The following is a 55,314-nucleotide window of genomic DNA, read 5'->3' as shown; positions in this document are numbered from 1 at the left end:
ACAGTTCCGCGAAGAACTCCGTGAGGGCGGCGAAAGCGACCGGGTCCGCGAGCAACGGGGTGATGTCCTTGAACAGCACTCCGGGCTTCGGATAGTCCGGTACGTCACGGATCCGGCTGAGCAGCAGCTCCCTGGTCGCGTCGGTCACGCTCGTCACCGGCGGTTCCTGGGACTCCGGCCATGGCCTCCGGCCTGCCTGCGCTGGCCGACGACCGCGCCCGCGGGCTCGGTGTCCCCGTCGGAGTCCTGTGCCAGATCGTCGCGCCCGTCCTCGGCGGACTCGCCCTTGGCCGCGGCAGCGGCACGCTTGGCGAGGATGCGCTTCTTCAGTGCCTTTATCTGCGGCTCGCGTTCCTTCAGGTCGGCGACCAGCGGAGTGGCGATGAAGATCGAGGAGTACGCGCCGGCGGCCAGGCCGACGAACAGCGACAGCGAGATGTCGTTCAGCGTCCCCGCGCCCAGGACACCGCCGCCGATGAACAGCAGACCGGCGACGGGGAGCAGTGCGACGACGGTGGTGTTGATGGAACGCACCAGCGTGCCGTTGATGGACCGGTTGGCGATCTCGCTGTAGGTCCAGCGGGTCTGCTTGGTGATCCCCTTCGTGCCCTCCTTGAGGCTGTCGAAGACGACGACCGTGTCGTAGAGGGAGTAACCGAGGATGGTGAGCAGACCGATCACGGTGCCCGGGGTGACCTCGAAGCCGACGAGGGCGTACACGCCGACCGTGATCGTGATGTCGTGGATCAGCGCGACCAGGGCCGCGACCGCCATGCGCCACTCGAAGGCGATGGCCAGGTAGACCACCACGAGGACCATGAAGATCCCGAGGCCGGTCCAGGCCTTGTTCGCGATCTGCTCGCCCCAGCTGGGGCCGACCAGGTCCGCGTTGATCTTCGCCTCGGGGATGCCGAGGTCCTCGGAGAGCTGGGTCTTGATCTGGTCGGCCTTGGCGGTGTCGACCTCGGTGATCTGGATCCGGAGCCCGCCGTTGCCGAGCTCCTGGACGATCGCCTCGTGGCCGGAGGCGGCGACCGCCTCCTCACGGACCTGGGAGACCGAGATCTTGGCCTTGGTGTCCGTGGTGAAGACGGCACCGCCCTTGAACTCGATGCCCAGGTTGAGACCGCTGACCGCCAGGCCGACGATGGCCGTGATGGTGATCAGGATCGATACGCCGTACCAGATCTTGCGCTTGCCGATGAAGTCGTATCCGACCTCGCCACGGTAGAGCCGGGCGCCGAGATCGCCGAGTCGCGACATCTCACGCCTCCTTCGGGTCGGTAGGGGCGTTGACGCGGCGCGAACGGCGCAGCGGCGGCTTGGCGCCGAGCCGCTGCGGGTCCAGGCCGGACCACGGGTGACCGCTGCCGAAGAACTTCGTGCGGGCCATCAGGGTCATGACGGGCTTGGTGAAGAGGAACACCACGACCACGTCGAGCACGGTCGTGAGGCCGAGCGTGAACGCGAAGCCCTGCACCTTGCCGACGGTGACGAGGAAGAGAACGGCCGCGGCGAGGAACGACACGAAGTCGGACACCAGGATGGTGCGGCGGGCCCGGGGCCAGGCGCGCTCGACGGCCGGACGGAGCGTACGGCCCTCCCGGATCTCGTCACGGATGCGTTCGAAGTAGACGATGAACGAGTCCGCGGTGATACCGATCGCCACGATCGCGCCGCAGACGGCCGGGAGGTTCAGCGCGAAGCCGATGGCCGGGCCGAGCAGCGCCATGATCGTGTACGTCAGGATGCCGGAGGCCAGGAGGCTGAGGAGCGCGATGAGTGCCAGGCCTCGGTAGTAGGCCACCAGGTAGATGACGACCAGGGCCAGACCGATGGCACCGGCGATGAGGCCGGCCTGCAGCTGCTCGCCGCCGAGTGCGGCGGTGACGGTGGTGACCGTGTCCTCGCTGAAGGACAGCGGCAGCGCACCGTAGGAGAGGACGTTGGCCAGGTCCTCCGCGGACTGCTGGGTGAAGCTGCCGGAGATCTCGGCGCTTCCGCTGAGCGTCTCGTTCACCTGGGGCGCGGAGACGACCTCACCGTCGAGGGAGATCGCGAACTGGTTCTGCGGGGACTGCTGGGCGGACAGCTTCTTCGTGATCGTCTGGAACTTCTTGGAGCCCTTGTCGGTGAAGTCCATCGACACGAGCCAGATGCCGCGCTGCTGGTCGAACTGGGCCTTGGCGTCGTCGACGTCCGTACCGGAGACCTCGGCCGGGCCGAGGAGGTACTTGGCGTCGCCCTCGGAGCTGCACGCGACCGTGGGGTCCTCGGGCTTGACGCCGTCACCGGCGGCAGCGCGGGCCTTCTTGTCGGTGCAGTCAAGCTCCGTGAACTTCTTCTGGAGCGCTGCGGTGGCGGGGTCGGGGGCCTCGGTCGCCGCAGGGCTCTTCGAGGCCTCCGCCGCACCGGAGGTGCTGGCCTTGGGGGTCGGCGTCGCGTCCTTCTTCAGGGCGTCGGTGACGGCACGGCCCTGGGTGGTGGCGCCGTCCGAGGGGGTCGCCTTCGAGCCCGACGCGGGCTCCGGCTCCGTCGCCTTGGCGCTCGGCTTCGCCGAACCGGTCGCGGACGGGCTCGCGGAGCCCTCCGGGGTCGGTGTACCGCCCGTGACCGTCAGCACGGGCCGGAAGTAGAGCTGGGCGGTCGTGCCGACCTGCTCCCGGGCCTGCTTCGAGTTCGTCCCCTTGGGGATGTTGACGATGATGTTCGATGCGCCCTGGGTCTGAACCTCGGCCTCGGAGACACCCAGACCATTGACACGGCGTTCGATGATGGTGACCGCGGTGTTCATGTTGGTCTCGTTGATCGCGTCAGGCTTGCCGGGCTGGCTCTTCGCCTTGAGCGTGATCGATGTACCGCCGGCCAGGTCGATACCGAGCCGGGGCGTGGTGTGACCGGACAGGAAAATCCCGCCGGTCAGGGCGACCATGGCAATCAGGATCAGAGCCAGGGCACGGCCCGGCCTGCCCTGTCCACCGGTTGAGCCCCGGCCTTTCTTCGGTGCTGCCACCTTTTTGTTTCTCCCTGTCCAACCGCCCCGCGCCGGGTACGCGCCCGAGCGGCCACGAAGTGTTGTGAGGACCCGCCCCCGCAGAAGACCGCACGGCCCGTGAGACGCCGGGCACCCGAGGGTGCCCGGCGTCTGTGGGTCGTGGAACTACTTGGCGTCGCTCTCGCCGTCGGCCTTGGCGTCCTTGGCCTCTGCACCCTTGGCGTTCTTCGCCACGGTCTCGTCCTCGGCCTTCTTGCCCAGGTCGATCTTCGCGACGTCGTCGGCCGCGTCCGTGGACTCACCTTCGGTGAGCGAGGAGGCGTCGTCGGGCACGAGCGTGCTGTCGGAATCGTCGCCGTGGACGATGCGGTTGTACTCCGCGTCGTCCAGAACAGCACCGATGGAGTTCTTGGCGTAGACAGCGTGAACGCCGGGCGCGACCTCGAGGAGAACCGTGTCGTCCTGGATCTCCTTGACGGTGGCATACATGCCCCCGATCGTCCGGACGCCGGTACCGGGCTGCATTTCGGTGCGCATCTGCGCAGCCGCCTGCTGCTTCTTCTTGGCGGACCGGGTCATCAGGAACATGGCCCCGATGAGCACGATGAAGGGGAGGAGTGTCACGAGACTCACGGGACGGAACTTCCTTCGCACGACCACGCTGGGTTCACGCGGCCTGGTCTACGGGGGTGGGTACACCGACCTGTACGGGCGGCATCGGCGGAGTCTAAGCGAGTCCGCATCGTTGGAACAACGTCCAGCATCGCACCGCGGTTCCCCTGTTGGCCAACCCGTGAGCTGTCACGCCCCGAACAGGCCCTGTTGTCCCTTTACGCCGTGCTGCGGAGGCACGAGTCCGAGGTGCGCCCACGCCGCGGGGGTGGCGACCCTGCCCCGGGGTGTCCTGGCGAGCAGTCCCTCCCGCACGAGGAACGGTTCGGCGACCTCCTCGACCGTCTCGCGCTCCTCCCCCACGGCCACCGCGAGTGTGGAGAGTCCGACGGGGCCCCCGCCGAAGAGCTTCAGCAGGGCGCCGAGCACCGCACGGTCCAGGCGGTCGAGGCCCCGGGCGTCGACCTCGTACACCCGCAGTGCGGCGGCCGCGATGTCCCGGTCGATCTTCCCCTCGGCCTTGACCTGGGCGTAGTCCCGGACGCGGCGCAGCAGGCGGTTGGCGATACGGGGTGTGCCCCGGGAGCGTCCGGCGATCTCGGCAGCGCCTGCCGTGTCTATGGCTACGTCCAGGAGGCCGGCCGACCGGTGGATCACCCGCTCCAGTTCGGTGGGGGCGTAGAACTCCATGTGGCCGGTGAAACCGAAGCGGTCGCGGAGCGGGGGCGGCAGCAGTCCGGCCCTGGTGGTGGCCCCGACCAGGGTGAACGGCGGCAGTTCCAGCGGGATGGCCGTGGCGCCGGGGCCCTTGCCGACGATCACGTCGACCCTGAAGTCCTCCATCGCCATGTAGAGCATCTCCTCGGCGGGCCGCGACATGCGGTGGATCTCGTCGAGGAAGAGGACTTCACCCTCCTGGAGGGAGGAGAGGATCGCGGCGAGATCACCCGCGTGCTGGATCGCCGGGCCCGACGTGATACGGATCGGGGCGCCCATCTCCGCTGCGATGATCATGGAAAGGGTGGTCTTCCCGAGACCGGGGGCGCCGGAGAGCAGGACGTGGTCGGCCGTGGCCCCGCGCGCGCGGGCCGCCTTGAGGACCAGGTCGAGCTGTTCGCGGACCTTTTCCTGGCCGACGAATTCATGGAGGTCCTTCGGGCGCAGGGCGGCTTCGACCGCGGTGTCCTCGCCGTCCGCCCCGGCGGCGACCAGGCGGTCGTCCAGCCGCTCGTCGGTGAGGTCGCCGGTGTCGGGCCCGGTCTCGTCCCAGTTCATCTCGTCAGTCCCGCCTCGGGTGTTTCGGTACCGGTCCGTGCGGTGTCCCGGCCGGTGTAGGGGGCGCGTCGGCGCCCCCGGGGTCAGCGTGCGCGGTTGAGCGTCTGCAGGGCGGCACGGAGCAGCTGGGGCACGGGGGCCTGGCCTCCACCCGCGATCGCGGCCTCGGCCTGCGGCGCCACGGCGGTCACCGCCTCGTCCGCCTCGCGGGTCGCGTAGCCGAGGCCGATCAGGGCGGCCTGGAGCTGGTCTCGCCAGGAGGAACTCACGGCGGCGCCGACACCCTGCTGCCCGATGTGTGCGCCGACCGGCTCGCCCAGACGGTCCTTGAGCTCCAGGAGGAGCTTCTGCGCACCCTTCTTGCCGATGCCGGACACCGCGGTGAGGGCCTTCTCGTCCCCGGTGGCGACGGCGATGCGCAGAGCGTCCGGGCTGTGGGTGGCGAGCATGGCCTGGGCGAGCCGGGGACCGACACCGCTGGCGGTCTGGAGGAGTTCGAAGACCTGCCGCTCGTCGTCGTCGGCGAAGCCGTAGAGCGTGAGGGAGTCCTCGCGTACGACGAGGGAGGTGGCCAGCTTGGCCTCCTGCCCGATCCGCAGGCCCGCGAGGGTGCCGGGGGCGCACTGGATGGCCATGCCGATGCCGCCGACCTCGATCACGGCCGTGGTCGGAGCGAGGGCGGCCACCGGGCCGGAGACGAAGGCGATCATGCGGTGCGGCCTTTCAGCGTGCGATGGGCGGCGACGGCCTGCTGCAGTCGGTTCTGCGCGGGTGCGCGCCAGATGTGGCAGATGGCGAGGGCGAGCGCGTCGGCGGCGTCCGCGGGCTTCGGGGGCGCGTCGAGCCGCAGCAGACGGGTCACCATGGATCCGACCTGCGCCTTGTCGGCGCGTCCCGATCCCGTGACGGCCGCCTTGACCTCGCTGGGGGTGTGCAGGGCGACGGGGATGCCGCGGCGGGAGGCGCACAGCATGGCGACCGCGCTGGCCTGGGCGGTGCCCATGACCGTACGGACGTTGTGCTGGCTGAACACCCGCTCCACGGCCACGGCATCGGGCCGGTGCTCGTCGAGCCACGCCTCGATGCCCCGCTCGATGCCGACCAGCCGGTGACCGAGCTCCGCGTCGGCGAGGGTGCGCACGACGCCGACGCCGATCATGGAGAGCGGCCCGCCGACGACGCCCTCGACGACTCCGACACCGCACCGGGTCAGCCCCGGGTCCACGCCCAACACCCGCATCTGAGGGCCCCCTCCGCCGCTCGGTCACCTGTTCCCGCAGGCTATCGGGTCGCACCGACAATGCGACGGGCCGACGGGGTGTGTCCCGTCGGCCCGTCGGCGTACCGCGTCTCACCGCCCTCAGGCGTCGACCTTCTCCATGACCTCGTCGGAGACGTCGAAGTTGGCGAAGACGTTCTGCACGTCGTCGCTGTCCTCCAACGCGTCGATCAGCTTGAAGATCTTGCGGGCGCCCTCTTCGTCGAGCTCGACCTGCATGGTCGGGACGAAGTTGGCCTCGGCCGAGTCGTAGTCGATGCCGGCGTCCTGGAGCGCGGTGCGGACCGCGACCATGTCGGTGGCCTCGCTGAGCACCTCGAACGTGTCGCCGAGGTCGTTGACCTCCTCGGCTCCCGCGTCGAGCACCGCTCCGAGGACGTCGTCCTCGGACAGTCCGGCCTTGGGGACGATCACGACGCCCTTGCGGTTGAACAGGTACGAGACCGAGCCCGGGTCCGCCATCGAGCCGCCGTTGCGGGTCATCGCGACACGGACGTCGGACGCGGCGCGGTTGCGGTTGTCGGTGAGGCACTCGATGAGCACCGCGACGCCGTTGGGGCCGTAGCCTTCGTACATGATCGTCTCGTAGTCGGCGCCACCGGCCTCGAGGCCGGCACCGCGCTTGACCGCCGAGTCGATGTTCTTGTTCGGGACCGAGCTCTTCTTGGCCTTCTGAATGGCGTCGAAAAGGGTCGGGTTACCGGACACGTCGGCGCCGCCCGTGCGGGCCGCGACCTCGATGTTCTTGATCATCTTCGCGAAGAGCTTGCCGCGCTTGGCGTCGATCACGGCCTTCTTGTGCTTCGTCGTAGCCCATTTAGAGTGGCCGGACATCTGCCTTCTCCTTCGCGTCACCAAAATCGATCCGAACCCGAGAGATCCTACCGGGATCGCATCAGCCCATGGCGCGCACCATGTCGGTGAAGAACGCGTGCAGGCGATGGTCCCCGGTCAGTTCCGGGTGGAACGACGTCGCCAGGGCGTTTCCCTGGCGTACGGCCACGATATGGCCACCGTGCATCGCGAGGACCTGGGCGCCGGCGCCCACGGACTCCACCCAGGGGGCCCGGATGAAGACACCGTCGACCGGCCCGCCGGGCACTCCGTCGACCTCGACGGCCGCCTCGAAGGACTCGTTCTGCCGCCCGAAAGCGTTACGGCGCACGATCATCTCGATGCCGCCGACGGTCTCCTGGCCCGAGCGCGGGTCGAGGATCTTGTCGGCGAGCAGGATCATCCCGGCGCAGGTCCCGTACACCGGCATCCCGGCCGCGACCCGCTCGCGCAGGGGTTCCATCATGCCGAAGAGGACGGCGAGCTTGGACATGGTGGTGGACTCGCCACCGGGTATGACGAGCCCGTCGACCTCGGCGAGCTCCTCGGGCCGCCGGACCGGCCTGGCCAGGGCGTCCGCCATGGCCAGAGCCGTCAGGTGTTCCCGTACGTCGCCCTGCAGAGCCAGGACTCCGATGACAGGAGTGTCGTCCATCGGTGCTTACCAGCCACGGTTGGCGTAGCGCTCGGCCTCGGGCAGCGTGTCGCAGTTGATGCCGACCATGGCCTCACCGAGGTTGCGCGACGCGTCCGCGATGACCTTCGGGTCGTCGTAGAAGGTGGTGGCCTTCACGATGGCGGCGGCACGCTTGGCCGGGTCGCCGGACTTGAAGATGCCGGAGCCGACGAAGACGCCCTCGGCACCGAGCTGACGCATCAGGGCCGCGTCCGCGGGGGTGGCGACACCGCCCGCGGAGAACAGGACGACGGGCAGCTTGCCGAGCTCGGCGACCTCCTTGACCAGCTCGTACGGGGCGCGCAGGTCCTTGGCGGCGGCGTACAGCTCGTTGTTGTCGAAGCCGCGCAGCCGGGCGATCTCGTTCTTGATCTGGCGCAGGTGGCGGACCGCCTCGACGACGTTGCCGGTGCCGGCCTCGCCCTTGGAGCGGATCATCGCCGCACCCTCGGCGATGCGTCGCAGGGCCTCGCCCAGGTTGGTGGCGCCGCAGACGAAGGGGGTGGTGAAGGCGAACTTGTCGCTGTGGTTGACCTCGTCGGCCGGGGTGAGGACCTCGGACTCGTCGATGTAGTCGACGCCGAGGGACTGGAGCACCTGGGCCTCGACGAAGTGGCCGATGCGGGACTTGGCCATGACGGGGATGGAGACGGCCCCGATGATCTCTTCGATCATGTTGGGGTCGGACATCCGGGCCACGCCGCCGTCCTTGCGGATGTCGGCGGGCACCCGCTCCAGGGCCATGACGGCCACGGCGCCCGCGTCCTCGGCGATCTTCGCCTGCTCGGCGTCGACGACGTCCATGATCACGCCGCCCTTGAGCTGCTCGGCCATGCCGCGCTTGACGCGGGCGGTGCCGGTGGCGGGGGTCTCGGCGGACTGCGGGGTGCTGGGAAGCGTGGACACGGATCGACCTCACTGGGGTGAAAGACTGGGGTTCCTACACCCTTGAGCAAACGCTCCGGGACCGGTCCACAGCAAGGGCCAATGAGGAGCGCGTGGATCGTTCCGTCCGCCCCTCAGCTTCCCGGGCGGTCCGCCAGAGCGACCGGCGGCTCGTCGTCCATCTCGAAGGCCAGCGGGAAGGGCGCGTGGCCGGCGAGCCTGAACAGTCTCACCGTCCGGTGCCTGCGCAGTGCGCGGGCGGCGCGCACGGAGTCGTTGTGGAACCTGCGCGCCATCGGTACCCGGCGCACGGCGGCGCCCAGTTCCCTCGCCGCGTCCTCGCCGCCCGGGAACTCCTTCACCGCCTCGACCTGCACGGACTCGCCGAACACGGCGCGCAGGGCGGTACTCAGCTCGCTCTCGGCGACCTCGCGCTGCTCCTCCGCCGCCTGCCGGGCCGCGTGCGCGGCCTCGTACAGCACGATGGACGCCGCGGGGTCCAGGACACCGGCCGTGGCCAGCTCCTGGGTGACCGAGGCGCGGCGCAGCAGCTGGGCGTCCAGCGCCGCGCGTGCCGCGTCGATGCGGGCGTGGAGCCGGTCGAGCCGCCCGGCGGTCCAGCTCAGGTAAAGGCCGATCGCGACGAGTGCGACGACGGTCCAGATGAGGATTTCGATCACAGGCGGCAAGGCTACCGTCGGCGGCGGCCGCTGGTTCCGGCCGGTACCCGCCTCACGACCTCGTCTCAGTCCCTGGCGAGACCGAACCGCGCACGCAGCCCCGAGCGCTCGTCGGTGTCCACCGCCGCGGAGCCGTCCGTGACCGTCTCGTACACGGACAGGATGTCCGCGCCCACCGTGGTCCAGTCGAAGCGGCGCACGTGCGCGCTGCCGCGCTCCCGGAGCCCGGCACGTCGTTCCGGGTCGCCGAGGAGCCGGATCGCCGCCGACGCCAGAGCGTCCGCGTCCTCGTTGGCGAACAGGTCGCCCGCGGCGCCCTGGTCGAGGACCTGGGCGAAGGCGTCGAGGTCGCTGGCCAGTACGGGCGCCCCCGCCGAGAGCGCCTCGACGAGGATGATGCCGAAGCTCTCGCCGCCGGTGTTCGGGGCGACGTAGACGTCGACACTGCGCAGCAGCCGTGCCTTGTCCTCGTCACTCACCATGCCGAGGAATTCGACGCGGCCGCGCAGCTCCTTCGGCAGCGAGGCGACGGCCTCCTCCTCGTCCCCGCGTCCGGCGACCAGCAGCCGGGTCTCCGGGCGGGCGGCGAGGATCGCCGGGAGTGCCTTCATGAGGACGGGCAGGCCCTTGCGGGGCTCGTCGATCCGCCCTATGAAGCCGAGCGTGCCGCCCTGCCACTCGGCCTTCGGCTCGGCTCCGGCGAAGAAGTCGACGTCGACGCCGTTGGGGATGACCACCGCGTCACCGCCGAGGTGCTCGACCAGGGTGCGCCGGGCGTACTCGCTCACCGCGATGCGGGCGCTGATCTTCTCCAGGGCCGGCTGCAGGATCGGATACGCCGCGATCATGGCGCGGGAGCGCGGGTTGGACGTGTGGAACGTGGCCACGATCGGTCCCCGCGCCGCCCAGCAGGTGAGCAGCCCCAGCGACGGCGAGGTGGGCTCGTGGATGTGGATGACGTCGAAGGTGCCCTCGTTCAGCCAGCGCCGGACCCGTGCGGCGGAGAGGAAGCCGAAGTTGAGCCGGGCGACCGAGCCGTTGTACGGGACGGGTACCGCCCGGCCCGCGGAGACGACGTACGGCGGCAGCGGGGTGTCGTCGTCGGCGGGGGCCAGCACCGAGACGTCGTGTCCGAGGCGGATCAGGTGCTCGGCGAGGTCCCGGATGTGGAACTGCACACCGCCCGGGACGTCCCAGGAGTACGGGCAGACGATGCCGATCTTCACGGCGTTTCCCCCTGGGGTCCCAGATCGGAGAGCCAGAGCCGCTGGAGCATGTGCCAGTCCTGCGGATGCTCGGCGATACCGGCGGCGAAGACGTCGGCCAGCGCCTGTGTCATGACGGACGTCTTCTCCGCGCGGGTACCCGACTCCGGTACGGCGACCGGCGGGTGCACACGTGCCCGCATCACCGGGGTGCCGTCGTACCAGAGGGTGACGGGAAGCAGCAGCGCGCCCGTCTGCTGGGCCAGCAGGGCGGGTCCGGCGGGCATGCGCGCGGTGTCGCCGAAGAAGTCGACCTCGACGCCGGATGCCGACAGGTCCCGGTCGGCGACCAGGCAGACCAGGCCGCCGGAGCGGAGCCGGCGCGCCAGGGTGCCGAAGGCGGCGCCGCCCTCGTGGGGGAGGACCTCCATGCCCAGCCCCTGGCGGTAGGCCACGAACCGGTCGTAGAGGGTCTCCGGCTTGAGCCGCTCGGCCACCGTCGTGAACGGCACCTTGAGGTCTGTGGTGACCCACGCCCCCGCCAGGTCCCAGTTCCCCAGGTGCGGCAGCGCGAGTACGACGCCCCGGCCCGCGTCCAGGGCCTCCGTCAGCCGGTGGGCATCGTGGACGTCGATGGACTCCTTGATCCGCTGCGGACTCCAGGTCGGCAGCCGGAAGGACTCCATCCAGTAGCGCATGTACGAGCGCATGCCGGCCTTCGAGAGCTCGGCGAGCCTGGCGGCGTCCGCGTCGGGAACCACCCTCGCGAGGTTCGACTCCAGGCGCAGGACGGACTTCCCGCGCCGTTCCCACACCTGGTCGGCCAGGGTCCGGAAGAGTGCGGTGGCGGCCGGTTCGGGAAGCTTCTTGACGGCGCCCCAGCCGAGACCGTAGAGCCCGTCGGTCAGTCGCTCCCTCATGTCGGATGCGGTGCCGGTCACTGCGCGGTCCCGCTCCCGGGTCCGGCGGGCCCGCCCTGGACGGCGGCCGCCGCGGCGTCCGCCTCGGCAGACTCCCTGCGCACTGTCACCACACGCTGGACCAGCGTCACCATGCTGCCCACGGCGACGGCCCACAGCGCGATCGGCAGCAGGATCTGGATCCCCGGGACCCCGAAGGCGTGCAGCCCGGCGAGGCCGGCCGCGACCAGCGAGATCACCAGCCGCTCGGCGCGCTCCACCAGACCGTTCACCGCGACCGGCAGCCCGATCGACTCGCCCCGGGCCTTCGTGTAGGAGACCACCTGACCGCTGGCCAGGCAGAAGATCGCGACCGCGCACATCACGTTGTCGTCACCGTCGCCCGCGTACCAGAGCGCGAACCCGGCGAAGATCGCCCCGTCCGCCACCCGGTCGAGCGTCGAGTCGAGGAACGCGCCCCACCGGCTGGAGATCCCGGCCTGGCGGGCCATGTTGCCGTCGACCAGGTCGGAGAAGACGAAGACCGTGATCACGATCGTGCCCCAGAAGAACTCCCCCATCGGGAAGAAGACCAGCGCACCTGCCATCACTCCGGCCGTGCCGACGAGTGTGACCGCGTCGGGGCTGACCCCGAGGCGGAGCAGCAGAGCGGCGAACGGTGTGAGGACACGCGTAAAAAATGCACGCGCGTACTTGTTCAGCATGGCCTTCCCGAGGTTCGGTGGGCACCGCATGGCCACTTCGGCCACCGGCCGCACCATCGTAGTCACCAGCCGTGCCGGTCAACGGCGGGGCACCCCGTCACGTCGGGTCTCCCGTATGTCCGGCCGCGCCGTACCCGACGGATGGACGGGGTCCGCCACGGGTGCGAAGCTCGAATGACCGCGGGCGTCGCCGAGACCGCCGCGTCGGCCTCCGGTCGTCCGCTCCCCAGTTCTCGCGGTATCGCGCCGCCGATCGGGAGGCACGCGTCATGGGCGACAGGACACACACGCACCCCGGAGCCGCCGGCAGGGCGACGGCGGCCGACCGGCCCGATTCCGTGCGGAACGTCGTGCTGGTCGGCCACAGCGGCTCGGGAAAGACCACCCTGGTCGAGGCACTCGCCCTGACGGCCGGAGCCGTCAACCGGGCCGGCCGGGTCGAGGACGGCGCCACCGTCTCCGACCACGACGAGATCGAGCGGCGCAGAGGGCGTTCCGTACAGCTCTCGCTGGTGCCGGTCGAGTGGGGCGGCTGTCGGGTCAATCTTCTGGACACCCCCGGCCACGCCGATTTCGTCGGGGAGCTGAGGGCCGGTCTGCGGGCGGCGGACGCGGCCCTCTTCGTGGTCTCGGCCGCCCAGGAGGCCGACGCCGTGCCAGGCACGACCCGCGCTGTCTGGGAGGAGTGCGCCGCGGTCGGGATGCCGAGGGCCGTCGTCATCACGCACCTGGACACCGCGCGAACCCCGTTCGACGAGATGACACGGGTCTGCGGCCGTGCCCTCGTGGGAGACGACCCCGACGCCGTACTCCCCCTGTACCTGCCGGTGCAGGGTCCCGAGGGCCCGGACGGGCACGCCCCGCTCACCGGGCTCACCGGGCTCCTCACCGGGCGGATCTTCGACTACTCCTCGGGGGAGCGGCGTGAGAGGCCGCCCGACGGCGACCGGCGGGCACCGCTCCTGCGGGCCCGCGACCGGCTCATCGAGGGGATCATCGCTGAGAGCGAGGACGAGACCCTGATGGACCGCTACCTGGGCGGCGGCGAGATCGGCACCGGGACGCTCGTCCGCGACCTGGAACGTGCCGTGGCGAGTGGGTCCTTCCACCCCGTGCTCGCCGCGGCGCCAGCCGCCCCGGGCGCCCGCCAGGGGATCGGCACGGTCGAGCTCCTGGATCTGATCACCGCCGGGTTCCCCGCGCCGTCGGAGCGCGTGATGCCCGCTGTAACCGGTCCGGACGGCACCGTCCGCCCCGCTCCTGTCTGCGATCCGGGGGCGCCTCTGGTCGCCGAGGTCGTGAAGACGGCTTCCGACCCCTACGTGGGCCGGGTCTCCCTCGTCCGCGTGTTCTCCGGCACCCTGCGCCCCGACGAGACCGTGCACGTGAGCGGGCACGGTCTCACCGGTCCCGCGGGCGGCTCGAGCCCCCACCACGAGGCCGACGTACGCGTCGGTGCCCTCACGGCTCCCTTCGGGAAGCAGCAGCGTCCCCTGGACAGCTGCGTCGCGGGAGACCTGGCCTGCGTGTCCAAGCTGACCGGGGCGGAGACCGGCGACACGCTCTCGGCCACCGGCGATCCGCTGCTGATGGAACCGTGGAGCATGCCCGATCCGCTGCTGCCGTTGGCGGTGCGGGCCCACGGCAAGGCCGACGAGGACAAGCTCTCGCAGGGCCTGGCCCGCCTCGTCGCCGAGGATCCCACCATGCGCCTGGAACGGAACCAGGACACCCACCAGGTGGTGCTGTGGTGCATGGGCGAGGCCCACACGGAGGTCGCGCTGGAACGCCTGCGCAGCAGGTACGGCGTACAGGTCGACGCGGAGCCCCACCGGGTCCCGCTCCGCGAGACGTTCGCCGCACGCGCCGGGGGGCGCGGACGGCACGTCAAGCAGTCGGGTGGCCACGGCCAGTACGCCGTCTGCGAGATCGAGGTGGAGCCACTGGCGCCGGGTACGGGGATCGTGTTCGTCGACAAGGTGGCCGGCGGTTCGGTGCCCCGGCAGTTCGTCGCCTCCGTGGAGAAGGGGGTGCGCGCCCAGGCCGCCCGCGGGGTCGCCGCCGGGCAGCCTCTGGTGGACGTGCGTGTCACCCTGCTCGACGGGAAGTCGCACTCGGTCGACTCCTCCGACGCCGCCTTCCAGGCCGCGGGCGCGTCGGCGTTGCGCGAAGCCGCTGCCGACGCCCGCGTCGAGCTCCTCGAACCCGTCGCGCGGATGGCCGTCATGGTCCCCGACGACTACGTGGGAGCGGTCATGGGCGACCTCTCGGGCAGGCGAGGCCGCGTCGTCGGCACCGAGCAGGCGACCGGGGGGCGCACCCTCGTGCGGGCCGAGGCGCCGGAGATCGAGATCGGCGGCTACACCGTCGATCTCCGCTCGCTGACGCACGGCACCGGCCGGTTCGACCGGGCGTACGCCCGGCACGAGCCCATGCCCCCACAACTCGCCGACCGCATCCGCGAAGCGCAGGAAAACGGTGCGAACGGGCACTAGCTGACTGGATACGACGCCTTCCCGCCGCCCTCCGTACCATCTGCGGGCGCCCGCCCCGTCCGGTCGATATGCTGTGATCCCAGCTCAGAAGGTGTGCGAAGGCCGGTAGTTGGGAACAGCCGCAGGAGCAGGCCGTGCGGGCGAGTGGGGGCGACAGTGGCCAACGACGGATTCGATTTCTCTCCTGGAGCGCAGATTCCGCTTCAGGGTTCGGGTGGGCAGGCGGTGGCGACCAACGCCCTCGCCTCCGCCGCGTACCGCGACAGCGATGTGAAGGAGATCCTCAAGGCCAACAGCGAGTGGCACAAGTCCGAGGTGAAGGCGGGCGAGTCCAAGCTGTTCAAGTCCGACTACTTCAAGCCTAATCTGGGCGAGGCGTTCTCCAGGGCCGTGCAGGAGCGCATGCTCGGCGGCGGCCGTGCGGCGCTCATCCAGTCCTTCGGCACCGACCCTCAGACCGTCGTAGAGCACTGCCTGTCGGCGACCCGGCTGCGAAAGGCGCGGGACACCAGGCTGACCATGATCACCGCGTTCTTCGGCATCGTCTTCCTGCCCGGTCTGCTGTTCTGGGTCCTCGCCTTCCGGCTGCGCGACTACCTCAACAAGTCCAAGGACACGTTCTTCAAGACCCTCGGCGGCATCCTGCTCGTCGTGTTCGGCGGCCTCGCGGCCGTCTTCCTGATCGCCATGCCGCTCACCGGGCTGCCGGCGCTCTATCTGCGTGCCTCGGCCGTCGCCCCGTTGATCGGCTGGCTGCTGGCCAAGCGGATCGCGGAGTCCTCAGTACGGGATCTGCGCGCCCGCTGGGGAGGGCTCCTCTCCGGTGCAGGCGTCAGCGCGAAGATCCCGGAGGCCGCACCCAAGAACCCCAACGAGACCGCACGCGAGGCCCTGCGGCAGGGGCTGGAGAAGCTGAGCGCCGAGCAGCAGTCGAACGCGATCTTCTACGCGGGCCCCAAGGGCATCCTCGGCATGGGCACCCGCTGGGGGAGCTGGCAGCTCGCCGAGGACCTCGCCCCCGAGGATCCCGCCAAGGAGATCCACCAGTTCCGCAGCTGGGACGTCGTACGCGCCATCCACGACCAGCTGAAGCTGCTGGAGCGCGGCCCGCTGAACACCGGCGGCTTCCCCACCCCGTCCGTCAAGCACTGGGTCGTCTCCCCCGTCGGCGAGAACGCGGACACCGTGTCCCGGCCCTCGGGCGAGGACGTCGCCACCTTCCAGGTCAAGCCCCACGAGATACAGCGGATCTGCAACCATCAGCAGTTCGGCAGCGGCGACCGCCACTACCTGGGCGTCCAGTTCACCCTGTGGGACGGCCAGCTCGTGATCACGATGCTGATCACCGTCACGGTGCTGCACGAGACCCTGCGGATCGAGGTCACGGGGCACGCCCTGGGCCCCGTCCACTCGCTCTTCCTCAGCAAGCCGGAGGCGCCGACCAAGACGGTCAAGAAGGCCGTCCGCTTCTGGGAGACCCGGAAGGTCGCGCTCCCGCTCGTCAAGGCGGACGAGGTGGTCAGGCTCGCCCTGCGCGCCCCGCTCACCTGGTATCCGCCGCTGCTCGACTACCTGGGCGGCAAGATCGTCCTGCCCGAGCCCTTCGGCCTGCGCCACGCATGGGCCGCGAAGCCGTGGGGCCACCGCTTCATGGCCGACGACGCCATGCGCGCGGCCACCCCCGTTCTGCGCGTCGTGCACTCCGCCGCGAAGCGGGTCCTGAAGGAACACGGCGTCGCGACCGAACGCTTCGACAACCGCTCCATGATCCTCAGCGGGATCGTCCAGGACGCCGCCCCGAAGAAGGCCGACGTCTACGACGCGTGAGCTCCTCAGGGGCGCCTGGCGACGGCGGTGCTCAGCCGGACGGGAGCTCGGCCGGCCACACGCCGGCCAGCATCGTCCGGGTGTCCCCGAGCAGCTGCGGCAGCACCTTGGTGTGCCCGACGACAGGCATGAAGTTGGTGTCCCCGCCCCAGCGGGGCACCACGTGCTGATGGAGGTGGGCGGCGATGCCCGCACCGGCGGCCTCGCCCTGGTTCATCCCGATGTTGAAGCCGTGCGCGCCCGAGGCCGCCCGCAGCGCGACCATCGCCCGCTTCGTGAAGTCGGCCAGCTCGGCCGTCTCCGCACCGTCCAGCTCCGTGTAGTCGGCGACGTGCCGGTACGGCACCACCATGAGGTGGCCGCCGTTGTAGGGGTAGAGATTGAGCACGGCGTACACCTTCTCGCCGCGGGCGACGACGAGCCCGTCCTCGTCCGACTTCGACGGGATCACGCAGAACGGACAGCCGTCCCCCGACCCTGGGCCGCTGGGCTTGTTCTCACCCTGGATGTAGGCCATCCGGTGGGGCGTCCACAGGCGCTGGAACGCGTCTGGCGTCCCCACTCCGATCTGGTGCTCCGGCTCACTCGTCATGCCGGTCAGCATATTGCGTCACTCCCGTCGAGCGTGTCGCCGGGGCCGCTCCCGCGCGCGGACCGCGATGCTGACGCCATGAGCGACCTCCCCACCGGCCCCGTACCCGACAGGCTCCGCAGATGGGAGCTGTACGCCGAGGTTCCGCTCCTCCTCGCGTCGCTCCTCTTTCTCGCCGGATACGCGCTCTTCGTCCTGACCGACCACGACGCGCGGCTCTGGCGCGACCTCGGCCTCACCCTCGTCTGCGCCACCTGGGCGCTCTTCGTCGTGGACTACGGCGTGAGGCTCCACCTCAGTGGCCTCGGCCCCCGCTTCGTGCCCACCCACGGGCTGGACACGGTGGTCCTGCTGCTTCCTCTGCTGCGCCCGCTGCGCGTGGTCCGGCTCTACACAGCGGTGCAGACCCGCCGGGACCGGCCCCGGCTCAGCCTCTACGCCCGGGTGATGGCGTATGCGGGTGTCACGGCGGTGCTGCTCGGTTTCTCGGCCGCGCTGGCCGTGTACCAGCAGGAGCGCGGCGCGCCCGGCACCTCGATCCGCACGTTCGGGGACTCGGCGTGGTGGGCGTGCACCACGCTGACGACGGTGGGGTACGGGGACGCCGTCCCGGTCACACCTGTGGGCCGGATCATCGCCGCGGGCCTCATGGCGTGCGGGCTGGCGCTGCTGGGCGCGGTGACGGGGTCGTTCTCGTCGTGGCTGCTTCAGGTTTTCAGGCGGGAGGACGAGAAGGAGCCCCCGGGGGACGTCTAGCGTTCCCAGGGGGCCCCTGTCACGGCGCGGATCAGACCTGGACGCGGTCCTCTACGGCCTTCGCGATCTTCGCGATGGCCTCGTCGACCGGGATGCCGTTCTCCTGCGAACCGTCGCGGTAGCGGAAGGAGACGGCGCCGTTGGCCATGTCCTCGTCGCCCGCGATGATCATGAAGGGCACCTTGGCCTTCTGCTGGTTGCGGATCTTCTTCTGCATGCGGTCGGACGAGGAGTCCACGTCGACCCGCAGCCCCTGCTTGCGCGCCTTGGCGGCGAACTCCTGGAGGTAGGGGATGTGGGCGTCGCCGATCGGGATGCCGACAGCCTGGACCGGGGCGAGCCAGACCGGGAAGGCACCGGCGTAGTGCTCGAGCAGCACCGCGAAGAAGCGCTCGATGGAACCGAACAGCGCACGGTGGATCATGACCGGACGCTGCTTGGTGCCATCCGGGCCGGTGTACTCCAGGTCGAAGCGCTCCGGCAGGTTGAAGTCGAGCTGCACGGTCGACATCTGCCAGGTCCGGCCGATGGCGTCCTTGCACTGCACCGAGATCTTCGGGCCGTAGAACGCGGCGCCGCCCGGGTCCGGGACCAGCGGGAGGCCCTGCTTCTCGGCGACCTGCCGCAGGGTCTCGGTGGCCTCCGCCCAGGTCTCGTCCGAGCCGACGTACTTCTCCGGGTCCTTGGTGGAGAGCTCCAGGTAGAAGTCCGTCAGGCCGTAGTCGCGCAGGAGGTTCAGGACGAAGGTGAGCGTCCGGTCCAGCTCCTCGGCCATCTGCTCGCGGGTGCAGTAGATGTGCGCGTCGTCCTGGGTGAAGCCGCGCGAGCGGGTCAGCCCGTGGACGACACCCGACTTCTCGTAGCGGTACACCGTGCCGAACTCGAAGAGGCGCAGCGGGAGCTCACGGTACGAGCGGCCGCGCGCGTCGAAGATCAGGTTGTGCATCGGGCAGTTCATCGGCTTGAGGTAGTAGTCCACCCCGTCGTCGAGCTGCATGGGCGGGTACATGCCGTCGGCGTACCAGTCCAGGTGGCCGGACTTCTCGAAGAGCTTGCCCTTGGTCGCGTGGGGGCTGTAGACGAACTCGTAGCCCTCCTCCTCGTGGCGCCGCCGCGAGTAGTCCTCCATGGCCCGGCGGATCACGCCGCCCTTGGGGTGGAAGACGGCGAGGCCGGGACCGATCTCGTCGGGGAAGGAGAAGAGGTCCAGCTCGTTGCCGAGCTTGCGGTGGTCGCGCTTTGCGGCCTCCTCCAGGAACTCCAGGTGCGCCTTGAGCTCGTCCTTGGTAGGCCAGGCAGTGCCGTAGATGCGCTGGAGCATGGGGTTCTTCTCGCTGCCGCGCCAGTACGCCGCGGCGTTGCGCATCAGCTTGAACGCGGGGATGAACCGGGTGGTGGGCAGGTGAGGACCACGGCACAGGTCCTTCCAGCACAGCTCGCCGGTCTTCGCGTCGATGTTGTCGTAGATGGTCAGCTCGGCGCCGCCCACCTCGACGTCCGCGCCGTCGTCGGAGGACGCGGAGCCCTTGATGCCGATGAGCTCCAGCTTGTAGGGCTCGTCCGCGAGCTCCTCGCGGGCGGCCTCGTCGCTGACGACCCGGCGGGAGAAACGCTGCCCCCGCTTCTGGATCTCCTGCATCTTCTTCTCGATGGCCTTGAGGTCCTCGGGCGTGAACGGCTTCTCGACGTCGAAGTCGTAGTAGAAGCCGTCCTTGACCGGCGGGCCGATGCCCAGCTTGGCCTCGGGGTGCAGCTCCTGCACGGCCTGCGCCATCACGTGTGCGGTGGAGTGCCGCAGGATGTCGAGGCCGTCCTCGGAGGAGATCTCGACGGGCTCGATGACCTCGCCGTCCTTGAGCTCGTACGCCAGGTCCCGGAGCTCGCCGTCGACCCGTGCGGCGACGACGGTGCGCTGCCCGGGGAAGAGTTCGGCGGCCGTCGTGCCCGTCGTCACCACGTGCTCTTCCCGCTCGGAATCGCGTTGGATGATCACACGGACGTCTGACACCGGTCTCTCCTGACTGAGGGGGTGCGTCGCTTTCCTCTGCGCGCGCAAGAGCGATCGTACCGAGCCGGGGGCCCTCGGCGCGAAAGGGATACCCGGCTCTACCCCTCGTCCCCCGAGCAGGCTTCCTCGAAGAAGTCGACGTTCTCGTGGAGCGACTTCATCAGCCGGTCCCGCTCCGCTTCGTCCACCTGCACCGGCGCGACCTGCGAGGCGCCCGTAAGACGGCGGAATCCGCCCCGGTTCTCCAGTCTGCCCTCCACCCGCAGCGGCAGTCCGACCAGATGGGCGTGGCCCGCGATCCGGTAGGCCTCCTCGTCGAGTTCGATCCGTACGTGCGCGACCTCGGCCCCCGCCAGCACCCGCAGGCGCACGACACCGGGCCCGCGCGGTCCCGAGCGCCGCAGCCGGACGACGGCTCCGGTGATCCGCACGGGAACGGCGGGCTCGTCGCGGAGGTAGCGGACCCCCGCCAGGCGGAGCGCGGGGAGGTCGCCCGGTGAGAACTCGACGGGCCCGGGGCTCGCGGGGCAGCCCTCCGGGGTTCCGGCGGCGGGGGCCCAGGCCAGGGTGATCCCGGCGCCTTCGGCTCCTCTGACCAACGCCACGACCGCCTCGGTCAGCTCACGGCTGACCCCGGCGGCCACGGCCGCGTCGAAGGCCTCCATCCCGCCGGTGGCCCGCTGGTAGTCGACCGCCTCCCGGGTGGCGTGCAGTGCCGCGTACAGCTGGACGGCGACGTCCCGTCCTCCCGCCACTGGCACGAACGCGGTGAGGCCGCGGCCTCCGGGGGCGGGACCGACGAGGGTGCCGTCGAGCGCTGCCCGCGCCTTCCTGCGGTGGCGTGCGCCGTGGTAGCCGGCCCTGCCGCGCACGGCGAGCGCCCCGGCGAGCAGTATCTGCCATGCCGCCGTGCGCAGTTGGTCCGCGCCGGTCCAGTCGGCGGCGCCCGCGGTCCCTTCGGGCACCTCACGCCACCAGCGGATCTCGTCGCTGGGCACGGTGAGCGCGACCAGGATGTCCCGGGCCGACGGGTCGGCGCTGCGGCTGAGGGCGGTGAGTGCTTCGGCGAGCAGGTCCTCGCTGTCGGGGAAACCGGTGGTGTCCGGGACGAGAAGGCTCGTGCCGGAGGCCGCCGGGCCGGGCGGGGTCCACCGGCCGTAGCGTCCCTGAGCGCCTCCGCGCCGCTGCCATCCGTGCCGCAGCAGGAGGGTGCCCAGGACCGCGGGGTCGACACGTGCGGGGTCCGGCCCCTGCCCGGGGTCCGGGTCGGCGTACGGCCGTTGGCCGGGCTCGTCGGTGCGGGTGCGGGTGTCCGGGTCGTCGGCGTACGGGTGGGCTCGTGTGCCCGCCGGGGGTGCTCCTCCGGTGGGCTCGTCCATCGACCGGTGCATCAGGGTCTCCCTCCCGCCCCGACCCGGGCCATGATCTCGCAGAGTGCGCGGTCGTCGAAGATCCGCGTGGTCGGGATGCGCACAGTGGTCCGGTGCCGGCCCGTCACCGGGTGGCCGGCCAGATTCGTCCAGTAGCAGCAGTGGCGCAGGTCGAGCCGTTCGTGCCCGGCCCGCAGCCAGTCGTCCTGGCTGCGGGGGACGAGCATCACGACCAGGATCTTGTGCACCGACACGGGCGTGCGCGCCAGTTTCACCAGGTGCGCGTTGTCCAGGGTGAAGGAGAAGGCGGCGCCCGGCGGGTGCGGGGGGATCTGGTAGGTGCACTTCAGCTGCACCTTGACGGTCACTTCGTCGTCGACGGTGTGGTCGGGCGCGCCGTGGCTGACGTGCCAGTCGATGCCGTTGTCGGGGAAGGGCTGCGAGAGCGAGCAGCCCGCCGCGGCGGCCACGGCGTGGAGGTAACCCACCTGGAGGGTCTCCATGCAGGCGGTGGTGGCGAGTGTGCCGCGCAGCGGTGGTGCGTTCCGTTGCGGCGGTGGTTTACCCCCGTGGTCCTCGGTGCGGGCGGGACTCCCTGGGTTCGGCTGCGCGAGCGCCATGGCTCCGTGCCTTCCGGGCTGTGCCGACCGGTTGCCCGGTCTCCGCTGGCGGGCTGGTCAACTTCCTTTCCCGTCACTTGTGTTGTCACCGCAGGAGAGGCCCCGTAAACGGCGTATCAGGCATAGGGCGCGGGTATCACCGAATCGGGCGGAGGAATCCCGCCATCTGCCAAGCCGGTGCGAGGAGTTCGGGGATGATGCATTGGTTCGAGGGGCCGCTGGCGGCTTTTGACACCGAGACGACAGGCGTGGACGTCGAGGAGGACCGGATCGTCTCGGCCTCCCTGGTCGTCCAGGACACGGCCGGCGGGCGGCTGCGCGTCACCCGCTGGCTGGTCAATCCGGGGATCCCGGTGCCGCCCGGCGCCACCGAGATCCACGGGCTGACCGACGACCATCTGCAGCGCAACGGCCGGTGGCCCGCACCGGTGGTCGAGGAGATAGCCCGGTCCCTGGCCGAGCAGTGCGCGACGGGCCGGCCGCTGGTCGTGATGAACGCGCCGTTCGATCTGACGCTGCTGGACCGGGAACTGAGACGCCACCGCGCCTCCTCGCTGGCCGGCTATCTGGGCAACGCGCCCCTGTGCGTGCTGGATCCGCGGGTTCTGGACAAGCATCTGGACCGCTACCGCAAGGGCCGCCGCACCTTGACGGACCTGTGCGAGCTGTACGGGGTGACGCTCGACGGGGCGCACGACGCGGCCGCCGACGCTGCGGCGTCGCTGGAGCTGGTGCGGGCGGTGGGGCGGCGGTTCTCGACCCGGCTGGAGCGGCTGTCGGCGGCCGAGGTCCACTCGCTGCAGGCGGTGTGGCACGCGGCGCAGGCGCGGGGTCTGCAGGCGTGGTTCGAGAAGAGCGGCACACCCGAGACGGTGGACCCGGCGTGGCCGCTGCGTCCGGCGCTGCCGGCCGCTGCCTGATACGGGCCGGGTACGCGAAAGCCGGTCCGTCGGTGACGCTGACGGACCGGCTCTTCCCGGTGGGCGATACTGGTTTCGAACCAGTGACCTCTTCGGTGTGAACGAAGCGCTCTCCCACTGAGCTAATCGCCCGGGAACGGGTTGAACCATACAGGGCCGGGCGCCCCTGGTTCAAACTCCTACTCAGTGGCGGATCTGAGTATCCGAGCCCATGTGCGCGCCTGTGGCCGCCACCACACTTCACCGCATGACACATGTGCCGCCACCCGCCGAGGAATTGGCCCTCCTCGATCATGAACTGGCCCGGCTGGACGCTCGCCGGCTGCAGCTGCTGAACCGTCGCGCCTGGCTGGTGAACGTGCTGCGCACGCCGGCCGGCCCCGCGCCGTTCCCGGCAGCTGCCGTCCGGCCCGCCCCCGGGCCGTCCGGCCCGCCCGCCGCGCCCGCGCACGGCGCGCAGAACGTCCTGCTGGTCCTGGGTGGCCTGCTGCTGACCGTCGCGGCGATCGCTTTCACCCTGTTCAGCTGGGGCGAGATGGGTATCGCCGGCCGTTCGGCCGTGCTGGCGGCGGTGACCGCGGGCACCCTGGTGGCGCCCGCGCTGCTGATGGGCCGACGGCTGCCCGCGACGGCGGAGTCGGTGGCCGCGCTGGCTCTGGTGCTGACGGTGCTGGACGCGTTCGCCCTGCACGCGGTGGCGGCGCCGGACACGGACGGGCTCGCGTTCGCCGCGGTCGCGTCCGCGGTGCTGGCCGCGGCGTGGACGGCGTACGGGCTGCTGCTCGGCCGCCTCCGGGTGCCGCTCCCCTCGGCCGTGGTGGCCGGGCAGTTGCCACTGGTGCTGACCGCGTGGGCGGCGGGGGCGTCCGCGGCGGGCTTCGGCTGGGCGCTCGCGGCGACGGCCGCGGCGGACGTCGCGGTGGCCCTGTGGGGCCGGGGTACGGCGGTGCGGATCACGGCGTGCGCCGGCGCGTGGCTCACGGGGCTGACCGCCCTGGCGCTGGGCCTGGGGCTGTCCGTGACGTCCGCCGGTCCGGTGGGTGCCTCGGGCGCGGGTGCGCTGCTGCTGGCCGGTGCGGCGGTCGCGCTCCTGGGGGCATGGCGCGCGCCGAAGGGTACGGCCGTGCTCGCGGGCGCTGTCGCAGGTCTCGCGGTGGTGGCCGCGGTCGGCGGTGTGCTACGTACGCCGCTGCCGTGGGACTGGGCCGTCGCCGCGTACCTGGTGTGCGGTGCGGCGCTGACGGTGGCACTGCGGCTCCCGGCTCCCAGGCCGGTGATCCGGGGCCTCCTGGGGGCGTCGGCCGCGGTCGTGGCGGGTGCGGTGCTGTGGGCGGCCCCCGCGGTCGCCGCGGCGGTCCTGGGTCCGCTGTCCGTGCTCTCGGACATCTGGTCCGGGGCGCCGGAGGGTTTCCGGGACGCGCTCGGGCCCTCGACGCCCTGGCCCTGGTCGGGTGCCGCCCCCGTGGTCCTCGCCATGGCCGCAGCACTGGCGGCCGTGCTGCACGTCAGGTGGCCGAGGGTGTTCCCCGAGGGCGGTCGGCGCGCGGCGGCAGGGGCGTCGGCATCGGTCCTGGGCTGGGGAGCGGCCCTGGCGCTGCTCGCGGTGGCGGACGCGCCGTACGCGGTGGCCGTGGCCGTCGAGCTGCTGCTGACCGCGTCGCTGCTGGCCCTGGCGGCAGGGCGCCGGACCGGCGTCCTCGCGGTGACCTGGCTCGTGTGCGCTCTGGTGGGGGCCGCGAGCGCGGGTCTGCTGGCGCTCGCCGCAGAGCCCGCCACCTATGCGGTGTACGGGAGCCTGACGGTGCTGTTCGCCGCAGGCGCGGCCCGGTCCCGGTCAGCCGCCGTGCAGTCTCTGCTCGCCTGCGGTTCGGTACTGAGCGCGATCGCGGTGGCCGCCGCCGCGGGGGCCTCGCTGGGATGGACCGCCCCGCACACGGCCCTGCTCCTGCTGGTGGTGACGGCGGTGACGGTGTTCCTCGGGGGAAGGCTGCGGCAGCCGGCGACTGCGTTGTCCGTGGAACTCGCCGGGGCCTTCGGCGCGGTGCCGGCCGTGGGACTCGCGCTGACGGACCCGCCGGTCCTGGCACTGGTCCTCGGGTTGTGCGGGGTGCTGGCCTCGGCGACGGCACTGCGGCCCGAACGCCGGCCGGTGGCGGGCTACGCGGCGGCGGCGCTGTTCGTGGCCGCCGCTTGGGTGCGGCTGGCGGCGTCCGGGGTGTCGGACCCGGAGGCGTACACCCTGCCCGTGTCGGTGGCGGCGTTCGTCGTGGGTCACCGGCGCCGGCGCGGGGATCCCGCGGCTTCGTCCTGGGTGGCCTACGGCCCCGCCCTGTCGATGACGATGGTGCCCAGTCTCGTCGTGGCCTGGGCCGATCCGCACTGGCTGCGCCCCCTGCTGCTGGGGATCGGCGCGCTCGTCGTGACGCTCGTGGGCGCTCGCGGGCGGCTGCGGGCGCCCCTGGTGCTGGGCGGTTCGGTGCTGGCCCTGGACGGGCTGCACGAGCTGGCGCCGCACGTGGTGCAGGTCTTCGACGCGCTTCCCCGCTGGGCACCCCCGGCGCTCGCCGGACTGCTGCTGCTCGCCGTGGGTGCGACGTACGAGCAGCGTCTGCGCGACGCGCGCCGGGTCAGGGAGAGCTTCGGCCGGATGCGGTGAGCGGCGGGGCCGCGTGGTGGCGGGGAGCACTGCGGGCTCCCCGTCCCTCCGGCGGGCACGGCCGCCGGGGATACACGAAAACACCGATGGCCCGGAAGCTCCTGAGAGCTTCCGGGCCATCGGACCGGGGTGGGCGATACTGGGTTCGAACCAGTGACCTCTTCGGTGTGAACGAAGCGCTCTCCCACTGAGCTAATCGCCCCGGCGCACCGCAAACATTACCCCATGTCAGCGGTGTCTCCGGACCACTACGGGGGTCACTGCTCGATCTTCCACGGCATCACGACGCCGAACTTCCAGAGGTAGATCCCGACCAGTACAACGATGATCACGAGCCCCACCGTGGTCAGGATGATGTTGCGTCGGCGCACCTCGGGATCGAGCGCCCGCTGGGCGGCCTCGGTGACCTTGCGCCTGGTCCATCGCAGCACCAGCTGCGCCCACACGAACTCGGTCGCCCAGATCGCCATGCCGCCGAAGATCACAAGCCATCCGGGCCCTGGCAGCGGCAGCATCACGATGCCCGCCCCGACCACGGCGAGGCCGACGACGAAGATTCCCGCCTGCCAGCTCACGTGCAGCACCTTCGAGGCCCGGATGAACCCGGGCGCCCGCGACCCCAGCTCCCGCCCCGCCTTCTGCTCGTCCCCCGCAGTGGACCGGGCGGTCACCGTCGCGGTGCCCACGTTCCGCTCGTCACTCTCCGCGTTCATGGGGATCAACCTACCGGACCGCTTCCGTCACTGGAATGGACGCATGACCCAAAGTTACACACCGCTGTACGAGCGACCCGAAGCAACACAAATAGGTCAGAGGGGTTTACAACGCCACCGTAGGTGGCATGTCGATTTCGCCGACGTGCGAATCCCCGAGCGCACACTGAGCGAAAGGCCCTGGCGCTTATGAACACCACGGTCAGCTGCGAGCTGCACCTGCGCCTCGTTGTGTCGAGCGAGTCCTCACTGCCTGTACCAGCGGGCCTGCGGTATGCCACGGCCGATCCCTATGCCGTGCACGCCACCTTCCACACCGGAGCGGAGGAGACGGTCGAGTGGGTTTTCGCCCGTGACCTCCTTGCCGAGGGGCTGCACCGGCCCACCGGCACCGGAGACGTCCGCGTCTGGCCATCTCGTAGTCACGGTCAAGGCGTCGTCTGCATCGCACTGAGCTCCCCGGAGGGCGAAGCCCTGCTGGAAGCCCCGGCGAGGGCCCTGGAGTCGTTCCTGAAGAGGACCGACGCCGCGGTTCCGCCCGGCACCGAGCATCGTCACTTCGACCTCGATACGGAGCTCTCACACATCCTGGCCGAGAGCTGAGCCAGGCCGAGAACTGCGGGACGCCGTCCGACTCGGGGCGACGGCGTCGCGCGGACAACCGCATAGGCCTCACACCGGCGCCGTCGCCGCGGAACCCACCGCGGCGGCGGCGCCGGTGCGCTGCGGCCCCGGGGTACGCCTCCGGGGCCGCCGGCGGGAGGCCGCGAGGGGCGCCCGCCGGACAGCGTGGGTACTCACAACCGCCCGCCCCCTCGGCCGGGCGCCGGGCCCGGCCGATCGCCACCTCGCTCGCACCATCCGCCCCGTGGACACCTGCGGGGTCACGAGGGACCGCTTCCAGGGCCACCAGGAGGCACGGAGGGAGCCGACGGCGCCGCACGCGGCAAAAAAGGGGAGCCACCCCTCCCGCGTAAGCCCGCACCCGGCCCTGAGCCCTTCCTGTGAGCCAGTAGAGTCAGCCCGCATCGGCGTGCGCCCGTCCGCCGGAGGCCAGGGAGCGAAGCGTGCTGATCCCACACGACACCCGGATCGCCCTCGAAACAGTGGTCGATCTGGTGAACACCGCGCCGGAGGCCGGAGGCGACGACGGACTCGCCGACCTCCCCGCCCTCTACGGTTTCGCGGAGCGGCACCGGCTCAGCGGCGTCGGGACCCTCGGCGACAAGGACCTGCGGGCCGTTCAGGACGTGCGGAGCAGGTTCGCGGAGATATTCGCGGCGCCGGACGCCCGCACCGCGGCGGAGCTCGTCAACGGCCTGGTGGCCGCCGCGGGCACGACGCCCCAGCTCACGAACCACGACGGCTACGACTGGCATGTCCACTACTTCGCGCCGGACGCGTCGGTGTCGGACCATCTCGCGGCCGACTGCGGCATGGCGCTGGCCTTCATCGTCGTCGCGGGCGAGCGGGAACGGCTGCGCCGCTGCGAGGCGCCGGACTGCCGGGACGCCTTCGTCGACCTCTCGCGCAACCGCTCCCGCCGCTACTGCTCGAGCCGCACCTGCGGCAACCGGCTCCACGTCGCCGCCTACCGGGCCCGCCGCCGGGAAGCGGCGGGCTGAGCGCCCTCGCACGCACCACACGCTCCGGGACGATTCGGACCGGAGGGCCGAGGCCGCTGCGAAGACGGGCGCCCTGCCGCCCCGGACCGAGAGCCGGGGCAGTTGCCGTTCGGCCGCTCACAGCAGTAAGAGGTCGTGCAGGGCAGCCATGAGCAACAGGCCGCCGACCACCGTGAGGAAGATCATCAGGGGCGGCTGGGAAAGCGCGAAGAGGCATCCACGCGGTTCTTCGGCACTGGGTGCGGGGGCTTCGCCCCGGGACGTATCCACCATCTCGCAGCGATCATGACGCAGTGCGGCACCACATGCGTCAACAGGGCCTTTCGCAGGGGAAGTTCGCCCACTCCCGGATGAACGGGGTTCGCTCCCCAGTCCGAAACCCCGTCAGGCATTCGCACCCCGCACCCGCACCCCGCCCCCACCGCGCCCACGGTCAGCGCGGAGCGGCACTGGAAGCGCGGACCACGAGTTCGGGCTGGAGCACCACGCTGCGGTGCCGGTGGCTTCCGTCGCCGTCGTCCGCCTCCTCCAGGAGGAGTTCGGCCGCCACCCTCCCCATCACCACGGCGGGCTGCCGGACCGAGGTGAGCGGCACGGCGGCGGCGGCGGCGAACTCGATGTCGTCGTATCCGACGATGGCAACGTCCTGCGGCACCCGCACCCCGGCGGCGTACAGCGCCTGCAGGACGCCGAGTGCCAGCAGGTCGTTGGCGCAGAACACCGCGGTCGGCCGCGGCACCAGGCCGAGCAGTCTCGCCCCGGCGTCGCGTCCGGCCGCCACGTCGAGGCGGTCGGAGGGGATCTCGACGAGGGCCTCGGGGCCGAGTCCGGCCTCCGCGAGAGCGGCGATAGCGCCCTCGCGGCGGTCCCTGATCTGGTGCAGGTCGCCCGGCCCGCTCACGTATGCGACGGACCGGTGACCGGCCGAGACGAGGTGCCCGACCGCGAGCATGCCCCCACGCACGTCGTCCACGGAGACGGCACAGGTGTCGTTCGACGACGCCACACGGTCGACCAGGACATGAGGAATCCGGTGGCGGGCGAAGGCCTCGAGATTGCCGCCGGTGGCGTCGGCCGGGGTGACCAGCACCCCGCACACCCGCTGTTCGGCGAAGAGGCCGAGATACTCGGCCTCCTCCTCCGGACTCTGGCCGCTGTTGCACACCATCACGCCCAGGCCGGCGTCCCGCGCCGCGCGCTCGGCGCCCCGGGCGATGTCGACGAAGAACGGGTTGCCCATGTCCAGCACCAGGAGCGCCATGATGCGGCTGCGGCCGGCCCTGAGCTGCCTGGCCGACTCGCTGCGCACGTAGCCGAGCTCCTCGATGGCCGCGAGCACCCGTGCGCGGGTGTCGGGCAGCACCGCCTCGGGACGGTTGATCACGTTGGAAACCGTGCCGACCGAGACTCCGGCCTGCCGGGCTACGTCCTTGATCCCTGCCACACGCCCCACTTGCCCTGCCCCACTGATGCGTATCGCCGGCGCACGTCGGCGCCCTTTCCTGGTGTGCCGTCTTCCCGGTGCCCGTACGGACGTCCGACGGGTCCGCCCGCGTTGACGCACCCGCGGCAACCGTCGGATTGAATTGTTTCAATTCCGCTCGGGACGCTAACCGCATCCCGGAACACCGTCAAGATCGGCTGGATGCGGCAACGAGCATCACGACACAGACCGAATATACCGACGCAGGAACCCGCACCGGCGTCCGACGTCGACATGAATCGATTCATACCCCCGGCACGCCCTGGGCGCGCCCCCGGACGCCCCGGCGAGGCTGTCAGAGGCCGTGCTTCTTCAGGATCGCCTCGATGTCACTGAAGTCGTCGCCGGAGCCCTGCTTCGGCTTCTTGGCGCTCTCCCGCCCCGGTGCGGCGGACTCTCCCGTACCGGACGTCAACGAGGGCGAGGACGCCGCCGGGGCGACCGCGCCATCCGTCGACGCGCCCCGCGCGGCCTTGCGTTCCTTGCGGGTCCGGCCGCCCCTGCGCTCCACGGCTCGCGTGATCATGAAGAGCAGCCAGGCAAGCGCCAGCAGGCCGAAGCCGAGCCAGACCGTCGGCTTGAAGACGATGTCCGACAGCCAGTCGATGACCCCTGTCAACACCAGAGCCACGGGCACCAGGGAGTACGCGGCGATCCGCGTGGCCGTGAGGAACCTCTTCCGGTACGCCGTGATCGCGGCGATGCCGAGGCCGGCCGCCGACACCGCGGAACAGATGGTCTCGGCAAGCATCGTGGCCTCCAGCCGTAGGGAAACGTCCCTTCCATCCTGCACCGACCCCGGGTGGCGGGGCCACGACCCGGGGCCACATCGGGGACATTTCAGGGCTGCGCTCCTCCTCAGGTCCCGATTGGGAAGCTCCGCCCAGGCCTGGAAGACTGCGCGCATGAGCGATTCCCCCTTCGCAGCACCCGTCGTCCTCGACGTCTGGTGCGAGCTCGAATGCCCCGACTGCCATCGGGCCCTCGCCGACATCCACGCCCTGCGCGCCCGCTACGGCGACCGGATGGCAATCCGCCTGCGCCACTTCCCGCTGGAGAAGCACAAGCACGCGTACGCGGCGGCACAGGCCGCCGAGGAGGCCGTCGCGCAGGGCAAGGGGTGGCCGTACGTCGAGGCGGTGCTTGCCAGGACCGCCTCCCTCGCCGCAGCGGGGGAGCCTCTGCTGCTCGAGGTCGCGGACGAACTCGGCCTGGACGCCGAGGAGTTCGATACCGCTCTGATCGACGGCCGTCACCTGCTGATCGTCGACGCGGACCAGGCCGAGGGCAAGGCCATCGGTGTCACCGGGACCCCGACCTATGTGATCGGCGACGAGCGGCTCGACGGCGGCAGGAGTCAGGAGGGGCTGCGCGAGCGGATCGAGGAGATCGCCGACCGTCTGCTCGCCGCCCAGGACTGACCCAGGGGCCGACACCCGTCAGAGGACCTTGGCCAGGTTGTAGCGGGTCGTCTCGTACCCCAGCGACTCGTACAGCCGCAGAGCGGGCGTGTTCGAGGCGAAGACGTGCAGGCCGAGGCTGCCGAGGCCCGCGTCGAGGGTGATGTCCTCCGCGAGGTGCATCAGCGCCCTGCCGTGACCGCTCCCCCGGTGGGCCTCGCGCACCTCGACGTCGAAGACGTACCCGATGTCGTCGCCCTCCGCCTGCCGGTGCCGGGCGACCCAGACGTGGCCGACGGTCTCCTGGTCCCGCACGAGGACGTGGATGTACATGTCCGGGGTGGCGAGCCCGTCCGGGAGGAGCCTGGCATGGTCGGATTCCGATTTGTGGCGGGCCTGCTCCTCCGTCACCCCGCGCTCCACCCAGCTTCGCGCGTACGACTCGACCTGGCTGGAAACCCACACCGCGAATTCGGGTCCCGTCATGGGGCGGCCGGTGACTCCCTCCGGCAGCGCGGGGGCCGTCCGGCGGAGGGGCTTCAGCATGTTCCGGCTGCGCTCGGTGTAGCCGAGCACGGCCGCCAGGCCCAGGGCGGCGGCGTTGTCGGCGGGGGCCACCAGGCGGACCCGGGTGCACCCCCAGCCGCGCAGGACCTCCTCGGCGGCGAGCGCGGCGATCGTGCCGCGGCCCCGCCTCCGGTCGGCCTCGTCGATGCGCAGCGAGTGGATGACGCCCGCCGAGGTCCCGAACTCCGGGTCGGTGGCGATGCCGACGGCGCCGACGGGCCGCCCGTTGTCGCACACGTCGTACGTGCGCGCCTGAGCGCCGTCGGCGCCTTGCTCGATCGGCCCGGCGGGCCGGAGGGTCGTGGTCATCAGGGTTTTCTATCCTCTGGGCGGCGGTCCGTCACCCCGTTTACGGGTCCGGATCCGAGGATCCCTCGCTCCCTGCCCGGTCCCAGCGGTCCGTTCACGGGTCGAGGTCGTCCGCGGCGCGCTCGTCGAAGATCCGCATCGCCTTGGAGGTCACCGGCCCCGGAGCCCCCGGCAGTTCGCGCCCGTCGATCCGGTGCACCGCCTGGATGTCACGCAGGGTGGAGGTCAGGAAGATCTCGTCGGCACGTTCCAGCACGTCGAGGGGGAGGTCGGTCTCGCGGGCGCCGGCCCACTCCACGACCAGGGCCCTGGTGATCCCGGCCAGACAGCCCGAAGCCACGGGAGGCGTGTGGATGCGGCCGTCGAGGACGACGAAGACGTTGGATCCGGTGCCCTCGCAGAGCCGTCCCACCGTGTTGGCGAACAGTGCCTCCGAGGCACCCTGGCCGTGAGCGCGCGCGAGTGCGACGACGTTCTCGGCATACGAGGTGGTCTTCAGACCGGTCACGGCGCCGCGCTCGTTGCGCGTCCAGGGGACGGTCACCGCCGCGGTGCTGTCGGGGCGCCGCGTTGCCTCCCCCATCGCCACGACCAGTGTGGGGCCGGCGTCCCCGCGGTCGGAACCGAGCGGGGAGAGGCCGCCGGTGTACGTGATCCGCAGCCGGCCGAGCTCCATGGGGTTGCCCTCGACGACGGCGTCCACCGCGCGGCGGACCTCGTCGTGGTCCGGCTCGTCCAGCCCCAGACCGCCGGCCGAGCGGCTCAGCCGGTCGAGGTGCCGGGTGAGGGCGAAGGGGCGGCCCGCGGCCACCCGGACCGTCTCGAAGACGCCGTCGCCCACGGTCAGACCGTGATCGAGCACGGACAGCCGGGCGTCATCGGCGTCCTTCAGCACGCCGTCGACCCAAATCCTCATGACGCGGTCCTTCCTGTCTCCTCGTAGGCGCCCGACGCTACAGCGAGCAGCCGTGACGCCTTGAGTTCGGTCTCCGCCCACTCGCGCCGCGGGTCGGACCCCCAGGTGATGCCGGCCCCGGTACCGAACCGGAGCAGGGGTTCCGGGCCGGTGCGGTCGATCCAGAAGGTACGTATGCCGACGGCGAGTCCCGCGGTGCCCCGGTCCGCGTCCACCCAGCCGAGGGCTCCGCAGTACGGGCCGCGGGGTGACGTCTCCAGTTCCTCGATGATCCGCATGGCGCTGGACTTGGGCGCACCCGTGACGGACCCAGGCGGAAACGCCGCGCCGAGCAGTTCCGGCCATCCCGCACCGTCGGCCAGTCGCCCCCGCACCGTGGACACGAGGTGGACGAGCCCCGGGTGCTTCTCGACCACGCACAGGTCCGGGACCTCGACGCTGCCCGTCGCGCAGACCCGTCCGAGATCATTTCGGACCAGGTCCACGATCATCACGTTCTCCGCGTGGTCCTTCTCGAGCAGGTCGCCCTCGGTGCGCCCGGTGCCCTTGATCGGGCCGGAGCCGACGGTCCGGCCGTCGCGTGAGAGGAAGAGTTCGGGCGACGCGGTGGCTATCTCCACGCCGTGCCCGGGCAGCCGGATCGTTCCGGCGTACGGCGCCGGGTTGCCCCGGGCGAGCAGCGCCGTGAGGGCGTCGACGTCCGCCCGCGGGTCGGGCAGCGGGGCGGAGAGGACCCGGCACAGATTGACCTGGTAGACCTCGCCGGCCGCGATGTGTTCACGGATCCGCCGTACGCCGGCCATGTAGGCGTGCTCGTCGAGCGAGGACGTCCAGTCCGCCGGTGCCGGGCCTCGCCACGCTCCGGGCACCGGCAGCGGGACCTCCTCCGACCTCACATCGTCGAAGCGGGCGCAGACGAGACGACCCTCGAAATCGGCACATACGGCCCAGAAACCGGATGACTCAAGGGCCGCGGGATCGCTGGTGACATCCCGCAGACCGGAGGCGACAAGGCCACCGAAGCGGGCCAGGGGGGTGAGCTCGGGCACGCGTCCGAGTCTAGGGCGGCGCGCGGTGACCTGCGGCGGGGCGGCGGCGGCTCAGCACGCTGCGCAAACGCGTTTTTGTGCTGGCCCGGGAATCCGCTAGAGTTCAACACGTCGCCGGGACGCGCAAGCGGGCCTGGAAAGACAAGCGGACGTAGCTCAGTTGGTAGAGCGCAACCTTGCCAAGGTTGAGGTCGCCAGTTCGAACCTGGTCGTCCGCTCGCAGAAGGTGGGGGATCTTCCCGAACCCTCACCCCTGGTGGAGTGGCCGAGAGGCGAGGCAACGGCCTGCAAAGCCGTCTACACGGGTTCAAATCCCGTCTCCACCTCCAAGGACGATTAGCTCAGCGGGAGAGCACTTCCCTGACACGGAAGGGGTCACTGGTTCAATCCCAGTATCGTCCACCGGTCCGCAAGGATCCCCCGCGCGATTAGCTCAGCGGGAGAGCGCTTCCCTGACACGGAAGAGGTCACTGGTTCAATCCCAGTATCGCGCACGCAGTACACGCAGGGTCACCCTGCGCGATTAGCTCAGCGGGAGAGCGCTTCCCTGACACGGAAGAGGTCACTGGTTCAATCCCAGTATCGCGCACTGTCCGAAAGCCCCGGTCGTCTCGACGACCGGGGCTTTCGTCGTGGGCGGGCGGATGTCAGCCGGTGAAGAGCTGGGTGGCCTTGCGGGCGAGCTCGTAGAGGCCGTAGCCGAACGGCACGGCGACCCAGAGCCAGACGAACACCATGAGCGGCTTACGACTGCTGGCGGACACGGGGGCTCCCCTCCGGTACCTCGTGGAAACGTGTGTGGACCGGGCGGATGAACTCGTTGGCGACGAAGCCGACGACCAGCAGTCCGATCATGATCGTCAGCGAGGTGCCGTAGAGGCTGGGGCCACTGTGACCTTCACGCTCCCCCGCGTCCGCGACCCGGTTGACGATGAGCGGACCGAGCACCCCCGCCGTCGACCAGGCGGTCAGCAGTCGCCCGTGGATGGCGCCGACCTGGTAGGTGCCGAAGAGGTCCCTCAGATAGGCGGGGGCGGTCGCGAAGCCTCCGCCGTAGAAGGACAGGATCACCAGGGCGCAGCAGATGAAGAGCGGCTTGGAGTCGTTGCCGAGCCGGGCGATCACGACGTACATGAGGGCGCCGACGCCGAGGTAGACCCGGTACATGTTCTTACGGCCGATCAGGTCCGAGGTGGAGGACCACAGAAGGCGGCCTCCCATGTTGGCCAGGGACAGCAGGGCGACGAACCCGGCGGCGGCGGATACCGACACCGGTGCGGAGGTGCCGGCGAAGAAGTCCTGGATCATGGGTACGGCCTTCTCCAGGATGCCGATGCCCGCGGTGACGTTCATGCACAGGACCACCCACAGGCACCAGAACTGCGGTGTGCGCAGCGCGTTGCGGGCGGAGACCTGGGCGTTGGTGACGAGCCTGCGGGTCTCCTGCTTCGGTTCCCAGCCGTCGGGCAGCCAGCCGTCCGGCGGCACCCGCACGAGGAGGACGCCGAGCGCCATGAACGCGGCGTAGACGACACCGTGGACGAGGAAGGCAGTCGCTATGCCGGAGCGGTCCGTGCCGAAGCTCTCCAGCATCCCGGTCGACCAGGGCGAGGCGATCAGCGCGCCGCCGCCGAAGCCCATGATGGCGATGCCGGTCGCCATGCCGGGGCGGTCGGGGAACCACTTGATGAGGGTGGAGACCGGCGATATGTATCCGATGCCGAGGCCTATGCCGCCGATGAAGCCGTATCCGAGGACGACGAGCCAGTACTGCCCGGTGGCCGCGCCGAGCGAGGCGACGAGGAAGCCGGTGGAGAAGCAGACGAGCGAGACGAACATCGCCCAGCGTGGGCCGTTGCGTTCGACGAGGGTGCCGCCGAAGGCGGCCGAGAGGCCCAGCATTACGATGCCGAGCTGGAACGGGAGCGCACTGGCGGTGCCGGAGAGGCCGAGAGCGGATTCGAGCGGAGGCTTGAACACGCTCCAGGCGTAGGCCTGTCCGATGGAGAGGTGCACGGCGAGCGCGGCGGGTGGTACGAGCCAGCGGCTCCACCCCGGGGGCGCGACAGTTCGGGACCTGTCGAGGAAGTTCATGGACCCGCACTCTAGGCATCGGTCAGCGGCATTGCCTAGATCATGACGGGAAGTCCGTCGACCGTATGCAACGCGGGTCCGGACATTCGGCGCCGTCGGGCGATGCGGGTCCGGACATCCGGCCGCGCGTGTGTCTACCGGGCCGGCAACGCGGCCCCGCCTGCGCGTTGCGGGTCCGGGCACGGCCCGGACCCGCCCTGCGGCGGCGGCCGCTCAGCAGACCGGTCAGGAGGAGAAGAGCATCCGGCCGAAGCTCTTCTGACGGTGGTGACCGTGGTGCCCGCCCTGGTGCGGGGCACCCCAGGCGGGAGCGGGGGCCGCGGGGTACGCCTGCGGGGCCGGCGCCTGGGGCGGGGCCTGCTGCGTCCACTGGGACTCCAGACGCGTCAGGGACTCCAGCTCGCCGTAGTCGAGGAATATCCCGCGGCAGCCGCTGCACTGCTCGATCTGGACACCGTTGCGGTTGTACGTGTGCATCTGTGCGTGACACTTCGGACACTGGATCATCGAGTCGGCTCCTCAGTCGTGACGACGTCACCGGAATGCATGCCCGGCGACGATCGGTTCACCCTACGACGCGTGTTCGGCAGCCAACTCGGGCGGGAGGGAGGCAATTCGGACACATGCGTCGATCATCAACTGTTCCACCTCATCCGGACGGCGTTCCTCCGCCGCGGACTTGGCCAGGGCGAGGGCGGCCGTCTGCACCGTGAGCGCCCGCGCCACGACGTCCAGGTCGGGCCACGGGTCCCCCTCGGCGCACACCGCGGGCCCTCCGGCGGCCCGGTACGCGCCCAGGAAGCGCAGCCAGACGTCCGGGGCCAGCAGTCCGGCCGCGTACCAGGCGGCGGGTCGCGCGAGGTCCCAGGCGGGCTCGCCGAGACCCGCGTCGTCGATGTCGATCAGGAGCCACGCGCCGTCCCGGACGGGGTGCCGGACGAGCTGGCCGAGGTGCAGGTCGCCGTGGCAGAGGAACCCGTCCCGCTGCGCCGGTGCCGGGCCATCGCCGCGTGCCCAGCGGGGCAGCCCGCGCCAGGCGGCGAGCACGGGAGTGACAGCCGGATCCGCGGGACAGGCCTCGCGCATCCGGGCGACGGCGCGGGCGGCCTTCACCGGCCCGCGCATCGGCGGAAGAGCGTGCGGCGGCGGGGTGCGGTGCAGCCGCGCCAGCAGGGCGGCGGCCTCCTCCCATGGGGCCGCGTCGGGGTCGGCGGCGTCGACGGGCTCACCGTACGGCCAGAGACTGACGGCCCGCCCTCCGACGGCGCGGGGCGGTCCTCCGGGGTCCGGGAGGGGCGGAAGCAGGATGTCTGACAGCCCGGGAGATCCGGCCAGGGCCAGGCGCGCCGTGAGCGCCGGCGTCTCCGTGTCGGGGGCGTGGGCCTTGGCCACGACCGGCCCGCTGCGGACCACCGTTCCGTCGGGGCGGTCGGCGAGCACCTCGGGCGGTGCGCACACGCAGGCGACGGTGGCCGCGTGCGCGGCGCCGTGCGCGAGGTCGCCCAGTGCGTGCACGACGGGGGTGGTGGTCATTCGGCTCGGCTCCACGACGCTGATCGGCCCGGCCCCGCGGCCGGTCCCGGCGCCGATCGTACGCGGCGGGAAAAGGACCCCGGACAGCGCGATGTCCGGCCAGCTCCCCAGCTGGCCGGACAAACGCTGCCGTCCGCCGCACCCCCGTCCCCACGGGGCTGTTGGCCGGATGTCCCGGTCCGGACCGCTCTTCCGGACCCGGGGCGCCGCTCAGCGCCCCAGCATCACGCCCACGGACGACGCCTGTGTGACCACCGCGTCCCAGCCGCCGAAGACGACTGTGAGCAGGGCCGCCAGAGGAAGGACCATGGCCGTCGCCACCAGCGGGTGGCGCGTCCCGGACGGGCGTACGCCGAACGAGGCGTACGCCCTGCGTCCCCGCGTGCGGCTCATGGTCCGCGCAGCCGTGTCCGCCATGGTTCGTCTCCTGGTCTGTCGGAGCGGCGGGCGTATGGCCTCGGGGGACGAGTTCCGCGCCCGCCGCATGACTTCAACATTAGGGAGGCGGAGACCGCCCGGCGTCATGCCCGCGTACCGAATGACGGGCCTCCCGGAGGATGAGTCGGCCACCGCGCTCGTACTCCCCTGGGTGGAGATCGGACCTGAAACGCGGCACTCTCCACCTAAGGACTGTCCCGGCCCGGCGAAGGGGCTCTACGCCTTGAGGTCGTCCAGGTGAGGGCGCTCGGAAGCGTCCTCCCGGGGGACCGGCTGTTCGACCAGGGCGAGTACCCGGGTCGCCATGAAGCGGGCGGTACGGACAACTGATCCACTTCGGGTGACTTCACTCACTTCCACCACACCCCGGCGGACCGCTGTCTCCACCCGGCGGCCTGCCCTGGAGGCCACCACTTCGTACGTCCTGGTCGTGTCACCCGCGTCCACGACTATTTCCACACGATCGCCCTTCATTGATCCAATCCCCCCTCTGCGACGGTCCTTTGAGATCTCGCACGGGCCCGAGAGCCTGGATCTCCGGCTCCCTGACCACTGCTCAATTCTCCCACCGGGCACTGACAATCGATGAGACGGCGAGGGCGCGGCCTCTGAGCGCGCCGCGCCACGGGTACGTAAGCTGTGCCTCGTCAGGCGGACCAGGCAGCGGGGATGGGCAGACGATGGCGATGATGCGGCTCCGGCGCGAGGACCCGCGTGTCGTCGGCTCGTTCAGGCTGCACCGACGGCTCGGCGCGGGCGGCATGGGCGTCGTCTACCTGGGCTCGGACCGCAGGGGCCAGCGGGTGGCGCTCAAGGTGATCAGGCCGGACCTGGCGGAGGATCAGGAGTTCCGTTCCCGCTTCGCGCGTGAGGTGTCCGCCGCCCGGAGGATCCGCGGGGGCTGCACGGCCCGGCTGGTGGCCGCCGATCTGGAGGCGGACCGCCCCTGGTTCGCGACGCAGTACGTCCCGGGCCCCTCGCTGCACGACAAGGTCGCCGAGGAGGGTCCGCTCCCGGCGGCCGAGGTGGCCGCGATCGGTGCCGCGCTCTCGGAGGGGCTGGTCGCGGTGCACGAGGCCGGTGTCGTCCACCGGGACCTGAAGCCGTCGAACATCCTCCTCTCCCCCAAAGGCCCCCGCATCATCGACTTCGGCATCGCCTGGTCGACCGGCGCGAGCACGCTGACCCACGTCGGTACGGCGGTCGGGTCACCGGGCTTCCTGGCGCCCGAGCAGGTGCGCGGCGCGGCGGTGACGCCCGCCACGGACGTGTTCTCGCTCGGCGCGACGCTGGCCTACGCGGCCATGGCCGACTCTCCCTTCGGGCACGGCAGTTCCGAGGTGATGCTGTACCGCGTGGTGCACGAGGAACCTCATCTGCTCGACGTGCACGACGCGCTCGCCCCGCTGGTCCGCGCCTGTCTGGCGAAGGACCCGGAGGAGCGGCCGAGCACGCTGCAGCTCTCCATGCGGCTCAAGGAGATCGCGGCGCGCGAGGCGCAGGGACTGCAGGAGCGGCGGCCGCCGGCGCAGCGGAGCGAGCAGGAGCTCGACCGGCCGACGGGTCGGCTGGAGGGCCCGTACACCGAGCAGTCGACCCGGCGTGCGGCCGGTGGCGGAGGACCCGCGTCGCGCTCCCAGGGTCGGCGTCCCACGTCGTCGCGCCCGGGGGCTCCCCGCACGGACGGCTCGCCCTCCAGGGCCGCCCGGGGGGCCGCGCGCTCCGGTCAGCACCCGCAGGGGCAGAAGCCCACGAACGGGCGGCCGGGCACCCGGCCCGGGGTACGGACGACTTCGGCGGGGAAGAGCGGGAAGCGACGTCCGGCGAACCCCCGGCTGCTGCGCCAGCGCCTGGTCGTCTTCGTCGTGGTGACGCTGCTCGTGGCCCTGGGGATCGCGGCCGCGCAGGGCTGCCAGGGGCCCGCCAGCGGGCTGCAGCAGCCGCGGTCGCAGACGTACGACGGCGTCGCCCCGCAGTCCGTGCGGGTGGACGGGTCCTGACGACGGCCCGCCCGTCGTCACCCGGTCAGGCCGGCCCGACCCTGGTCGCGTAGAAGGCGACCGCGGAGGCCGCGGCTACGTTGAGTGAGTCGACCCCGGCGTCCATCGGGATGCGCACGTGGGCGTCGGCCACGGCGAGGGCCTCGGCGGTGAGACCGTCGCCCTCCGTCCCGAAGACGAGCGCCAGTTTCTCGTGCCGTCGCGCGACGAGTTCGTCCAGGGTGATCGACCTGTCGCTGAGGCACAGCGCGGCCGTGGTGAACCCGGCCTCACGCAGCAGCCCGATGTCGTCGGGCCACGAGGTGAGACGGGTCCACGGGACGTGGAAGACGGATCCCATCGAGACCTTCACCGCACGGCGGTAGAGCGGATCGGCGCAGCGGGGGGTCAGCAGGACGGCGTCGACGCCGAGTGCCGCCGCGTTGCGGAAGGCGGCCCCGAGGTTGGCGTGGTCGACGATGTCCTCGAACAGGGCGACCCGCCGCACGCCGCCCTCCGCCGGGGCGAGCAGGCTCCCGGCGTCGGCCAGCGGCCTGCGGTGCATGGACGCGAGGGCACCACGGTGCACGTGGTAGCCGGTGACACGCTCCGCGAGCTCGGGTGTGACGGCGTACACCGGTGCCGTGGCCTCGTCGATCACGTCGCGCATGACGTCGGTCCACTTGGCGGAGAGCATCATGGAGCGCATCTCGTACCCGGCGCTCGCGGCGCGCCGGATCACCTTCTCGCCCTCAGCGATGAAGAGGCCCTCCGCGGGCTCGCGCCGCCGCCGGAGTTCGACGTCGGTCAGACCGGTGTAGTCACTCAGACGCGGATCGTCCGGGTCGTCGACGGTGATGAGTTCTGCCACGGGTGCTACTGCCTTGTCAGGTGGGGTGGAGTAACGGCGGTCGGGGCTGCGGGTCAGCCTTCGAGGTGCCCGGCCTGTTCCGTGCCGACGGCGACGACGTCGCCGATGACGATGACGGCGGGGGGCCGTACCTCTTCCGCGACCGCCCTCTCCCCCACGGTCGCGAGGGTGGCGTCGACCCTGCGCTGAGCCGCCGTGGTGCCTTCCTGGACCAGGGCCACCGGGGTGTCGGGGGACTTGCCGTGGACCATGAGGGCGCGGGCGATGGCGCCGATCTTGTCCACGGCCATCAGGAGGACCAGGGTGCCCCGCAGCTGCGCGAGTGCCTGCCAGTCGACGAGGGAGCGGGGGTCCTCAGGCGCCACGTGACCGCTGACCACGGTGAACTCGTGCGCCACACCACGATGTGTCACGGGGATCCCGGCCGCGCCCGGCACGGAGATCGAGCTGGAGATCCCGGGGACGACGGTGCAGTCGATGCCCTCGGCGGCCAGTGCCTGGGCCTCCTCCATGCCTCGGCCGAAGACGAACGGGTCGCCGCCCTTGAGGCGGACCACCGACTTCCCGGCCTTGGCGTGGTCTATCAGCGCCTGGTTGATCGCCTCCTGCGCCATGTAGCGGCCGTAGGGGATCTTCGCGGCGTCGATCACCTCGACGTGCGGCGGAAGCTCGTCGAGGAGGTCGCGGGGGCCCAGCCGGTCGGCGATGACCACGTCGGCCTCGGCGAGCAGGCGGCGGCCCCGGACGGTGATCAGGTCGGGGTCACCGGGCCCGCCGCCCACGAGCGCGACGCCGGGGGCGCGGTTCCGGTGGTGGGGCGCGGCGAGGGTCCCGTCGCGCAGGCCCTCCACGATCGCGTCGCGGACCGCGGCGGAGTGCCGGGGGTCGCGGCCCTCGGAGGTGGTGGTGAGGACGGCGACCGTGATGCCTTCGCTGCGCCCGGTGGCGGGCGTCCAGGCCGTGGCCGCCTCCGCGTCGTCGCTACGGACGCACCAGGTGCGGGTGCGTTCGGCCTCGGCGGAGGCGGCGTCGTTGGCGGCGGCGTCGGAGGACGCGACGAGGGCGTACCAGGTGTCGGTGAGATCCCCGTCCTGATACCTGCGGCGCTCCCAGTGGATCTCGCCCGCGTCGGCCATGGCCTGCACGGAGGCGGTCGCGGACGGTGAGACCAGGGTGATGTCCGCTCCGGCCGCGATCAGTGCGGGCAGCCGGCGCTGTGCGACCTGGCCGCCGCCGACGACGACGACTCGGCGCCCGTTCAGGCGCAGACCGACGGGGTAAGCAGGATGATCGTCGTGCTCGGCCATGGTCGTGCGGGCTCCTCGTGCAGGGTGCGGTGTGCTGCGGGCCGCTGCGGCGGTGGAGCGGCTGTGACGTGAGCTGAGTGGGGCGGTGACGCGTGGGACCACGATACGGGGTGGTGACGACGGTGCCCCGTGCGGCCGTGGCAGCCCCGCGGCTCCCGCTGCCCTTGGTGGAGAAGGGGAACGCCAAGGCCGCGGATTCCCGTGTGCCGGTTCGCACCGGGGTGCGCGGGCGGGCGCCCGCGCACCCGGTTCACGCATCCGCGAGGGGCCGGTGCTGACGGCGCGCGGACGCCCCGCTCACCGGATGGGCCCACCTGCCGGCCGGTCCCGTACGGGGGCGGCCCCGGACGGGCCGGACGGGCCCGCCCGGGCATCGTGGTGCGCCTACTTCTCGGTGACACCCGCGGAGTCGAACGTGGCCACCTCGTGCATCGCGCGCGCGGCGCTCTGCACGATGGGGAGCGCGAGCAGGGCGCCGGTGCCCTCGCCGAGACGGAGGTCCAGATCGACCAGCGGGCGCAGGCCCAGCTTGTTGAGCGCCGCGACGTGACCCGGTTCGGCACTGCGGTGGCCCGCGATGCACGCCGCGAGCGCCTCGGGGGCGATCGCCCGGGCGACCAGTGCGGCCGCGCCGGCACTCACGCCGTCGAGGATCACCGGTGTACGGAGCGAGGCGCCGCCCAGCAGGAAGCCGGCCATAGCGGCGTGCTCCAGACCGCCGATCGCCGCGAGCACGCCGATGGGGTCGGTGGGATCGGGCTGGTGCAGCTCCAGGCCCCTGCGGACGACGTCCACCTTGCGGGCGTGCATCTCGTCGTTGATCCCGGTGCCCCGGCCGGTCACCTCGGCCGGGTCCATGCCCGTGTACACGCAGATCAGTGCCGCCGAGGCGGTGGTGTTGGCGATGCCCATCTCACCGGTGAGGAGACCCTTGTTGCCGGCCGCCACCAGGTCGCGGGCCGTCTCGATGCCCACCTCGATCGCCGCGAGCACCTCCTCGCGGGTCAGCGCGGGGCCCGTGGTGAAGTCGGCCGTTCCGGGACGGACCTTCCGGGGCAGCAGCCCCGGCGTCGCGGGGAGTTCGGCCGCGACGCCGACGTCCACGACGCAGACCTCGGCGCCGACCTGCGCGGCGAAGGCGTTGCAGACCGCTCCGCCACCGAGGAAGTTGGCGACCATCTGGCCGGTGACCTCCTGCGGCCACGCCGTGACGCCCTGGGCGTGCACCCCGTGGTCACCGGCGAAGATCGCGACGGCGGCGGGCTCGGGGACGGGCGGCGGGCAGAGCCGGGAGAGGCCGGAGAGCTGGGCGGAGATGATCTCCAGCATGCCGAGCGCCCCTGCCGGCTTCGTCATCCTCTTCTGGCGTTCCCACGCCTCGCCGAGGGCCTTGGCGTCGAGCGGGCGGATGCCGGCGATGGTCTCCTGGAGCAGGTCGTGCGGCTCCTCGCCCGGCAGGGCCCGGCGGCCGTACGTCTCCTCGTGGACGACCCAGGACAGCGGGCGGCGCTTGGACCAGCCCGCCTGCATCAGCTCGGGCTCCTCGGGGAACTCGTCGACGTAGCCGACGCAGAGGTACGCGACGACTTCGAGGTGCTCGGGCAGGCCGAGTGCGCGGACCATCTCACGCTCGTCGAAGAAACTGACCCAGCCGACGCCGAGGCCCTCGGCGCGGGCGGCCAGCCACAGGTTCTCCACGGCGAGCGCGGACGAGTACGGCGCCATCTGCGGCTGGGTGTGCCGGCCGAGGGTGTGGCGGCCGCCGCGGGTGGGGTCGGCGGTGACGACGATGTTCACGGGCGTGTCGAGGATCGCCTCGATCTTCAGTTCCTTGAACTGCTTCGCCCGGGCCTTGGGGAGCGACTTCGCGTAGGCCTCCCGCTGGCGCTGCGCCAGTTCGTGCATGGAACGGCGCGTCTCCGCTGAGCGGATGACGACGAAGTCCCAGGGCTGCGAGTGACCGACGCTGGGCGCCGTGTGCGCCGCCTCCAGGACGCGGAGGAGGACCTCGTGCGGGACGGGGTCGCTGCGGAAGCCGTTGCGGATGTCGCGGCGCTCGCGCATCACGCGCAGGACGGCTTCGCGCTCGGCGTCGTCGTAGCCGGGTGCGGGCGCCGTCGCGGGCGCCGCCTCGACGGACTCCGCCGCTTCGGATGCCTCCGGCGTCTCGGCCGCCGCGGGCTCCTCGGGAGCCACTGGGGTTACTGGAGCTTCGGGGAGTACGGGCGTGGCGGGCAGATCGGCGAGCAGAGGGATCTCGGGCACGTAGGCCGGCATCGGTGCCTCGGCCGGGACCGGGTCCGCGTCCGCCTGCGCCTCGGGGGTCTCGATGATCTCCGGCCCGGTACCGGGTTCCGGCTCGGCGAAGTCCCGGAAACCGGCCAGGGGCTCGGTCACCGGAGCAGACGCCGGCTCGGGCTCCACGAAAACCGCGGGCTCGGATGCCTGCACGGCGGCCGGCTCGGCTGACTCGGTGGCCGGAAGCTGCACGGGCTCGACAGCGGCCGGAGCTTCCGTGGGAACCGGCTCCGCCTCCGCGGCGACGGGCTCCGGCACGGATACGGCCGACGGCTCGGGTTCGGCGGGCGCCTCGGCCGCGGGGGCGGGCGGAGCGACGACGGGGGCGGGCTGAGCGACAGGCCCGGCAGGGGCGGCGGCCTCGATGGTCGGCTCGGCAGCCTCCGCGACCTCGGCCGGAATCTCGCCCGGGATCTCGGCCGGAGCCTCGCCCGTGACCTGAGCGGGACGCTCCTCCGCGGGAGGCTCCGGCATCGGGGCAGGCTCGGGGGCGACCGTTTCTGCGGGGGCCACTTCCGCGGGGGCACCGGAGGGCGTGATCTCTGCTGCAGGGTCCGGTGCGGGGGTCTCCACCGGCAGGGCGGACAGCGCCGACTCGGCGGTCGGGACCGGCTGCACGGTGACCGCGGCCTCGGCAGGAGCCGCCTCGACGGGAGGAGCGGCAGGGGTGGGAACCACCGACTCGGCCTGGACCGGCTCGGGCTGCGCCGGTGTCTCCTGCGCGGGAGGGGCGACGGGAGCCGCGACCGGCTCGGGCATGGGCTCCGGCGTAGCGACCGGCTCCGGCGCGCCCCAGGCCTGAGCGCCCTGCGGCGGGATCTCACCGAGTTGCGGGCCGGGCAGCGGGGCCGCGTCGTCCGCGGGGACGTCGAAGTACTCGGGACCCGTGGTGGGCGGACCGGCGTGGCGTACGGGCACGGTCGCCTGCGGGGCACCGGCCGGTCCGCGGTCCGCGAGCGAGCGGACCACTCCGGTGGCCCCTCCGTAGGAAGGTGCTTCGGTGGACGCGGGACCACGGTGCAGGGGGCGCCGGACCGGCGAGGCGGCCAGCGGGACCTGAACCGGCTGGTGCGCGGGGATGCGTACGCCGTTGACGTCCGCGGAGCCGGACGCGTGGGCACCGTGTCCCGGCCTGCCCTGTGCCGGGATCTGCTGCGGCACGACGTTCTCGTACTGTCCGGTGGCCGGTGCGTCGCTCCACGCACCCTGGGCCGCGGGCATCAGGAGGAGGTCGTCGTCCTCGGGTGCTTGCTCGGAGGGCTCGAGGTAGGTGTAGGCGTCCGGGGCGGGGATGCCCGGCTGCTCCACCATGCCTGCGTTCTCCGGCAGTCCCTCGCCCGGGATCTGGCCGGTGTCAGTCATGCGTACCCCTCGCCCATCGTCAGTGCTCCTTCGCCCTTCGCCCGGAATGCCCGAACCGCAGCACGCCGGCGCTCGCCAACAAGAACGAGCGGGCTCGCCGCGCGGCACGAAACGCGCGCGGAGCTACATATTCTCGCGGGCGATCGCCGCCGCGACAGACGGTTCCGTCTCGGCTCGCTGTGGACTGCGCCACGTTGCGCGTCCCCCGGTTGCGCTGTACCACATCGCGGACCAATACGGTCCACTTTTCCGGACATTGATGAACGAATTATCGAACACCCGGGCGCGGTACAACAATCGGTCAGCCTACCTCGCGCGCTGCGACCGACGTTCAGGGGGCGAGGTCCGAACGCACCGCCGCGAGCAGGAACACGACGGATCGCTCACGCTCCGCCCAGTCGGAGGTGTCCAGTTCAACGGACTGGAGCAGTGCGCACTCGACCGTGTAGCCGTTCTCCGCGAGTGCCGCCCCCAGGGTTTCCGCCTCGTCACGGTTCGAGGCATGGGTGACGATACGTTCCGGCCGCCGGTCGGCGACCGCGATGGCCACCGGCACGCCCCCGCCGCCTATCCGCACGACATCGGGCTCGGGCAGGCTCTCCAGGACGTGCGGGGCGGAGCCGCGGATGACCTGGACGGCGACCTGGAAGGTGCGCGCGGCCGCCGCCGTACGCGCGCAGGCGTCGGGGTCGCTGTCGACGGCGAGCACCGCCGCACCGAAGCGGGCCGCCTCGACCGCCAGGGCCCCGTCGCCGGAGCCAATGTCCCAGACCAGGTCACCGGTGCGCGGTCCGAGGCGCGCGAGCTGGGCGGCGCGCAGCCCCGGGGACCCGCCCTCGCCGCCGTCCCCCGCACCGCCGTAGGAGGCGCCGGGCAGCGCCCAGCCCCTGACGTCCTCGCGCTGGGCGGGGCGGCGGCCGGCGATCCAGGCGCCGTCGGCGGTGGCCTCGGGACCGCCGCCGACGACGATGACGACGTTCGGGTCGCGCCAGGTGTGGTCGGCGGTCTTGTCCGAGGTGAGGACGGTGACGCGTTCCCGGGCGGTGCCGAGTTCCTCGCAGATCACGAAGGTGCGGTGGACACCGTCGAGGAGCAGGGCGAGTTCGGCCGGCCCCGCGCCCGGCGACGTGAGCACGGCGACCTTGTGGTGGGCGCGGATGACGTTGACCGCGCGGCGCAGGGTGCGCGGATGCGCCACGACGATCTGCGCGTCGTCCCACGGCATCCCGGCACGGGCGAAGGCGGTGGCGACGGAGGAGACCGCGGGCACGACCTCGACCTCCAGGCCGTGCTCGGGCCTGCGGAGCGTCCGTACGACGCCGAAGAAGCCGGGGTCGCCGTCGGCGAGCACGACGGCGCTGCCCCGGTGGCCGGCGATCCTCCGGGCGGCCAGGTCGACGCTGCCGAGGCGGATGCGTTCGGCGGGCCCGGGGACCTCGGGGAGCGCGAGGTGATGGGCGGCGCCGGCGACGAGCGTGGCGGCCGAGAGTGCGGCCGTGGCCGCTCTCGACAGGGGCGAGCCGTCCCAGCCGATCACCGTGACCCGGTCGGCCATCGTCGTCAGTCTCCTGGGGTGTCGCTTGCGCGGGCTGTCCGCGGGATGTCGCGGAGCAAGGGCGAGCGTATCCGGTCCGTACCAGCGCCCTTCGGGGGGCTCCCCGGGCCCGGGACGCGGTTCAGTTCCAGTCCTGGTACGCGCTGTATCCGCCCGCCTCCGCCAGTTGCTCGGCGACGCCGTCCAGGTCCTCCGGCAGGAGCCCCCACACGATGAGGTCGGTCCTGATGTCGGTCCAGCCGCCGTCCTCGGTAGCGGTCCTGGCTATGCGGGCGTTGCGCAGGACACCCTCGCTGATGCAGCCCAGTTTCTGGGCGACCTGCTGGGAGGCGGTGTTCCCGGCGGGTGTGCGCAGCTCGATGCGCTCGAAACCCTGGTCCCGGAAGAGCCATTCGGCGAGGGCCAGGACCGACTCGGTGGCGTATCCCTCGCCGCGCGCCCAGGGGGCCGTGATGTAGCGGACCTCGGTGGCGAGGGTGCGCCGGTCGGTGTTGAGGAGGCGGACCGATCCGACCAGACGCTGGGTGAGGAACTCGGTGACGGCGAAGACGATGCCGTGGCCCTGGGACCGCTCGGCGGGTGCGATCCTGCGCACCCAGCGCTCGGCGTCGGTCTGTGTATAGGGATGCGGTGCCTCGGTCCAGGCGGTGACCAGTTCGTCGTTCATCATCTCGATGTACGCCGGCACGTCAGCCATGTCGAAAGGGCGCAGCACCAACCGGTCCGTGCTGATGGAGATGGACGGGAAGGTGTTAGTCATGCGCAGCTCCATGCCGAAGACCGTGTGAAGACACAGCATGCAGCATCAGGCGGGCGGCGCGCATGGGCGGGTCCGCACGGCGGGGCCCCGCACACCGTGTGGGGTGTGCGGGGCTCGCGGTGCAAGTGGTGCCCTGGGGTCAGGACTTGGCCGGCGCACCGAAGGCCGGGATGATCGATCCCTTGTAGGTGTCCTCGATGAACTTCTTGACCTCGTCGGAGTTCAGGAGCTTCGCGAGCTTCTCGACCCGGGGGTCCTTCTCGTTGCCCTTCTTGACGGCGAGGAGGTTGGCGTACGGGTTGCCCTCGGCCTTCTCCAGCACCAGGGAGTCCTTACCGGGCTGGAGGCCGGCCTCGATCGCGTAGTTGCCGTTGATGACGGCGGCGTCGACGTCGCCCAGGGCACGCGGCACGGTCGCGGCCTCGATCTCCTTGAACTCAAGGCCCTTCTTGTCCGTGATGTCACTGAGCTTGGCATTGGTGCCGACGCCGTCCTTGACAGTGATCAGGCCGTTCTCGGCCAGGAGCTGGAGCGCACGGCCCTCGTTGGTGGTGTCGTTCGGGACGGCGACGGTCTGGCCGGGCTTGAGGTCCTTGAGGTCCTTGAGGTCCTTGATCTTCTTGGAGTAGAGACCGAGGGGTTCGAGGTGTACGTCGACGACCGGGACGATGTGGGTCTTGTTCTTCTTGTTGAAGTCGTCCAGGTAGGGCTTGTGCTGGAAGAAGTTGGCGTCGACCTGGCCGTTCTCGGTTGCGGTGTTCGGCAGGACGTAGTCCGTGAACTCCTTGACCTCCAGCTTGAGGCCGGCCTTCTGGGCCAGGTTCTTCTTGACGAAGTTCAGGATGTCGGCGTGCGGCGTCGGGGACGCGGCGACGACGAGGGCCTTGGAGGTGTCCGCGTCGGCACCCGTGGCGCCCTTGGCGGACGGGTCGGAGTCCGTACCGCAGGCGCTGAGCCCGAGGGCCAGGGCGGCGGTGACAGCGGCGGCGGCGGAGAGCTTGATGTTCTTACGCACGAAGAGTGCCTCTTTCCGGTGGTGATGGTGGTGCGCCCGGACAAGGAGTTCGGGGCTTCTTGGGGAGATGGAGTCAGGAGGTGGTGCGTCCCCGGCGTGCCAGCAGGCGTACGGCTCCGTCGCCGATCAGCTGGACAACGGTCACGATGACGATCAGCAGCGCGACGGTGATCAGCATGAACTGGTTGTCGAAGCGCTGGAATCCGTAGGTGACGGCCTTGGAACCCAGCCCTTCGCCGCCGACCGCGCCGGCCATCGCGGAGTAGCCGACGAGGACGATGACCGTCGTGGTGACACCGGAGACGATCGACGGCAGCGCCTGCGGCAGCAGGACCTTGCGAACGATGGTCGGGATGGATCCGCCCATGGACTGGACGGCCTCGACGAGTCCGTGGTCGACCTCGCGCACCGCGGTCTCGACGAGCCGCGCGAAGAAGGGAATGGCGCCGATGGCAAGTGGCACGATCATCGCGGACGGGCCGATGAAGGTGCCGACGACCCAGGTGGTGAAGGGGATCAGGGCGATCAGCAGGATGATGAAGGGCAGCGAGCGGCCGATGTTCACATCACGCCGATGACCTTGTTCACCACGGTGTTCTGCAGCAGTCCGCCCTTGTCGGTGAGGACGAGCAGGATGCCGAGCGGCAGCCCGCCGAGTGCGGTGACGAGGGTCGACCAGAACACCATGTAGAGCGTGTCGATGGTTCCCTGCGAGAGCAGTGGCCGCATTTCGGACCAGGTCACTTCGCCACCTCCTTCGTGAGAGCGGCGGGGGTGCGGTCGGGGGTCCCGGCGGCGTCGCCGTCCACGACCTCGGCCTGGAGGCCCTGCTCGCGCAGGAAGCCGATCGGTACGACGTTCTCCTCGAAACGGCCGGGCAGTTCGATGCGCATGCGGCCGATCTGCTTGCCACCGACGGTGTCCATCGCCGCACCCAGGATCGAGATGTCGATGTTGTACGTGCGGGAGAGTTGCGAGATCACCGGCCGGGCGGCCGACTCACCGTGGAAGGTGACGTCGACGACCGTCCGGTCGGGGCCCGAGGCGGAGCCGCCCACGGGGAACAGCTCGTGAGCGAGCTCGGAGCCGGGGGTGGCCAGCAGGTCGCCCACCGTGCCCGACTCGACGATGCGGCCCCTCTTCATCAGCGCCGCGGAGTCGCAGACCGTCTTGACGACGTCCATCTCGTGCTGATGAGCAGGACGGTGAGACCGAGTTCCTGGTTGAGGTCGCGCAGGAGCTGCAGGATGGATCGGGTCGTCTCGGGGTCGAGCGCGGACGTCGCCTCGTCCGAGAGCAGCACCTTGGGGTCGCCGGCCAGGGCTCGGGCGATGCCGACGCGCTGCTTCTGCCCGCCGGAGAGCTGACCGGGGTAGGCCTTCGCCTTGTCGGCGAGGCCGACGAGGTCGAGGAGCTCGAGCGCCTTGCGGGTACGCGCCTGGCCGTCGACCCCGAGGATTTCCAGGGGGAGCTCGATGTTGTCGCGGACGGTGCGTGAGTCCAGCAGGTTGAAGTGCTGGAAGACCATGCCGATGCGGCTGCGCGCCTGGCGGAGCTCCTTGTCGGCACGGCGGCCGCGGCCCGCCAGAGCGGTGAGGTCCTGGCCGCCCACGCTCACGGTGCCCGATGTGGGACGTTCGAGGAGGTTGACGCAGCGGATGAGGGAGGACTTGCCGGCGCCGCTCTGTCCGATGACGCCGTAGACCTCGCCCTCGCGGACGTGCAGGTCGACGCCGTCCAGGGCGGTGACGTCACGGCCGCGTGACTGGTAGACCTTCGTGAGGCCCGAAGTGGTGATCACAGGTTTTCCGTCGCTGTCGAGTGCACGGCGCGGTGTCCGCCGGGCACGGGGCATTCGTCTGACGAGACTGTTCTCAGTGGTCGACCGGTGGGAGTCTCGGCACGGTCCTGCCTACGACAGGCGCGGAACACGCCTGAGCAGACTCGGTCCGCTGGGCGCGGACGGCACGGACTCGGTCTCGCTTCGGGGCGCGAGACTCAGGCGGGGGCCCTCAGAAGGCGCGCATTCGACACATACAACGAGCACCGGGCGTCGTGATCGCCTCGGTCGCAGGGCTGCGGTAGCTCGTCGTGGTCATGACCCGAGTAAAACAGACGTAATGTTCGCGCCGACCGCCCTGTCCGAATAGCGGACTGTCGTGGACGGGCCGCTCCGGCCGCCTCGATTTCCGAGTTGCACCGCTGCGACCTGCACAAAAGCGCACCGGAGGACGACGCCCCAGCCGAACCGGCAGGAGCCCACGGCACGGGTGCTGTGGCAAAGGCCACGGTACGCGCACACCGCCCGCACGCCGGGCCCGCACGCGGGGGCTCTCTCCGTCCGTAATACCCTCACTTCATGCTCGATGCCCTGACGGTCGCGGTCGCCGTGACCGCGCTCGCCCTCGCCGCCTGGTGCGGACACGCCGCCTACCGGGACCAGCCCACGAAGGACTGGCATTTCATCGGCATGGCCGTCGTCTCCGTGCTGGCGCTGGCGCAGCTGGTCGTGGGGATCGTGCAACTGGCGCGTGGGGAGCGACCCGACCAGGGCATGACGATCTTCATCGCCTACCTGATCGGTGCCGCCGCGGCCGTGCCCGCGGCGGGCTTCCTGTCGCTGACGGAGCGGACCCGGTGGGGTTCGGTGACGGTGGCGGCCGGCGCGGTCGTGCTCGCCGTCCTCGAAGTGCGGCTCTACGACATCTGGGGAAACTGACCGTGAGCGACACCGACCGACAGGGAACGCCCGCTTCCCCGGCCTCCCGGCAGAAGCAGCAGTTCGAGCTCGGGACCGGGCCGGGACGGGTACTGGTCTGGTTCTACGGCGTGTTCACCGTGGCCGCCGCGTCCCGCTCGATCGTCGAGATGATCCTGGACTTCGGGAAGGCGCCGCTCGCCTACACCCTGTCGGCCGTCGCCGCGGTCGTATACGGCTTCATCACGTACTCGTTGGTGCGGGGCGGCGAGAAGGCGCGCAGGGCGGCGCTGATGTGCTGCGCCGCCGAGCTCGCGGGTGTACTGATCGTCGGGACGTGGACGCAGGTGGAGCCGTCCGCCTTCCCGGACAGCACCGTGTGGTCCGGGTTCGGCATGGGTTACCTGTTCATCCCGGTGATCCTGCCGGTCACCGGGATGCTCTGGCTGCGCCGGGCACGGAACGCCTGACACCGCCCGTCACAGGCGACGTTCAGGCACTGGCCACGAAGTCGGGCACGTCCGCGTCCTTCTCCAGCAGGACCAGCCGAACGCCGTCCCCTCCGGTCGTACCGCCGACCCGGGCGTACCCCGCCTTGCGGTACAGCCGCAGATTTCCCTCGCTGCGCTCCCCCGTGTGCAGCCGGAAGCGCGTGGCGGAACGCCCGTCCGCGAGGCCCGACTCGGCGGCGGTCAGGAGCCGGGTGCCCAGCCCGTGGTTGCGCAGCCTGGGGTGGACGCAGAGTTTGCCGATCCGGCCGACACCGTCCTCGTCGGCGAAACCGCGTACCGAGCCGACGACTTCCTCGCCGAGCCGGGCAACGTACACGAGATCCGTGGCGACTTCCTCGCGCACCGAGTCGAGTGTCTGGATGAGCGGGTCGATCCGGTAGTTGCCGTACAGCTCCGCCTCGCTCTGGAAACAGAGGTACTGGAGTCTGAAGATCTGCTCGACGTCCTGCGCCGTCGCCGCCGAGATGGTCACACTCATGCCCATGTGTGCATGCCTCCCGCTCACCTGCTCCACCGGTTGTCTACCGCTCCATTCCCCGCAGTTCAGGAGCTACAACCTCCGCCGCGAGCATTCTGCGCAGACATCCAAGGCATCGGGAACGCATAGGACCCAAACTGCCCTGTGACATACCCAACTCCCCTGCGATTTCCCGGTAGGTCGGATCGTGGGGGGCGAGCATCGCCTCAAGTAACCGGCGGCATCTCCCCGGCAGTCTGCCCACCGCGCTGCGCACCGCCCGGCGTTCGTCGGCCCCCACCGCGATCCGCTCGGGGCATCCGGCCCAGTCCGCCGGGGATTCGCCGGCCGTGTACGCGCGCTCACGCAAGGCCCTGCGGCGAGCGGCCCGCACCTCCGCCCGCACCGCGGCGCGGACCCACCGGGCGGGATCGGCCAGAGCCGCGGTCACGTCCCGGCCCTCCAGCAGGCGCAGCCACACCGCCTGTTCGACGTCCGCGGCCTCGGCGCCGGCCGCGTGCGCCTCGGCCGTCGCCTCGGCGCGGACCAGGGCGTGCAGGGCGCGGACCAGGATTCGCCCCTCGCCAGAGGGCCGAGCCGGCGTTGCGGGTCCGGCCGGCCGGACCGCGGCCGGTCTCCCGGACGGCCCGTGCCCGCGCTCGTGGTCTCGGCCCTGGCCCTGGCCCTGGCCCTGGCCCTGGCCCTGGCCCTGGGAAACATGATCAAGAAGCGTCATGCCCCGTCAACGCTCCCCGGGCACGGCCGGTTGCCGCACACGGGGAGCTCCACCCGACCGGGGCATCACCGCCGGGCGGCTGACGTGTCCGTGGACCGGACCGGGTGCCTCAGACGCCCCGGAAGTCGGCCGCCGCGAGCAGTGCGGTGTCCGGGTTGTCGGAGAAGACCCCGTCGATGCCCGTCGCGAAGTACGTACGGAAGGCGGCGAACGCGTCTCCGTAGGCGTTGGGGTCGGTACCCCGCCGGAAGTCGGCCGGAAGGAAGGTGTTCTCGTTGCGCATGGTGTAGGGGTGCAGGATCAGCCCCCGCGCGTGCGCGTCGGCGACCAGGGTGGTCGGAGCGGTCAGCCGGCCCGACGCGTCCTTGGGGATGACCAGGTCCAGGGTGGGGCCGATGCCCTGGGCGAAGGAGGCGATCCACTTCAGCCCGGCGGGAGTCACCAGATCCGCCACGGTGCGTGGGTCGCCCGCCTCCACGAAGTCCCAGGGCCTCTCCTTCGGCCCTGACAGCAGGACGACGCGCGGCGTGGCCACGAGCTCCGACAGCCGCTGGATCGATCCCGGCTCGAAGGACTGCAGGATCAGCGGGGAGTCCGCGCGGTGCCGGCCGTAGCGGCGCAGCAGCCGTGCCAGCCTCTCTTCCAGGCCGAGCCCGAGCCCCCTGAAGTAGGTGGGGTGCTTGGTCTCGACGTACAGCCAGACGGGCCGGCCGCGCCGGCGGCCCTCCTTGTCGGCCCAGCGCAGGACCTCCTCGAACGTGGGGATCTCCCAGCGGCCGTCGTAGAGGGTGTTCTCCTGGCGGTTGCCCGGGATGCGCTCCTTGGCCCTCAGGGTCTTCAGCTCCGCGAGGGTGAAGTCCTCGGTGAACCAGCCCGTGAGCGAGACGCCGTCGACCTTCTTGGTGGTCCTGCGGCTCGCGAAGCCGGGGTGGTCGGCGACGTCCGTCGTGGCGGTGATGTCGTTCTCGTGGCGGCAGACGAGGTGGCCGTCCTTGGTCGGCACGAGGTCCTGCTCGACGATGTGCGCGCCCATGTCGAGCGCCAGCTGGTAGGAGCCGAGCGTGTGCTCGGGGCGGTAGCCGCTGGCTCCGCGATGGCCGATGACCGTCGGCACGGGCAGGTCTCGGAAGGAGCCGTGGCCCGCGCCCTTCTCGTCGGGCGCGCCACGCCCGGCCGCGTTCGCCGTTCCGGTGATTCCGAGAGCCGCCGAGCCGAGGACGGCCGCCCCGAGGAGGGTCCGCCGCCCGGGTCCCGTCTGCGCGCGCTCTGTCATGAATGCTCCTCGCATGTGATGTCCGGCCCCTTCGGGGAAGGCTTGATCGTAGGCAGCTACGCCATCGGTGGGGCGGCTCGTGGACGAACATGGCGCAAACACACGTCAACACTGCGTATCCGCTCCGTGAACCCGATGTGCGGAGAGGGTGTACCCGCGAGTATCGTCCTCACCTGCACAGACCCTCGCGAATTTCCGCACCGGCCGCCCGGCCACTACACCGGAGGAAGCGTTGTCCCGACTCACGGTCATCAAGGCAGTGCTCGGACCCATCCTGCGCCTGCTCTTCCGGCCACAGGTGGAGGGTGTCGAGAACATCCCCGGGACCGGTCCGGTGATTCTCGCGGGGAACCACCTGACGTTCATCGACTCGATGATCATGCCGATCTGCTGCGACCGGCCGGTGTTCTACATCGGCAAGGACGAGTACGTCACGGGCAAGGGCTTCAAGGGCCGGCTGATGGCCTGGTTCTTCACCGGCTGCGGCATGATCCCCGTGGACCGGGACGGCGGCCGCGGCGGTGTGGCGGCACTCATGACGGGCCGCCGGGTGCTGGAGGAGGGCCATGCCTTCGCCATCTACCCCGAGGGCACCCGCTCCCCCGACGGCCGGCTCTACCGGGGTCGTACGGGCATCGCGCGGCTGACGCTCATGACGGGCGCCCCTGTCGTGCCGTTCGCGATGATCGGCACCGACAAGCTGCAGCCGGGCGGCTCGGGTCTGCCCCGTCCGGGCAAGGTCACGGTCCGCTTCGGTGAGCCGATGGAGTTCTCCCGGTACGAGGGGATGGACCGCGACCGCTATGTGCTGCGGGCGGTCACGGACTCCGTGATGGCCGAGGTGATGCGTCTGTCGGGCCAGGAGTACGTCGACATGTACGCCACCAAGGCGAAGGCCGCCTGAGCCGTACGAGTGTGTTCGAGGGGTGCGGCGCGGGCGCGCCCGGCCCCCCCCACGGCGGCGGCGGAACCGGCGTGGGGGGGCACGAGGGGCCACAAGAAACAAGCGGCCCCCCCCGGGGGGGGGCGCCCGACCGCGCCGGCCCCCGCCCGCA

At 71.3% G+C, this 55,314-nt stretch carries 51 protein-coding genes, 7 tRNA genes and 2 pseudogenes (1 of these 60 running past the window's edge); 17 read left to right on the top strand and 43 right to left on the bottom strand.

Annotation, left to right across the window (positions count from 1 at the left end; translation table 11 throughout):
• From ACFU5K_RS12430 to pgsA, 14 genes are all read right to left on the bottom strand, one after another.
• Positions 1–157, bottom strand: partial view of an adenine phosphoribosyltransferase gene (locus tag ACFU5K_RS12430; protein ID WP_384059716.1) — the 5' portion only. 395 nt of this gene lie to the left of the window's left edge; 157 of the gene's 552 nt are visible here — the first part of the coding sequence; it begins with the start codon at positions 155–157; the stop codon falls past the left edge of the window.
• Positions 154–1,263 carry a protein translocase subunit SecF gene (secF, locus tag ACFU5K_RS12425; protein ID WP_384059713.1) on the bottom strand — a complete coding sequence of 370 codons (1,110 nt, stop codon included), beginning with the start codon at positions 1,261–1,263 and terminating at the stop codon, positions 154–156. Before secF ends, ACFU5K_RS12430 begins: the two co-directional genes overlap by 4 nt.
• Before the next feature lies 1 nt (position 1,264).
• Positions 1,265–3,013, bottom strand: a complete 1,749-nt coding sequence (gene secD, locus ACFU5K_RS12420) for a protein translocase subunit SecD (protein WP_384059711.1) — start codon at positions 3,011–3,013, stop codon at positions 1,265–1,267.
• A gap of 147 nt (positions 3,014–3,160) precedes the next feature.
• On the bottom strand, positions 3,161–3,628 hold the full coding sequence (yajC, locus tag ACFU5K_RS12415; RefSeq protein WP_384059707.1) for a preprotein translocase subunit YajC: 468 nt from the start codon (positions 3,626–3,628) through the stop codon (positions 3,161–3,163).
• Positions 3,629–3,796: 168 nt separating this feature from the next.
• Complete coding sequence (gene ruvB, locus ACFU5K_RS12410) at positions 3,797–4,882, bottom strand: Holliday junction branch migration DNA helicase RuvB (RefSeq protein WP_384059705.1); 1,086 nt, start codon at positions 4,880–4,882, stop codon at positions 3,797–3,799.
• A gap of 83 nt (positions 4,883–4,965) precedes the next feature.
• Positions 4,966–5,592, bottom strand: a complete 627-nt coding sequence (ruvA, locus tag ACFU5K_RS12405; protein WP_384059702.1) for a Holliday junction branch migration protein RuvA — start codon at positions 5,590–5,592, stop codon at positions 4,966–4,968.
• A complete protein-coding gene (gene ruvC, locus ACFU5K_RS12400) occupies positions 5,589–6,122 on the bottom strand; it encodes a crossover junction endodeoxyribonuclease RuvC (protein ID WP_384059699.1) in 534 nt (177 codons plus the stop codon). Before ruvC ends, ruvA begins: the two co-directional genes overlap by 4 nt.
• 120 nt (positions 6,123–6,242) lie before the next feature.
• Positions 6,243–6,995: a YebC/PmpR family DNA-binding transcriptional regulator gene (locus tag ACFU5K_RS12395; protein ID WP_384059696.1), complete on the bottom strand. Its 753-nt coding sequence runs from the start codon at positions 6,993–6,995 to the stop codon at positions 6,243–6,245.
• Between the two features lie 61 nt (positions 6,996–7,056).
• Positions 7,057–7,650, bottom strand: a complete 594-nt coding sequence (gene pdxT, locus ACFU5K_RS12390) for a pyridoxal 5'-phosphate synthase glutaminase subunit PdxT (RefSeq protein WP_384059694.1) — start codon at positions 7,648–7,650, stop codon at positions 7,057–7,059.
• Between the two features lie 6 nt (positions 7,651–7,656).
• On the bottom strand, positions 7,657–8,577 hold the full coding sequence (pdxS, locus tag ACFU5K_RS12385) for a pyridoxal 5'-phosphate synthase lyase subunit PdxS (RefSeq protein ID WP_384059692.1): 921 nt from the start codon (positions 8,575–8,577) through the stop codon (positions 7,657–7,659).
• 113 nt (positions 8,578–8,690) lie between these two features.
• Entirely contained in the window at positions 8,691–9,236 is a 546-nt protein-coding gene (locus ACFU5K_RS12380) for a hypothetical protein (protein ID WP_384059689.1), read from the bottom strand.
• A 65-nt stretch (positions 9,237–9,301) separates the two neighbouring features.
• Positions 9,302–10,462 (bottom strand): glycosyltransferase family 4 protein, encoded by a 1,161-nt coding sequence (locus tag ACFU5K_RS12375; RefSeq protein ID WP_384059687.1) that lies wholly within the window; start codon positions 10,460–10,462, stop codon positions 9,302–9,304.
• Positions 10,459–11,361 (bottom strand): phosphatidylinositol mannoside acyltransferase, encoded by a 903-nt coding sequence (locus ACFU5K_RS12370; RefSeq protein WP_384059685.1) that lies wholly within the window; start codon positions 11,359–11,361, stop codon positions 10,459–10,461. The genes ACFU5K_RS12375 and ACFU5K_RS12370 overlap by 4 nt, the downstream gene beginning before the upstream one ends.
• A gap of 17 nt (positions 11,362–11,378) precedes the next feature.
• Positions 11,379–12,065 (bottom strand): phosphatidylinositol phosphate synthase, encoded by a 687-nt coding sequence (gene pgsA, locus ACFU5K_RS12365; protein WP_384059727.1) that lies wholly within the window; start codon positions 12,063–12,065, stop codon positions 11,379–11,381.
• 269 nt (positions 12,066–12,334) lie between these two features.
• On the opposite strand from pgsA, the gene ACFU5K_RS12360 reads away from it, so the two are divergent.
• Positions 12,335–14,560, top strand: coding sequence for an elongation factor G-like protein EF-G2 (locus ACFU5K_RS12360; RefSeq protein ID WP_384059683.1), 2,226 nt, complete (start codon positions 12,335–12,337; stop codon positions 14,558–14,560).
• A gap of 156 nt (positions 14,561–14,716) precedes the next feature.
• Positions 14,717–16,387 carry a hypothetical protein gene (locus ACFU5K_RS12355; RefSeq protein WP_384059681.1) on the top strand — a complete coding sequence of 557 codons (1,671 nt, stop codon included), beginning with the start codon at positions 14,717–14,719 and terminating at the stop codon, positions 16,385–16,387.
• A gap of 31 nt (positions 16,388–16,418) precedes the next feature.
• Here ACFU5K_RS12355 and ACFU5K_RS12350 read toward each other — a convergent pair whose 3' ends face one another.
• Complete coding sequence (locus tag ACFU5K_RS12350) at positions 16,419–16,991, bottom strand: HIT family protein (protein WP_384059679.1); 573 nt, start codon at positions 16,989–16,991, stop codon at positions 16,419–16,421.
• Between the two features lie 66 nt (positions 16,992–17,057).
• On the opposite strand from ACFU5K_RS12350, the gene ACFU5K_RS12345 reads away from it, so the two are divergent.
• Positions 17,058–17,735 carry a potassium channel family protein gene (locus ACFU5K_RS12345; RefSeq protein WP_384059676.1) on the top strand — a complete coding sequence of 226 codons (678 nt, stop codon included), beginning with the start codon at positions 17,058–17,060 and terminating at the stop codon, positions 17,733–17,735.
• Positions 17,736–17,766: 31 nt separating this feature from the next.
• Here ACFU5K_RS12345 and thrS read toward each other — a convergent pair whose 3' ends face one another.
• The 3 genes from thrS to ACFU5K_RS12330 form a co-directional block, all read right to left on the bottom strand.
• On the bottom strand, positions 17,767–19,743 hold the full coding sequence (gene thrS / locus ACFU5K_RS12340) for a threonine--tRNA ligase (protein WP_384059673.1): 1,977 nt from the start codon (positions 19,741–19,743) through the stop codon (positions 17,767–17,769).
• 98 nt (positions 19,744–19,841) lie between these two features.
• Positions 19,842–21,134, bottom strand: a complete 1,293-nt coding sequence (locus ACFU5K_RS12335; protein WP_384059670.1) for a hypothetical protein — start codon at positions 21,132–21,134, stop codon at positions 19,842–19,844.
• Complete coding sequence (locus ACFU5K_RS12330; RefSeq protein ID WP_384059667.1) at positions 21,134–21,733, bottom strand: DUF4365 domain-containing protein; 600 nt, start codon at positions 21,731–21,733, stop codon at positions 21,134–21,136. The genes ACFU5K_RS12335 and ACFU5K_RS12330 overlap by 1 nt, the downstream gene beginning before the upstream one ends.
• A 194-nt stretch (positions 21,734–21,927) precedes the next feature.
• Between ACFU5K_RS12330 and ACFU5K_RS12325 the strand changes: the two genes are divergently transcribed.
• Positions 21,928–22,653 (top strand): 3'-5' exonuclease, encoded by a 726-nt coding sequence (locus tag ACFU5K_RS12325; protein WP_384059665.1) that lies wholly within the window; start codon positions 21,928–21,930, stop codon positions 22,651–22,653.
• Positions 22,654–22,713: 60 nt separating this feature from the next.
• Here the strand turns inward: ACFU5K_RS12325 and ACFU5K_RS12320 are convergent.
• Positions 22,714–22,785 (bottom strand) — tRNA-Val (locus ACFU5K_RS12320).
• A 115-nt stretch (positions 22,786–22,900) separates the two neighbouring features.
• On the opposite strand from ACFU5K_RS12320, the gene ACFU5K_RS12315 reads away from it, so the two are divergent.
• Entirely contained in the window at positions 22,901–25,309 is a 2,409-nt protein-coding gene (locus ACFU5K_RS12315) for an SCO7613 C-terminal domain-containing membrane protein (protein WP_384059663.1), read from the top strand.
• Positions 25,310–25,439: 130 nt separating this feature from the next.
• Here the strand turns inward: ACFU5K_RS12315 and ACFU5K_RS12310 are convergent.
• Together ACFU5K_RS12310 and ACFU5K_RS12305 are read right to left on the bottom strand one after the other, a co-directional pair.
• Positions 25,440–25,511, bottom strand: a tRNA-Val gene (locus ACFU5K_RS12310).
• 55 nt (positions 25,512–25,566) lie between these two features.
• The gene (locus ACFU5K_RS12305) at positions 25,567–26,022 is read right to left on the bottom strand and encodes a TIGR02611 family protein (protein WP_384059660.1); all 456 of its coding nucleotides are present in this window, start codon (positions 26,020–26,022) and stop codon (positions 25,567–25,569) included.
• A 189-nt stretch (positions 26,023–26,211) separates the two neighbouring features.
• Here ACFU5K_RS12305 and ACFU5K_RS12300 point away from each other — a divergent pair, with 189 nt between their 5' ends.
• On the top strand, positions 26,212–26,625 hold the full coding sequence (locus ACFU5K_RS12300) for an SsgA family sporulation/cell division regulator (protein ID WP_030589699.1): 414 nt from the start codon (positions 26,212–26,214) through the stop codon (positions 26,623–26,625).
• A 464-nt stretch (positions 26,626–27,089) separates the two neighbouring features.
• Positions 27,090–27,647 carry a CGNR zinc finger domain-containing protein gene (locus ACFU5K_RS12295; RefSeq protein WP_384059657.1) on the top strand — a complete coding sequence of 186 codons (558 nt, stop codon included), beginning with the start codon at positions 27,090–27,092 and terminating at the stop codon, positions 27,645–27,647.
• Positions 27,648–27,764: 117 nt separating this feature from the next.
• Here ACFU5K_RS12295 and ACFU5K_RS12290 read toward each other — a convergent pair whose 3' ends face one another.
• The 3 genes from ACFU5K_RS12290 to ACFU5K_RS12280 form a co-directional block, all read right to left on the bottom strand.
• Positions 27,765–27,920: a hypothetical protein gene (locus ACFU5K_RS12290; RefSeq protein ID WP_356535369.1), complete on the bottom strand. Its 156-nt coding sequence runs from the start codon at positions 27,918–27,920 to the stop codon at positions 27,765–27,767.
• Positions 27,921–28,080: 160 nt separating this feature from the next.
• Positions 28,081–29,100 carry a LacI family DNA-binding transcriptional regulator gene (locus tag ACFU5K_RS12285; RefSeq protein ID WP_384059655.1) on the bottom strand — a complete coding sequence of 340 codons (1,020 nt, stop codon included), beginning with the start codon at positions 29,098–29,100 and terminating at the stop codon, positions 28,081–28,083.
• A 325-nt stretch (positions 29,101–29,425) separates the two neighbouring features.
• Complete coding sequence (locus tag ACFU5K_RS12280) at positions 29,426–29,881, bottom strand: hypothetical protein (RefSeq protein ID WP_384059652.1); 456 nt, start codon at positions 29,879–29,881, stop codon at positions 29,426–29,428.
• Between the two features lie 154 nt (positions 29,882–30,035).
• Here ACFU5K_RS12280 and ACFU5K_RS12275 point away from each other — a divergent pair, with 154 nt between their 5' ends.
• Positions 30,036–30,551: a DsbA family protein gene (locus tag ACFU5K_RS12275; RefSeq protein WP_384059650.1), complete on the top strand. Its 516-nt coding sequence runs from the start codon at positions 30,036–30,038 to the stop codon at positions 30,549–30,551.
• Positions 30,552–30,569: 18 nt separating this feature from the next.
• On the opposite strand, the gene ACFU5K_RS12270 is transcribed toward ACFU5K_RS12275, so the two are convergent.
• The 3 genes from ACFU5K_RS12270 to ACFU5K_RS12260 all read right to left on the bottom strand — a co-directional run bounded on the left by ACFU5K_RS12270 (position 30,570) and on the right by ACFU5K_RS12260 (position 33,371).
• The gene (locus ACFU5K_RS12270) at positions 30,570–31,406 is read right to left on the bottom strand and encodes a GNAT family N-acetyltransferase (protein WP_384059647.1); all 837 of its coding nucleotides are present in this window, start codon (positions 31,404–31,406) and stop codon (positions 30,570–30,572) included.
• A 94-nt stretch (positions 31,407–31,500) separates the two neighbouring features.
• A complete protein-coding gene (locus ACFU5K_RS12265; RefSeq protein WP_384059644.1) occupies positions 31,501–32,322 on the bottom strand; it encodes an aminotransferase class IV in 822 nt (273 codons plus the stop codon).
• Positions 32,319–33,371 (bottom strand): chorismate-binding protein, encoded by a 1,053-nt coding sequence (locus ACFU5K_RS12260; protein ID WP_384059641.1) that lies wholly within the window; start codon positions 33,369–33,371, stop codon positions 32,319–32,321. Before ACFU5K_RS12260 ends, ACFU5K_RS12265 begins: the two co-directional genes overlap by 4 nt.
• Positions 33,372–33,516: 145 nt before the next feature.
• Between ACFU5K_RS12260 and ACFU5K_RS12255 the strand changes: the two genes are divergently transcribed.
• The 5 genes from ACFU5K_RS12255 (at position 33,517) to ACFU5K_RS12235 (ending at position 33,960) form a co-directional block, all read left to right on the top strand.
• Positions 33,517–33,589: transfer RNA gene (locus ACFU5K_RS12255), tRNA-Gly, on the top strand.
• Between the two features lie 37 nt (positions 33,590–33,626).
• Positions 33,627–33,700 (top strand) — tRNA-Cys (locus ACFU5K_RS12250).
• A gap of 1 nt (position 33,701) precedes the next feature.
• Positions 33,702–33,773, top strand: a tRNA-Val gene (locus tag ACFU5K_RS12245).
• A gap of 20 nt (positions 33,774–33,793) precedes the next feature.
• A tRNA-Val gene (locus tag ACFU5K_RS12240) sits at positions 33,794–33,865 on the top strand.
• A 23-nt stretch (positions 33,866–33,888) separates the two neighbouring features.
• Positions 33,889–33,960, top strand: a tRNA-Val gene (locus tag ACFU5K_RS12235).
• Between the two features lie 155 nt (positions 33,961–34,115).
• Here the strand turns inward: ACFU5K_RS12235 and ACFU5K_RS12230 are convergent.
• From ACFU5K_RS12230 to ACFU5K_RS12210, 5 genes are all read right to left on the bottom strand, one after another.
• Positions 34,116–35,465, bottom strand: coding sequence for an OFA family MFS transporter (locus ACFU5K_RS12230; RefSeq protein ID WP_384059639.1), 1,350 nt, complete (start codon positions 35,463–35,465; stop codon positions 34,116–34,118).
• Positions 35,466–35,690: 225 nt separating this feature from the next.
• A complete protein-coding gene (locus ACFU5K_RS12225; protein ID WP_384059636.1) occupies positions 35,691–35,972 on the bottom strand; it encodes a zf-TFIIB domain-containing protein in 282 nt (93 codons plus the stop codon).
• A 63-nt stretch (positions 35,973–36,035) separates the two neighbouring features.
• Positions 36,036–36,998 carry a phosphotransferase family protein gene (locus ACFU5K_RS12220; RefSeq protein WP_384059633.1) on the bottom strand — a complete coding sequence of 321 codons (963 nt, stop codon included), beginning with the start codon at positions 36,996–36,998 and terminating at the stop codon, positions 36,036–36,038.
• Positions 36,999–37,208: 210 nt separating this feature from the next.
• Positions 37,209–37,415: a hypothetical protein gene (locus ACFU5K_RS12215; protein WP_384059630.1), complete on the bottom strand. Its 207-nt coding sequence runs from the start codon at positions 37,413–37,415 to the stop codon at positions 37,209–37,211.
• 237 nt (positions 37,416–37,652) lie between these two features.
• Complete coding sequence (locus ACFU5K_RS12210) at positions 37,653–37,910, bottom strand: hypothetical protein (protein WP_384059629.1); 258 nt, start codon at positions 37,908–37,910, stop codon at positions 37,653–37,655.
• A 206-nt stretch (positions 37,911–38,116) separates the two neighbouring features.
• On the opposite strand from ACFU5K_RS12210, the gene ACFU5K_RS12205 reads away from it, so the two are divergent.
• Entirely contained in the window at positions 38,117–39,436 is a 1,320-nt protein-coding gene (locus ACFU5K_RS12205) for a serine/threonine-protein kinase (protein ID WP_384059626.1), read from the top strand.
• A 25-nt stretch (positions 39,437–39,461) separates the two neighbouring features.
• Here ACFU5K_RS12205 and ACFU5K_RS12200 read toward each other — a convergent pair whose 3' ends face one another.
• From ACFU5K_RS12200 to ACFU5K_RS12165, 8 genes and pseudogenes are all read right to left on the bottom strand, one after another.
• Positions 39,462–40,286: a TrmH family RNA methyltransferase gene (locus ACFU5K_RS12200; RefSeq protein ID WP_384059623.1), complete on the bottom strand. Its 825-nt coding sequence runs from the start codon at positions 40,284–40,286 to the stop codon at positions 39,462–39,464.
• 53 nt (positions 40,287–40,339) lie between these two features.
• Complete coding sequence (gene cobA, locus ACFU5K_RS12195; RefSeq protein WP_384059621.1) at positions 40,340–41,593, bottom strand: uroporphyrinogen-III C-methyltransferase; 1,254 nt, start codon at positions 41,591–41,593, stop codon at positions 40,340–40,342.
• A gap of 384 nt (positions 41,594–41,977) precedes the next feature.
• Positions 41,978–45,253, bottom strand: a complete 3,276-nt coding sequence (cobT, locus tag ACFU5K_RS12190; RefSeq protein ID WP_384059618.1) for a nicotinate-nucleotide--dimethylbenzimidazole phosphoribosyltransferase — start codon at positions 45,251–45,253, stop codon at positions 41,978–41,980.
• Between the two features lie 331 nt (positions 45,254–45,584).
• Positions 45,585–46,808: a precorrin-6y C5,15-methyltransferase (decarboxylating) subunit CbiE gene (cbiE, locus tag ACFU5K_RS12185; RefSeq protein ID WP_384059616.1), complete on the bottom strand. Its 1,224-nt coding sequence runs from the start codon at positions 46,806–46,808 to the stop codon at positions 45,585–45,587.
• Positions 46,809–46,929: 121 nt separating this feature from the next.
• On the bottom strand, positions 46,930–47,607 hold the full coding sequence (locus ACFU5K_RS12180; protein ID WP_384059613.1) for a GNAT family N-acetyltransferase: 678 nt from the start codon (positions 47,605–47,607) through the stop codon (positions 46,930–46,932).
• Positions 47,608–47,707: 100 nt separating this feature from the next.
• Positions 47,708–48,583, bottom strand: a complete 876-nt coding sequence (locus tag ACFU5K_RS12175; RefSeq protein WP_384059611.1) for a MetQ/NlpA family ABC transporter substrate-binding protein — start codon at positions 48,581–48,583, stop codon at positions 47,708–47,710.
• 73 nt (positions 48,584–48,656) lie between these two features.
• Positions 48,657–49,327 (bottom strand): annotated as a pseudogene (locus tag ACFU5K_RS12170) (methionine ABC transporter permease).
• Positions 49,324–50,384, bottom strand: a pseudogene (locus tag ACFU5K_RS12165) (methionine ABC transporter ATP-binding protein). The pseudogenes ACFU5K_RS12170 and ACFU5K_RS12165 overlap by 4 nt, the downstream one beginning before the upstream one ends.
• Before the next feature lie 558 nt (positions 50,385–50,942).
• Between ACFU5K_RS12165 and ACFU5K_RS12160 the strand changes: the two are divergent.
• Positions 50,943–51,302, top strand: a complete 360-nt coding sequence (locus ACFU5K_RS12160) for a hypothetical protein (RefSeq protein WP_327120468.1) — start codon at positions 50,943–50,945, stop codon at positions 51,300–51,302.
• Between the two features lie 2 nt (positions 51,303–51,304).
• A complete protein-coding gene (locus ACFU5K_RS12155; protein WP_384059608.1) occupies positions 51,305–51,751 on the top strand; it encodes a hypothetical protein in 447 nt (148 codons plus the stop codon).
• Positions 51,752–51,773: 22 nt separating this feature from the next.
• Here ACFU5K_RS12155 and ACFU5K_RS12150 read toward each other — a convergent pair whose 3' ends face one another.
• From ACFU5K_RS12150 to ACFU5K_RS12140, 3 genes are all read right to left on the bottom strand, one after another.
• The gene (locus ACFU5K_RS12150; protein ID WP_384059606.1) at positions 51,774–52,277 is read right to left on the bottom strand and encodes a GNAT family N-acetyltransferase; all 504 of its coding nucleotides are present in this window, start codon (positions 52,275–52,277) and stop codon (positions 51,774–51,776) included.
• 37 nt (positions 52,278–52,314) lie between these two features.
• On the bottom strand, positions 52,315–52,824 hold the full coding sequence (locus tag ACFU5K_RS12145; RefSeq protein ID WP_384059722.1) for a sigma-70 family RNA polymerase sigma factor: 510 nt from the start codon (positions 52,822–52,824) through the stop codon (positions 52,315–52,317).
• Positions 52,825–53,095: 271 nt separating this feature from the next.
• Positions 53,096–54,259 carry a glycerophosphodiester phosphodiesterase gene (locus ACFU5K_RS12140; RefSeq protein WP_384059603.1) on the bottom strand — a complete coding sequence of 388 codons (1,164 nt, stop codon included), beginning with the start codon at positions 54,257–54,259 and terminating at the stop codon, positions 53,096–53,098.
• A gap of 232 nt (positions 54,260–54,491) precedes the next feature.
• Between ACFU5K_RS12140 and ACFU5K_RS12135 the strand changes: the two genes are divergently transcribed.
• Positions 54,492–55,163 (top strand): lysophospholipid acyltransferase family protein, encoded by a 672-nt coding sequence (locus ACFU5K_RS12135; protein WP_384059601.1) that lies wholly within the window; start codon positions 54,492–54,494, stop codon positions 55,161–55,163.
• Positions 55,164–55,314: the final 151 nt, after the last annotated feature.

The organism is Streptomyces sp. NPDC057428, assembly GCF_042803195.1.
GTDB lineage: Bacteria > Actinomycetota > Actinomycetes > Streptomycetales > Streptomycetaceae > Streptomyces.
This window is presented reverse-complemented; position numbering and strand designations above follow the sequence as displayed.

Excerpts from the sequence above, each read along its gene's own strand:
- ACFU5K_RS12345 (WP_384059676.1), top strand. The coding sequence starts at position 17,058 with ATGAGCGACCTCCCCACCGGCCCCGTACCCGACAGGCTCCGCAGATGG.
- ACFU5K_RS12360 (WP_384059683.1), top strand. The coding sequence starts at position 12,335 with ATGGGCGACAGGACACACACGCACCCCGGAGCCGCCGGCAGGGCGACG.
- ACFU5K_RS12215 (WP_384059630.1), bottom strand. The coding sequence starts at position 37,415 with ATGGCGGACACGGCTGCGCGGACCATGAGCCGCACGCGGGGACGCAGG.
- ACFU5K_RS12300 (WP_030589699.1), top strand. The coding sequence starts at position 26,212 with ATGAACACCACGGTCAGCTGCGAGCTGCACCTGCGCCTCGTTGTGTCG.
- ruvA (WP_384059702.1), bottom strand. The coding sequence starts at position 5,592 with ATGATCGCCTTCGTCTCCGGCCCGGTGGCCGCCCTCGCTCCGACCACG.
- cobA (WP_384059621.1), bottom strand. The coding sequence starts at position 41,593 with ATGGCCGAGCACGACGATCATCCTGCTTACCCCGTCGGTCTGCGCCTG.
- ACFU5K_RS12315 (WP_384059663.1), top strand. The coding sequence starts at position 22,901 with ATGACACATGTGCCGCCACCCGCCGAGGAATTGGCCCTCCTCGATCAT.
- ACFU5K_RS12350 (WP_384059679.1), bottom strand. The coding sequence starts at position 16,991 with ATGCTGACCGGCATGACGAGTGAGCCGGAGCACCAGATCGGAGTGGGG.
- secF (WP_384059713.1), bottom strand. The coding sequence starts at position 1,263 with ATGTCGCGACTCGGCGATCTCGGCGCCCGGCTCTACCGTGGCGAGGTC.
- ACFU5K_RS12275 (WP_384059650.1), top strand. The coding sequence starts at position 30,036 with ATGAGCGATTCCCCCTTCGCAGCACCCGTCGTCCTCGACGTCTGGTGC.
- ACFU5K_RS12140 (WP_384059603.1), bottom strand. The coding sequence starts at position 54,259 with ATGACAGAGCGCGCGCAGACGGGACCCGGGCGGCGGACCCTCCTCGGG.
- ACFU5K_RS12335 (WP_384059670.1), bottom strand. The coding sequence starts at position 21,134 with ATGCACCGGTCGATGGACGAGCCCACCGGAGGAGCACCCCCGGCGGGC.
- ACFU5K_RS12180 (WP_384059613.1), bottom strand. The coding sequence starts at position 47,607 with ATGCTGTGTCTTCACACGGTCTTCGGCATGGAGCTGCGCATGACTAAC.
- ACFU5K_RS12220 (WP_384059633.1), bottom strand. The coding sequence starts at position 36,998 with ATGACCACCACCCCCGTCGTGCACGCACTGGGCGACCTCGCGCACGGC.
- ACFU5K_RS12150 (WP_384059606.1), bottom strand. The coding sequence starts at position 52,277 with ATGGGCATGAGTGTGACCATCTCGGCGGCGACGGCGCAGGACGTCGAG.
- ACFU5K_RS12265 (WP_384059644.1), bottom strand. The coding sequence starts at position 32,322 with ATGAGGATTTGGGTCGACGGCGTGCTGAAGGACGCCGATGACGCCCGG.
- ruvB (WP_384059705.1), bottom strand. The coding sequence starts at position 4,882 with ATGAACTGGGACGAGACCGGGCCCGACACCGGCGACCTCACCGACGAG.
- ACFU5K_RS12160 (WP_327120468.1), top strand. The coding sequence starts at position 50,943 with ATGCTCGATGCCCTGACGGTCGCGGTCGCCGTGACCGCGCTCGCCCTC.
- ACFU5K_RS12210 (WP_384059629.1), bottom strand. The coding sequence starts at position 37,910 with ATGAAGGGCGATCGTGTGGAAATAGTCGTGGACGCGGGTGACACGACC.
- pgsA (WP_384059727.1), bottom strand. The coding sequence starts at position 12,065 with ATGCTGAACAAGTACGCGCGTGCATTTTTTACGCGTGTCCTCACACCG.
- ACFU5K_RS12395 (WP_384059696.1), bottom strand. The coding sequence starts at position 6,995 with ATGTCCGGCCACTCTAAATGGGCTACGACGAAGCACAAGAAGGCCGTG.
- ruvC (WP_384059699.1), bottom strand. The coding sequence starts at position 6,122 with ATGCGGGTGTTGGGCGTGGACCCGGGGCTGACCCGGTGCGGTGTCGGA.
- ACFU5K_RS12230 (WP_384059639.1), bottom strand. The coding sequence starts at position 35,465 with ATGAACTTCCTCGACAGGTCCCGAACTGTCGCGCCCCCGGGGTGGAGC.
- ACFU5K_RS12225 (WP_384059636.1), bottom strand. The coding sequence starts at position 35,972 with ATGATCCAGTGTCCGAAGTGTCACGCACAGATGCACACGTACAACCGC.
- ACFU5K_RS12305 (WP_384059660.1), bottom strand. The coding sequence starts at position 26,022 with ATGAACGCGGAGAGTGACGAGCGGAACGTGGGCACCGCGACGGTGACC.
- cobT (WP_384059618.1), bottom strand. The coding sequence starts at position 45,253 with ATGACTGACACCGGCCAGATCCCGGGCGAGGGACTGCCGGAGAACGCA.
- cbiE (WP_384059616.1), bottom strand. The coding sequence starts at position 46,808 with ATGGCCGACCGGGTCACGGTGATCGGCTGGGACGGCTCGCCCCTGTCG.
- ACFU5K_RS12205 (WP_384059626.1), top strand. The coding sequence starts at position 38,117 with ATGGCGATGATGCGGCTCCGGCGCGAGGACCCGCGTGTCGTCGGCTCG.
- pdxT (WP_384059694.1), bottom strand. The coding sequence starts at position 7,650 with ATGGACGACACTCCTGTCATCGGAGTCCTGGCTCTGCAGGGCGACGTA.
- ACFU5K_RS12330 (WP_384059667.1), bottom strand. The coding sequence starts at position 21,733 with ATGGCGCTCGCGCAGCCGAACCCAGGGAGTCCCGCCCGCACCGAGGAC.
- ACFU5K_RS12370 (WP_384059685.1), bottom strand. The coding sequence starts at position 11,361 with ATGAGGGAGCGACTGACCGACGGGCTCTACGGTCTCGGCTGGGGCGCC.
- ACFU5K_RS12325 (WP_384059665.1), top strand. The coding sequence starts at position 21,928 with ATGATGCATTGGTTCGAGGGGCCGCTGGCGGCTTTTGACACCGAGACG.
- ACFU5K_RS12290 (WP_356535369.1), bottom strand. The coding sequence starts at position 27,920 with ATGGTGGATACGTCCCGGGGCGAAGCCCCCGCACCCAGTGCCGAAGAA.
- ACFU5K_RS12270 (WP_384059647.1), bottom strand. The coding sequence starts at position 31,406 with ATGACCACGACCCTCCGGCCCGCCGGGCCGATCGAGCAAGGCGCCGAC.
- ACFU5K_RS12280 (WP_384059652.1), bottom strand. The coding sequence starts at position 29,881 with ATGCTTGCCGAGACCATCTGTTCCGCGGTGTCGGCGGCCGGCCTCGGC.